We start from the raw sequence: 56,283 nt of genomic DNA, 5'->3' as shown, positions 1-56,283 counted from the left end.
GTGACGCCAAAAGCTCCTCGTAGACGTGGTCGGCGAGGACCTGGCGGCTGACGGGACGGCCCGCGTAGTGGCCCTCAGGGCGACTCCCGGAGGAAGCTGGTTGCATCTTCAGATCCTATAGGACGCCGGACATGCCCATTCTTTAACGCAAAGAGTGGGCAGAACGGTGTTCTGCCCACTCTTCGTTGCCACGGCTGGACATGTCCAGCGGTGGCGGTGCTGGCGCTGCCTTAGTTCTGGTAGGCCGGGTAGTCGGTGTAGCCCTCGGGGCCGTCGGTGTAGAACGTGGCCGGATTCGCCTCGTTGACCGGCAGGCCTTCGCGCCAGCGGCGGACCAGGTCCGGGTTGGCGATGGCGGGGCGTCCGACGACGACGGCGTCAGCGTGGCCGTCTGCGACCAGCGCGGTCGCCTCGTCGCGCGTGGTGACGATGCCGAAGCCGGTGTTGATCAGGAACGTTCCGTTGAACCGTGCGCGCAGGTCCTGGACCAGCTCGCTGGCGGGGTCCTTGTGCAGGATGCTGAGGTAGGCCAGCTTCAGCGGAGCCAGAGCGTCCACGAGGTGGGCGTAGGTGGCCCGGACATCTGCTGCGTCGAGTTCGAGGGCACCTTGAATATTGTGCTCCGGCGAAATGCGGATGCCGACACGATCCGCGCCGATGGCGTCCACCACGGCCTGGGTCACTTCAATCACGAAGCGCGCCCGGTTCTCCGGGGAGCCGCCGTAGACGTCGTCGCGCTGGTTGGCGGCCGGAGTGAGGAACTCGTGCAGAAGGTAACCGTTGGCCGAGTGAAGCTCGACGCCGTCGAATCCTGCCTCTACTGCCTTGCGGGAGGCCGTCACGAATTCCTGGACGATGCCCGGCAGTTCCTCGGTGGCCAGGGCGCGCGGGACAGGGAACGCCTTCTTGCCTTCGTACGTGCGGGTCTCGCCGTCGATGGCAATGGCACTGGGGGCGACTACCTCGTAGCCACCGGTGGTGTCCTGGTGGGTAACCCGGCCGGCGTGCATGACCTGGGCGAAGATGCGGCCGCCCTCAGCGTGCACGGCGGCTGTGACGTTGGCCCAGCCCTTGAGCTGCTCGTCGGTCACGAGCCCGGGCTGGCCCGGGAAGCCTCGGCCTGCGTGGCTCGGGTACGTGCCCTCACTGACGATCAGGCCGAGCGAGGCGCGCTGGCGGTAGTGCTCGACCACCAGCGGGCCGGGGATTCCTTCTTTGCCGGAGCGGACGCGGGTAAGCGGCGCCATGACGAGTCGGTTGGGCAGCTCCAGCTCGCCGAGGGTCATCGGGGAAAACAGCATGCGCAGTTCCTTTCACAATGGATTGGTTCGTTGACGGTAACTGCACAGCGTTTGCAACTATTCCATCTGAGACTCGAATCACGACGGGTGGACGATAATCTTCACCGCAGTGTCGTTGTGGTTGATCAGCGTGTCGAACCCCTTATCCACCAAGTCGTCCAGGGCGATTCTCCCGGTGATGAAGGGCTTCAGGTCTACTTTTCCTTCCTGGACGAGCTTGATGGCCGCTTCATGGTCGCCGCAGTATGCAATGGTGCCCCGCAGATCAATTTCCTTCAGCACCACTTTCTGCATATCCACTGTGGCCGGGTGTCCCCAGATCGAGACGTTCACGACGACCCCCGCCGGCTTCACGACGTCGAGCATCGTGTCCAACACGGCATTCACGCCGGCACATTCAAACGCCGCATTGGCCCCCGCGCCGTTGGTCAGTTCCAGCACGCGCGCCTTGACGTCGTCGGTACTGGGGTCGAGAACGTGATCCGCGACCCCCGACGAAGCCGCCTTCTCCTTGCGGGCGGCCGACAGCTCAGTAACGATCGTGGTGATGCCGATGCCTTTGAGGACCGCGGCGGTCAGGAGCCCGATGGGTCCGGCACCCCCGACGACGGCGACGTCCCCGGCTGTGAGGCCGCTCCTGCCGACTGCGTGGTACGCCACCGCGAGGGGTTCGATAAGTGCGGCCTCGTCCAGGGGGATGTCGCCGACAGGGTGCACCCACCGAGTGTCGACAACGATTTTCTCGCTCAAGCCGCCACCACCGCCCGCCAAACCGATGAAGCCCAACTTGGTGCACAGGTTGTAGTGTCCGCTGAGGCAGGGACCGCATTCATTGCAGACGACGTACGGTTCAACGACGACGTTGTCTCCGACGGACAGGCCGGTGACACCTTCCCCGAGCTCCTCGATAGTGCCGGAGAACTCGTGTCCCAGGGTGACCGGGGCGGCCTCGTGGGTAAGCACGTGGGGGTGGCCGGGCGGCGGGGTGAAAATTGGTCCTTCGAGGAATTCATGGAGGTCGGTGCCGCAGATACCGCACCAGGCCACGGCGATCTTCACCGTTCCCGGACGCAGCTCGGGCTCTTGAATTTCCTCGATCCGGAGATCCTCGCGGGCGTGGAATCGTGCTGCTTTCATGGGGTTTCACCTTCGGATTCCAGGCCGTGGATGCGCCCGATCAGACGCATCCACGGAATGTCGTTGGTTTTCATAGCGGGGCCGTAACCCCAGTCTGGTGGCCGTACCTGGGATTGTCACGACCCTTGTCACTCAGCGGGTGTGGTCAGCGGGTGTGGTGCGTGGGCTGCAACTCGAAGACCGGCGTCGGCAGTCCTTCCATCCTTGCTTTGAGCTGCAGCGCCAGATAGTTGGAGTAGTGGCGGCTCTGGTGCAGGTTGCCGCCGTGGATCCAAAGGTTCTCCACGTTTGTGGGCTTCCACATGTTGCGCAGTTCCCCCTCCCACGGCCCCGGATCCTTGGGAGTGTCCGATCCGAACCCCCAGCACTTGCCAACGGCGTCGGCCACCACGGGCGAGACCAAATCAGCCAACCAGCCGTTCATCGACCCATAGCCGGTGGCGTAAATGATGACGTCGGCATCCAGTTCCGTGCCGTTGGCCATCACGACGGAGTTGCCGGTGATCTTGCTGACCTCGCCATTGGCCAGCTTGACGCGGCCGTCGATGATCAGCTGGGAGGCACCGACGTCGATGTAGTAGCCGGAACCGCGCCTCAGGTACTTCAGGAACAGGCCGGATCCGTCAACGCCGAAGTCCAGGTCAAAGCCGGCAGCCTCGAGCTGGGAGTAGAAATCCGCGTCCCGCCGGGCCATCTCCGCATAAACAGGGATCTGGGCCTCGGGCAGAATCCGGTACGGCAGCGAGGCGAACAGCAGATCGGCTTTCTCCGTGGTGACGCCGTTGGCCAGGGCTTTTTCGGAGTACAGATCGCCGAGGGCCAAGTCCATGAGGGATTCGCTGCGGGCAATATGGGTCGAGGACCGCTGGACCATGGTGACGTCGGCCCCGTGTTCCCAGAGGTCGGCACAGATATCGTGGGCGGAATTGTTGGAGCCGATGACCACGGCCTTCTTGCCGCTCCAGTCTCCGCCGCCCGGGTGCTTGGACGAGTGGTACTGCTCCCCCAGGAAGGACTCGGCGCCGTCGAACGTGGGGACGCTGGGGTACCCCGAAACGCCCAGGGCGAAGACGAGCTGCTTGGGGCGCAGGGTGACCGGTGCGCCGTCGCGCATCACTTCCACCACCCACTCCGCCGAGGATTCATCGAAGCGGGCGTTGGTGCACTCGGTCTTGGACCAGTAGTTCAGCTCCATGATCCGCGTGTAGTTTTCCAACCAGTCGCCGATCTTGTCCTTGGCAGCGAAAACCGGCCAGTCGTCCGGGAACTTCATGTAGGGCAGGTGGTCGTACCAGACCGGATCGTGCAGGTGGAGGGACTTGTAGCGGTTGCGCCACGAGTCTCCCGGGCGCTCGTTCTTCTCGATGATGATGGTGGGCACGCCGAGCCTGCGCAGCCGCGCCCCCAGCCCGATCCCGCCCTGGCCGCCGCCGATGATGACTGTGTAGGGCTGGTCTTCGTACCCGAGGCGCGCCTCTTGCTCTTCCTTCAGTTCCAGCCAGGATTTGCGGCCCTTGGTGATTTCATGGGCGACGCCCTTCGACCGGTTGGGTCCCCTCTTTTCCTCGTATCCCTTGAGCTCCTGCATGGTGGTGAGCAGGGTCCAACATTTGCCGTTCCGGAGGCGCAGATGCGCGTAGCCGCGGGCCTGGGCGGTCTCGAAGTTCACCCAGGCCTCGGCGTTGGCGGCGTCCCCGGTGGCGTCTTCGGCGAGGGTCCAGTTGCTTGGCTGCACGTCATCCAGGGTCGCGTCGAGCATGCGTCTGATGTCTTCCTTGCCCTCAAGGGTCTTGAGGTTCCAGGTGAAGGAGACGAAGTCGCGCCAGTACGAGTCGTCGTCGAAAAGTTCAAGTGCGGCGTCCGTGTTGTGGCCGCGCAGTGCCTCATCGAACTGCGCCAACCACGCCCCGACGACGCCGTTTGGTGTCTCAGGCATGATTCCTCTTTCCGTTGCTGACAGTGGGCCGCTTCCGTTGCGTGACGCCTAGACCACGCAGTGACCCGCATCACAAGTAAAGGTGGCAGGGGGTTACAATCGGGTAACACGGAGCTCTCAAGCTGTCGGCCGGCGCGCACGGTGACCGACGGCGGCAGGGAACCAGCCGGGTGCGACGGTTCGAGGGCGAGTTGGGAGAATGAGGATGCGGCAGGGCAACGGCTCTATCACGCATCCCTCAGACCTCAGGTTTTCAGCGCCGGCGGAGTACGCCCGGATACTCCGCGCGGCGCACGAGACCACCATGTCCGGCACTCCGGATTCCCACCTGTCGCCGTCGCTCATCAAGTCCTGGCAGCGTTCCCTCGCGTTGGGCATCAATCCGGACCAGCACCGTCCGCTGCACCGGCACGAAGTCTCCGAGGCACGATCCCTCAGTGCCGGCCATCGGCTGGCTGCGGTCATGCCTGCCCTGTCACAGTTGCTGGCCGATGAGACCGTGACCGGGCGCCATTTGCTCATTGTGACTGACCACGAAGGTGAAGTGCTGTGGCGCGTTGGTAGCAAACAGGCGCTGCGGCTTGCAGACTCCCTGGAGTTCGTGGAGGGTGCCGACTGGTCCGAGTCAGGGGTGGGCACCAACGCCATTAGCGAAGCTTTGGTGACCGGCGCCCCGGCGCAGCTCTTCTCGGCCGAGCACCTCGTGCGGACCCACCATGACTGGGCCTGCACGGCCTCTCCGATTCGCGACCCTTTGACCGGCCAAATCGTTGGCGTCCTCGATGTCTCCGGCCCGTTCGAGTCGGTCACGCCTGACAGCCTGCGGCTGGTGCGTTGTGGTGTGCGGCTTGCGGAGGAGCTCCTGAAATCTGCTCCGGTTCCCGACGCCGGCGTCGGGCGTTCAGGGCAGCTGACACGACGTCATGAGGGGACAGCGCGCGACGGCGGCTCCCGGGGACAGCTCATGCTGCGGCTTTTGGGGGACGAGCCGTCCGCGGCGGTCGATGGCGGCAGCAGTCGCCCGCTTACACTGCGCCGCGCCGAGATCCTGGCCCTGCTGGCCTCGCGTGACCAGGGCTGGAGTGCCGATGAACTGGCTTGCGAGATTCATGGCGACGCGGGCACCGGCGCGGCGATCCGGACCGAGATGCACCGGATACGCAGCATGCTGGGCGATGTCCTGGAGGCGAACCCCTACCGATTCTCGTCAACCGTCAACGTCGTGACCGACGCCTCGGTTGTGGCAGCCCATCTTCGGGACGGCCGGGTTGCCGAGGCATTCGCGGCCTACCCGGCAAGGCTTCTCACGCGTTCGGTCAATCTGGCGATCGGGTTCATGCGCGACGAGCTCAACACGGCCGTGGGAGCGTCCGTACGCTCCAGCGGTGATGCCAGGCTGATGCTGCAGTGGTGCACGAGCGACATGGGGTCCTTCGATACCGCAACTGCTGCTGCCGCGGTGGCACTGATCGGACCAGACGATCCCCGTTGCCAGCTCGTGAGCGCCCGGATGGCGCGGGTGGACCGCGAGCTGCGAGCCTAGCCCTGAACTGCGGATAGCGATTAGGGCGGAGGCGGGGCGACGCCGGGGCAGCCCTGACCCTGGGGGTTCTGCAGACAGGTATCTGCGTAATTCCTGGTGATCGACCGCCAGACGCTGACGGTTTGCGGCGGCGAGCTGAAGGAGCCTTGGCCCGGGATGGGAAGGGGTGGGCCTCCATTGACGGAGTATGTGCCTTGGAAATGCGTTGTCAGAACCACCGGGAAGTCGCCGGTCTGGGCGTAGACGTGGCTCGTCAAGGTCTTCTCACCCCAGCGGTCCTGCGGCAGCGGTCCACCGGCCGCCGTTTGCGGCCCCAGCGAAGTGCCGTCGCCATAGCTCCAGGTGAATTCCACGGGCCTGGCCACGATTGCGACATCTTGGCCCAACATGTCCACGCTGAAAGTCTGCTCGGCGGCTTCCGCATAGAAATTTGTCTCAGCGCCTCTGAGAGTGTGCGGACTCGGCTGCGTAACACTGCTTCCCGAGTTGATGGGAAGTTGCTGAAATTTGGTCTGAATCTGGGCGGCAATCTGGCCCAGCACGTCCACGGGTTTCTCAAGGTAGACGCAGCGGTCCGGCGAGATGCGGCTCCAGTCATTCGGTCCCGCAACTACCAGCTTCCACCACCATCGAACTGGGCGGCCGTTTTCGCCAGCGTTACACTCTGCGGTCGCGGCGAGACACGGGAGATCAAAGTTGTTGTTGTTATTTATCAGACACAGGTAGTCAAACCTGTATTGAAATGGGCTTTCAGGAACAGACCCGGGCGCATCCACCCAAACTCCGAACCTCGAGTCATACCGCCACACGCCCACTCCCGTCTCGTTCCAAAAAACGTCGGATGCCCCGGCGTTGGCCGAAGGGCCAAAAGCTAACGAAAATGAAGTGACAGCGGCGAATATAGTCCCGACACCCCACCACCTTCGTCCTGAGCGCGGGAGGCGATTCATGCACCGATCCGGTCAATATCCATCGCCATCCAACGACCGTCAGAAAAGCGGAGAATCATGATATCTGCGAGCACTTGTGAGGCGGGCACGGATTTCTCGACACTTGAGTCAGCTCGATACAGGGTTCCAGCCGATTGCTCCAATTGTGTGGTCACTTGGTAGCCACCCTGGGATGTCTTGACGAAGTTGGTGTAGGCCCCCTTCGCTCGGACCAGCCCTCCCGCGATCCATCGTCCTTCCGAGTTCCACTCCACAATTCCCGGACGCACCTTGGCGCATAATCTGCACGATGAGTCGGTGACCTGATCCATCAGTCGGAATTCCCCGGTCTGATACGCGTAATTCAGCAGTGTGTACCAATGTTTTGCAAAGGCAATGGCCCCTTCCTTCGTCTCCGCCTTAGCAGCTTCCGGCAGCTCGGGAACCGGGACGTTCTGCGCTCTGCCGGTCGCGTCGGCCGGTTTGTAGCTGGCGGTGGGCGTCGGAGCTGCACTCGGAGTGGACGATGCTGACGGACTTTGCGAATCAGCAGGTGGAGACCCGGGAGGTGGCGTTCCGCCCCCGTTGCAAGCTGTGACCGACGTCAGCGAGATCGACACCAAAGCGACCGCACAGGCTCGCCAGGGACCGGAAAGCGAAGTGCGAGATGTCATGGTCAGCTACTCCCCCGATAGAAAATCAAGACGCGCGAGTCCAAACAATGCTTAAGAGTAACCGACGTCACATTTTAGACGTCAAAGTTATCCACAGCAGCGCCCAGTCTCGGAGGAGGCCCGATAGAGACCGGCAGTCTGCCCGTCTTGAGTCCTTTAGCCCCTAGCCATCTCCCCATCGAGGCCAGAACAATAGGCCCATGATGTTTGAACACGCAGACGGCGATCCCATCCTCAAGCTGGACGACGAGCAATCCTGGAAGCTGATTGACAGTACAAAACACGGCAGGCTCGTGGTCACCGTGGCCGGAGAGCCCGACATCTTCCCGGTGAACTACGTGACCAGCGGCCGGAAATTGTTCCTACGCACCGCCCCGGGCAACAAGCTCGCCGAGCTCACCATCAACTCCAAAGTGCTATTCGAAACCGATGGAATCCTGTCCGAGGAAGCGTGGTCAGTGGTCCTGCGCGGCACTGCGCGGGTGCTCGATCAGTCGGCGGATATAGCCGACGCCGAGGCCCTCGGACTCAAACCGTGGGTTCCGACGCTGAAGGACTTCTACGTGGAAATTACGCCGACCTCGGTCAGCGGACGGCACTTCCAGTTCGGCGAGCACCCGGAGCGAGAGATCTAACGCCCGACGGCGCCCGGCGGCTGCCAACACTTGGCACCGGCCTAGACTTAAACAATGGCGGACAGGCTGACCCCGGAGCGGCGCAGCTGGAACATGTCCCGGATCCGGGGCAAGAACACCAAACCGGAAATGCTGGTCCGCAGGCTGCTGCACGCGAAGGGATACCGCTATCGCCTGCACGGCACCGCGGGTGGCGGCAAACTCCCGGGCAACCCCGATCTTGTCTTCGCCGGCCGCCACAAGGTCATCTTCGTCAACGGCTGCTTCTGGCATTTCCACGACTGCCGGGTGGGACAGCACGCACCCCAAGCAAATGCCGAGTTCTGGGAAACCAAGCGCACGCGAACCCGGAACCGCGACGCCGACCAGCGGATTCAGCTCGAACGCGACGGCTGGGACGTGCTCACGGTGTGGGAGTGCGAGCTGAAGGATCGATCGGCGTTGGAGCTCCGGCTGGACGCATTCCTTCGGGGCCTGCCAACGGACGAACCCACTGAGGACGCCCGATGACCAGCAGAAATCCTGCGTGTCGCACTGCCCGCTTCCGATGCAGTCTGAACTGGCTCAGCTAATATTCGACTCCGGGGGCCTTAGGCATTATTCGGTCAGTACCACTGCGTACTACAAACACGGGAGAGCGCACATGCCGCACTTGCTGATGTCCAACGATGAGCCCGACACGGCTGCTACGCCAGCCGATTCCAGTCCCACGGTTCTTCAGTTCCCCCGCTTCGGCCACAGCAGAAACCGGGCTGTCCGGGTCAGCCAGTTCCGCGGAGCGGACCCTGATTTGGAGCCGCTGCGCCGGCAGGCAACCTCGATCATTGACGAGGTCCTCGCGGACACCAACCCAGAAGATGCGCCCGTGCGGGAGAAACTTCGGTGGCATGTCGCGAACAACCCGGGCCAGCCAGAAAAGGCGCTCCTGGATCATCTGCGAACAGTGGCCGACCAGCAAGCATCGGCCTAGCTGGCTGACCGGCCTAGCTGGCTGAACGATTTAGCTGGCTGACCTGTCGATACTGGCCTGCCGGAGCACTTCGCCCCAGGACTGCTGGGCAAGATCTGCCACGGAGGCCAGGATTTCCGACGGCGGCAGGGACAGATCCAGCGGGAACTCGACAATGTCGATGTCGGTATTGAGAATCCGGCGCAGCTTGATTTCCCCTGCACCCGGGTAAATAATCCACGCCGTCGGCACCCGCAAGGATGTGCAGTAGGCGAGCATCCGGTAGTGGTCGCCCGAGAGGGACGCGCCGGTGTCAGCGGCGGCCTTGTACTTGGCGTCGTACACCATCACGGGCCGGCCGCCGAGGAAGTGGACGGCGTCCGGCTGGACCACAATCCGGTCCGAGTCGCGGACGGCCTCATTCAGCAGTGCGTTGTAGCGCAACCGCATTTCCCCTGGGTAGGCGGCCATGGCTTCGCGCAGCGCCGTCCCCACGAAGTCCTCGAACACCTTTGCCATGTCCACTACGAACGACGCCGACTGTTGCTTGCCGTCGCCGGCCTCCGCCGAGGCGTTCCGCAGGATCAGTTCGGCGAGCCGGAGGGCCGCGTGGTAGCGGGTGTTCATCCGGCTGGGCCGCCACGGCGGCAGCGGCGCGCCGGACTGCAGGCGCGTCACGGCGTCGAGCTTTCCCTTCAGCTGGCGCAACCGGCTAAGGACTTCGGGCCGAACGCGCGGCACTTGGGACATCCGTTCGAGCGCGGCGCGCAGAATCCGGTTCTCTGCGATGTCCTCGGTGAACTCGTCGTAGGAGACTTCCAGTGGGACCAGCATCCCCGGCCGGCGGGAAATCTGGTCCGACATCCGGATCCGGCCCTTAACGGTCCGGAGGGATTCTTCCACCATGAGGTACCCCTGCAGCACGCCGCGGCTCAGTGCACGGTCCGCAAGCTGCGCCAGGGATTCGGCCAGGGCGCTCCAAAGGTCGGTATGCTCCACCGCGGCGACCGAATCGTCCCGGAACCCCTGGTCCCCCGCGTAGCCGAGGAGGAACAGCAGCCGGTTCAGCCCGAGCCGTCCCTTCGGCCGCACCTCCAGCTGCACGGTGGGGGTCCGCACCGAGCCCACGCTGCCCACGGGTTCGATCCGGTACAGTCCCATGCCCATCGGCGAGGCTTTCGCCAGGCCGCTGGCGTTGACGTAGGCCGCAGTATCCGGATCAAGCCGCTCCACGACGCCTGCGGAGAGTTCGTCGAGGACAATGTGCCGGCAGGGCTCCGCCGCGCCGCCGCGTCCGGACAAACCCCGTCCGGACAAACCGCGCCCGGACAAACCAGATCCGGATAGGCCACGCCCGGCCGAACCGCGGTCCGATGCATTGCGGTCCAGCGCGGCCCGGTCGGCGCCACGGTCCGACGATCTGCGCTCGAGCGCTACGGTATCCCCGGCCAGCCTAGGCATTCGCCAGGCGGCCCATGAGTTGTTCCAGCCCGAACCGTTCCTCGAGCTGGGCACGGTTGAGCTGGCCGTGATAGTGCTCCTCCAGCAGCGGCATGAGCTCGTACTTCCAGATTCTGCGGAGGCCCTTGGGCGTCTGCGCAGACTTCTTCATGAAGTAAGAGGGCCCGATCATGAGGTCGCGGTCCCATTCGTCGATCGCGTTGTTCAACGCGTCAAGCAGCAGGGCCGGCGTCGTGTCCAGGTCGCGGGCCTGGAGGAAACGTAGCAGGGAGCCCTTCACGGGTTCCGTCTTCGGGTGCAGCTCGATGAAGGAGAACCGCCGCCGGATGGCCGCGTCCATCATCGCGATGGAGCGGTCGGCCGTGTTCATGGTGCCGATGATGTAGAGGTTGTCCGGCAGGGTGAACGGTTCGTTGGGGCTGTACTGGAGGTAGATGCGGTCATCGCGGTATTCGAGCAGGAAGTACAGCTCGCCGAACACCTTGGCCAGGTTCGCCCGGTTCATCTCGTCGATGATCAGGAAGTACGGTTTGCTCTCGTTGCCGGGCTTGGCAGCTTCCTCGGCGAGCCGGCGCAGCGGACCTGCCACGAGCTTGAAGGACACCTGGCCCTCGTCCGTCTTGTCCGGCCGGAAGCCCTCGAAGAAGTCCTCATAGGCGTACGACGGGTGGAACTGGACCAGCTTGACCCGCTCGTCCGTGGTGTCGCCGGCGAGCTCGGCGGCGAGGTGCTTGGCAAGGTACGTCTTGCCCGTTCCCGGCGGACCGTAGAGCACCAGCTGCCGGTTCTCCTCGAGGAGTTCGGCGATTTCCTGCAGCGGGTCCAGGTCCATGTGCAAGGACGCGGCGAACTCCGGTGTCAGCGGCCGGAAACCGTCATAGGCAGGTTCGACGGCGGCATCCGGCTCGGCGCCGTCGCCGTCCTCGGCTTCCGCTTCTGCCGGCAGGAGCGTCTCGAGCGCCTGGATCACGCGGGTGATGTCCACGATGTTGCCGGATGTGGTCAGCTGGCGCTGCACGTGGCGGGGCAGCCCGGTGACGTCGTGTTCCTCATCGAACCAGCGGACCTTGCGGCGGAGCTGGCGGTTGTCCTTGCCATGCTCCGGTTCGCCCAGGACCACGCCGATCCGGACCTTGCCCGAACTCTGGAAGAGCGCGAGGTCTCCCGGCTTCATCACGGTCAGGAAGGCGAAGACGGCGGTCTTGGTGTCCTCACGCTCCACGTAGCCGAGGTGCTTGTAGTCCTCGTCCACTGCGTTCTGGACCAGCCCGGCGGTAACGCCGGGGTCCAGCAGGCGGAGGTGTTCGACGTCGAGCGTCACCGCTTCCTCGTCCCGCCACTCCCCCAGCCGCTCGGCGTTGTCGTGGTGGGTGCGCAAAAGCCAGGCGCGGCGGCCGGGGTCGCCGACCTTCCGCCACTGGCTCACCAGCTGGCGGGAGTACCAGTCGATCCGCTGCCCGGCCTGCTGGTCCAGGTGCAGGCGGATCCTGTGGATGTCGGCGGAAATGTCCTCGTCGCTGTCCCCCTTGGCCCCGCCCACCAGGGAAGCGAAGGCGTCTCGGATCTCCTGCCGTTCAACATCGGCCACAACGGGTTCGAAGTAGCTCGGCCAGACCAGGAACTCAATGCTGCGGCGGATGGCCGGCTGGTCATCCGGGGTGCCGGCGACCAGCCGGTGGAAGGCCAGCGGATCCTTCACCGCAGCCTGGACGACGTGGGCCGGCCGCTGTGCGACGTGCTGCACGAAGCGGCAGAGCCATTTCAGGTGGTCCCAGATGGTCCAGTTGAATTCCGCGGTGCGGTCCCGGATCACGCCGTGGTCCGTCATTCCCGCGTAGAGCTCGTCCGGGAGTTCCAGCGCAGGCTCCAGCCAGGACGCCGCCTCGGCGACGCGCGCCCGCTTGACCTTCAGCGACTTGACCTCGTGGGCCAGCGGCAGCGACTGGAGGAAGAGCAGCTCCACGGCCAGTTGCTTCGCCCCGCGGGTGGCACCTTCCAGGTTCTGACGCAGGTTGGTCATCATCGGCGCTTTGGGGTCGGGAACGCCACGTTCGAGGCGTTCCAGCAACTCCGCGGCAGCCTGGACCGACCAGGTTTTGGTGCGGCCGTCCAGGGCGGACGCCTTGCCCAGCAACCCCGGGCCCAGCACAAACCACGCCGCGTCTTCTATCTCCTTGGAGATACCGAGGGCACGGTGCAGGGCAGGCTTCTTGGCTGGGGTCATACGTTCAATTTACAGGCTTAAACTGAACGCGCGCATTTAACGCCGCCCCAAAGCTACCGTCCGGTAAATCTCGCGCGGGCAGCCTGCGGGGCCGATTTCGTGGTAGGGCGGCGCTTCACACCGACGGTGAAATACGTGGCCGGGCCGATGAAGTTCACGAAGGTGGCAACCCGCCACAGCGCCTTGCTGCCCCGGATCTCCCCGGCCGGCCGCCGCGAGAGATCCCGCTGGGCAGCGATGAGCAGCGTCAGCTGAACGGTGGCCGTGACAATGGTTCCGAACCGTGCCATCGGCGAGAGTTCGCTCCACTTCTTCTTGCGTGTGTGCTTCGTGTGCATGTTCCCGTGCACGTTCTTGCCCATGTTCACAGCGACCACTGCTCCTTAAGCGTCGGGAATGAAGCGTCGGGATTGTTCATTCTAGGAGCCCCACCGGCACCGGGGTAGAGGCTATGGGACCGGGTGGGCGCGGGTGTACGGGGCCAGCCTCTCCTTCTGTTCCGGCGTCAGCCGCAGCACCCGGCCGGTTGCCTCATTGACGAAGGCCAGATGGCTCGTGGCCCGGACACAGTCCTCCCGCGTGACGGGATCCTGGACCAGATAGTGGATGTCGAAGCTGGCGCCCTTGACCGCCCCGATCCACAGCTGGACGACGGCGGGCACGTTGCGGTATTCCAGCGTCTTGACGTACCTGATCTTGTGCTCGACCACGAGCGCCAGCGTCCCTTCCGGGATTTCGTTGAAGAGCGACACCAGGGGTTCGGTTCCCGGTAGCCCTGGACCCTGGGGCGGGCCGAACGCCGCGATCCGCGCTTCCTCCAGGATCCGGACAATCTGGACGTTGTTGATGTGCCCATAGGCATCCATGTCGCTCCAGCGCATCGGCACCTCCACCTCGAGGCGCCGAGGCTCCATGCCTGCACTCTCCCCGGGGGTGCCCGCCCCCGCTGTGCCCTCCCCAGCGGCGGGCCCGGCGGCGCTCAGCTGTGCACCGCCGTCGCGTCCTCCGCGGAATCCAACAAGGCGTCGTCCGCGTCCTCGCCGGCGAACTGGGACATGTACAGCCGGTAGTACGCGCCCTGCATGGCCAGCAGCTGGGCGTGCCGGCCCTGTTCGACGATCTGCCCGTCCTCCATGACCAGGATGGTGTCCGCGTCCCGGATGGTGGAGAGCCGGTGGGCGATGACGAAGCTGGTGCGCTCGGTGCGCAACGCGGCCATGGCCTTCTGGACCAGGGCTTCGGTGCGGGTGTCCACGGAACTCGTGGCCTCGTCCAGGATCAGCAGCGACGGGTTCGCCACGAAGGCCCGGGCAATGGTGATCAGCTGCTTTTCGCCGGCGCTGACGTTGTTGCCTTCTTCGTCAATGACCGTGTTGTAGCCGTCCGGCAGCGCGCGGACGAAGCGGTCCACGAACGTGGCCTTGGCCGCCGCCATGATCTGGTCCTCGGTGGCGTCCAGCTTGCCGTAGCGGATGTTCTCGTAGATGGTTCCGCCGAACAGCCAGGCGTCCTGCAGCACCATGCCCACCTTGGCGCGCAGCTCCGAACGGCTCAGCCGGGTGATGTCCACGCCGTCCAGGGTGATGCTGCCGGCGTTCAGTTCGTAGAAGCGCATCACGAGGTTGACCAGGGTGGTCTTGCCCGCCCCGGTCGGTCCCACGATCGCCACTGTGTGCCCGGGCTCGGCCGTGAAGGACAGGTCCTCGATCAGCGGCCTGTCCGGCGTGTAGCTGAAGGTGACGTGCTGGAACTCGACGTGTCCATCGGTCTTGGCCGGGAGGTGCTCGGTGGCGGTCTCGGCGTCCTGTTCGTCGGCGTCGAGGAATTCGAAGACCCGCTCGGCGGAGGCGACGCCGGACTGCAGCATGTTGGCCATGCCGGCCATCTGGCCCAGCGGCTGGGTGAACTCGCGCGAGTACTGGATGAACGCCGTGGCGTCGCCCAGGCTCATGGCGCCCGAGGCCACGCGCAGCCCGCCGACGACGGCGATCCCGACGTAGCTGAGGTAGGAGACAAACTGCATGACCGGCATGATCATGCCGGAGACGAACTGGGCACCGAAGCTGGCCTTGTAGAGTTCCTCGTTGCGCTCGTCGAAGCGGGCCAGCATGTCGGCGTCGCGGCCGAACACGCGGACGAGGTCGTGGCCGGAGAAGGATTCCTCGATCTGGCCGTTGAGCTCGCCGGTGTTCTTCCACTGGGCGGCGAAGAGCTTCTGGCTGCGGGCGCCGATGATGCCGGCGGCCACGCCGGAGAGCGGCAGGGCGACGAGTGCGATCAGGGCCAGCTGCCAGGACACGATGAACATCATGATCACGATCCCGATGACGGTGAGGGCCGAGTTCACGAGCTGCGCGAAGGCCTGCTGGAGCGCCTGCTGGATGTTGTCGACGTCGTTCGTAACGCGGGAGAGGATATCGCCGCGCTGGCGGGTGTCGAAGTAGTTCAGCGGGAGCTTGTTCAGTTTCTTCTCGGTGTCATCGCGCAGGGTGCGGACCACGCGCATGACAAGCACGTTGAGGACATACCCCTGGAGCCACAGGAAGATGTTGGCGACGAAGTACATCACCAGCACCACGCTGATGAGGAACGCGAGCTTCTGGAAATCGATGCCCGCGCCCGGCACTACGTCCATCTTGGCCAGCATGTCGGCGAAGTTGTCCTGGCCCTGGGCGCGCAGTCCTTCGATGAACTGCTCCTTGGTGGCACCGGCCGGGAGCTGCTTGCCTACTACTCCGGCGAAGATCACGTCCATCGCCTGGCCCAGGATCCTCGGGGCAATGACGTTGAGGACGACGGCGACCGTCACCATGGCGAGCACAGCGATGATGCCGGCGCGCTCGGGCTTCAGCAGCCCCATGAGCCGCTTGGCCGAGGGCCAGAAGTGCTGGGCTTTCTTGGCCGGCACGGCGCCGAACATGCCGCCGTCGGCTTCGCCGGGCGTGTACTCCTCCTCGATGAAGTCGTCGTCCGTCACATCAACGGCGGCTGTTGTGGCCGCGGTGGTGTCGGTTGCGGTCGTGTCGGCCGCGGCCGAAGTGGTGGAGACTTTCTCGTTGGTGCTCATGCCACTGCCTCCGCGCTCAGCTGGGATTCGACGATTTCCTGGTAGGTGCTGGAGCTTTCCAACAGTTCCTCATGTGTTCCACGGTCCACGATCCTGCCGTTGTCCAGCACGAGGATCTGGTCCGCATCGGCGATGGTGGACACGCGCTGGCCGACGATGATCACCGTGGCGTCGGCTGTCTTGGCCTTGAGCGCCCGGCGGAGCCTGGCATCGGTGGCGACGTCAAGGGCCGAGAACGAGTCGTCGAAGAGGAAGACCTTGGGCTCAGTGACGAGGGCGCGGGCTATGCACAGCCGCTGCCGCTGGCCGCCGGAGACGTTGGTGCCGCCCTGGGCGATCCGTGAAGCGAGGCCGCCCTTCTTTTCGCGCACGAAGTCCGCGGCCTGGGCGACGGCCAGGGCCTCCCACAGGTCCGTGTCCGTGGCCTCGGGCTTGCCGAAGCGCAGGTTATGCTCAATGGTTCCGGAGAACAGGTACGGCCGTTGCGGCACCATGGCCACGCGCTGCGTGATCTCGGCCCGGTCCAACTGGGTGACGGGGACGCCGTCGAGCAGGACCTCGCCCGATTCGGCGTCGTAGAGCCGCGGCAGCAGGGCCAGCAGGCTCGACTTGCCGGCCCCGGTGGAGCCGATGATCGCCACCGTCTGTCCGGGCTCTGCCGTGAAGCTGATGTTGCTCAGCACGGGCGCCTCGGCACCCGGGTAGGCGAAGGTCACGTTGCGGAATTCAACGCGACCGGCCCTCGCGGCCGGCGCCACCGGGGTGAGCGCTTCGTGGATGGTCGGTTCGACGTCGAGCACTTCACCGATCCGGTCGGCGCAGACCGAAGCGCGGGGAATCATCATGGCCATGAAGGTGCCCATCATGACGGCCATGAGGATCTGCAAGAGGTACTGGAGGAAGGCCGTCAGCGAGCCGACCTGCATTTCGCCGGCATCGACGCGCTGGCCACCGAACCACAGCACGGCGGCGGTGGAGATGTGCAGGATCATGCCGATGGCGGGGAACATCAGCACGAACAGCGAACCGATCTTCAGTGAGACGTCGGTGAGGTCCTTGTTGGCCGCGCCGAAGCGCTCGGCCTCGTGGGGTTCGCGCACGAAGGCCCGGACCACGCGGATGCCGATGATCTGCTCACGGAGGACACCGTTGAGCCGGTCGATCTTCTCCTGCATGGAACGGAAGAGCGGCATGAGCCGGACCACAAGGTAGCCCACCACAACTACGAGCAGGGGCACAGAAACCCAGACGAGCCAGGACAGGTTGAGGTCCTCGCGCAGGGCCATGAAGATTCCGCCGATGCACATGATGGGCGTGGCCACCATGAAGTTCAGCGCCATGAGCATGAGCATCTGGACCTGCTGCACATCGTTGGTGCCACGCGTGATCAGGGTGGGCGCGCCGAAGACGTTGACGTCCCGGGCCGAGAAGCTGCTGACCTTGCGGAAGACGCCGCGGCGCAGGTCACGGCCGAACGCCATCGCGGCCTTCGAACCGAAGTAGACGCCGGCGATCGCGGTGGCCACCTGGATCAGGGAGACGCCAAGCATGACGCCGCCGGTGCGCCAGATGTAGTCCGTGTCGCCGCGGGAAACGCCCTCGTCGATGATCTGGGCATTGAGGCTGGGGAGGTACAGCGCCGCGATGGTCGAAGCCAGTTGAAAGATGACCACAGCCGCGATGTATGGCAGATACGGCTTGGAATAGCGCCGCATGAGGGTGACGAGCATGCCCACGAGTCCTTTGGGAAGGCCGGACGATACGAAGACCGGATAATGAAGTGAGTTGAAAAGCTGATTGAAGACTATCCGTTGGGGCCGACAGCCTTAGCCACCCAACCCTACGAAATCCCCCGCCCGCGTGGAACACGGAACGCTGAATATCATCCAAACGGAGTACTTTCAGGCCTGCCTGCAGCCGGCCGTGGCCTTGCCGCGCTAACGGAGGCCGGGCAGAGACCCCGCGGCCGCCTTTGGGGCGGCCGCGGGGTCTCTGGGATCCGATCCGGCAGACGGACCTTGGGAGGCGGGCCCCTGGGATCCGGCACCGGCGGTGCGCAGTCCGGCGGTGCGGGCCGGCGCTACTCTGTGCGGTGCCGGCCGTGGGTAGCGATGTAGTCGGCAGCCGCGCGCTGCATCTTGCGCTGTTTGGCAAGCTGCCGGCGCAGGACCGTGAGCTCTTCGGCAACCCGGGCCTGTTCCGCGGCGACCGCTCGCTGCTCTGCGGCGTGCTCGTGCACTGCGCGCAGCGCTTCCGCCAGTTGCAGTTGCTGCTCCGCCAGCAGCTGCTGGGTCCGCAGCATCACGGGTACGACGTCGGCGGCCTCGGGCCGGTCGTCGGCCACCAAGGTACGGGCCCGCTGGCGGACACGCTCCCTCTCGGCTGACCGCTCCGCACCGAAGTCCGCCGCTCCGGACCCCGCCGGACCGAATTCCGCCGGGCCGGAATCGCGGCCGGAGCCACCGCCGGTCCTGTATCCAAGGTCGGCTTCCCGGCGGGCGGCATCAGGGAAGCGGGATTCGGCGCGCTCCCGGCTGAGCACCTCGATGAATTCCCGGTCCAGGTCCACGATGCCGGTGCCGTTGCCGGAGGAGGCTGTCTTGACGGCGTCGTTCGGGTTGTTCCCCCAAGCAGTTGCGGCGGTGGCGCCACCGGCGGCGGCCGCAGCAGCGCCGGTGGCGGCGTCCCCTGCGTGCTCTGCGGACTCCGGACGGATATCGACGGTGCGCCGCAGCGGGCGTTCCTTGATGAACAAGATGGCGACCAGCGCCACGAGGCCGATGATTGCAGAGATCAGGAAGACCTCGGCGATCGCGTCACCGTAGGCGGCCCGCATGATGTCGCGGATCGGTGCCGGCATGTCCTTGAGGTCCATGCTTGCACCCGTCGATCCGGCCGGAACCTGGATTCCGGCGGAGGCGAGTCCCTCCACGGCGAGCTCCTTGACCCGGTTGCCCAGCACGGCGCCGAGGACCGAGACGCCGATTGCTCCGCCGACGGACCGGAAGAAGGCGACCGAGGCGCTGGCCGTGCCGATGTCCTTGGCCTGGACCGTGTTCTGGACGGCGAGGACGAGGTTCTGCATCAGCAGGCCCAGACCCACGCCGAGGATGGCCGTATAGATTCCGGTCAGAAACAGGTCAGTGGTGTGATCCATGCTGCCGGCCAGGCCGAGGCCGCCGATCAGCAGGATGGCGCCGGCCACCAGGTAGCGCTTCCACTTGCCGGTGCGGCTGATGAGCATGCCCGAGGCGACCGAACCGATCAGGTTGCCCGCGATCATGGGCAATGTAAGGAGACCGGCTTCGGTGGGGGTGGCACCGCGTGCCACCTGGAAGTACTGGCCAAGGAACGTCGAGGAACCGAACATGCCCACGCCGACGGCCACCGAGGCGAGGATCGCGAGGGCGGTGGTCCGCTCCGAGATGATCTTGAGCGGGATGATGGGCTGGGCCACCCGGGATTCCACCAGCACCAGCAGGCCCAGGAGCAGGACGCCGCCGCCCACCATGGCCACGGACTGCCACGACCACCAGTCGTAGTAGTCAGGGTTGCCGGCGAAGGAAACCCAGATGAGCAGCAGGCTGACGCCGGAGGTCAACAGGATGGAGCCGAGCCAGTCGATCTTGGCGGGGCGCTTGACGTGCTGGATCTTCAGGGTGATCTGCAGCAGGATCAGCGCAACCACCGCGAGCGGGACGCAGACGAAGAACGTCCAGCGCCAGCCCAGCGGGCTGTCGACGATGAAGCCGCCGAGCAGCGGGCCGCCGGCCGTGCCCACGGCCATGACGCCGCCCATGTAGCCGGAGTACTTTCCGCGGTCGCGCGGCGGGATCATGGAGCCGATGATGGCCTGGGCCAGGGCGGTGAGGCCGCCCATGGCGATGCCCTGGATGACACGGGCGGTCAGCAGCAGCGGGATGGTCTCGGACAGGCCGGCCATGACGGAGCCGGCCACGAAGATCACGATGCTCAGCTGGACGAGGACCTTCTTGTTGAAGAGGTCCGCCAGCTTGCCCCAGATCGGAGTGGTGGCCGCGTTGGCCAGGAGCGCGGCCGTGATCACCCAGGCGAAGTCCGTCTGGGTGCCCTTGAGCTCGGACATGATGGTGGGCAGCGCGTTGGCAACGATCGTGCTGCTCAGGATGGCGGTGAAGAACGCCGCCAGCAGTCCGGTGAGCGCTTCCATGATCTGGCGGTGGGTCATCGCGGCAGGTTCTGCGGCGGGCTGGGATGCGCGGGGCGCCCTCTGCGGAAGGTCCGACGGGGCCGGGGACGGTCCCGTGGCGGCGGTGTGGCTAGCCATATATCTACTCCTCAACAATTTCGGTCGTATTCGTGGGTCCGGCCGTCGTTGCCCGGGCTGAGGTCCTCAGGGACTCAGCAAGTTTTTCGAGGGTGCGCGCCGTCAGTTCGACGTCGTCCTGGCTCCAGTCCTGCAGCAAGCCCTGGAGGGTGGCCGTCCGCTGGTCCTCGATGATGCGCAGTTTCTCCGCGCCGGTGGCGGACAGGGCGATCAGTTGCGCGCGGCCGTCTTCGGGGTCCGGGCGGCGGACCACATAACCGTGCTCTTCGAGATCGGCGATGTGCCGGCTGAGGACAGGTGCGCTGACGCCGAGCCGCTCCGCAAGATGCGTGGCCCGGGATTCGCCCTCCCCCACAAAGCGAAGAACGCCCTGAAGCGCCACTCCGGTGTCCTGGCCGCGCAGGCTGGCGGCGGCAACGCAGCGGACCGCGCGCTGGAGGTCGAAGATCTGGTAGACGAGTTTGGCTGCAGCGTTGGATTCGACTGACATGTTGGACACCCCTCTTTTGTTTGCCCCAGGCAACTATATACTAAATTGGTTACTTCGGGAAACTAACTCTCTCGTGGGAGGTGCCGCACGACCCCGAAAGGGCACTTAAAGTCAAAAACGGACCGGCCGGGCCTGCCCCTCAAGGTGAGGGGCAGACCCGGCCGGTCCGCTGTTGCAGTGCGGTGCTGTGCTGTGTTGTTTAGGGCGGTGTCGCCCGGGCCGACTACGTGGCCAGGTGCGTGGGGCCGAACATCTTGAGCAGGGTTTCGACGACGACGACGTTGGGGCCGTCCGCGGCGAAGCCGGCCTTCAGGGCGTCCCCGACATCCTCGGGGGCCACCCGCACGGCCGGCACACCGAAGGCTTCGGCCAGCTTGACGAAGTCGGGCCGGGCGAGCTCGGTGGCCGTGGCCTTGCCGAACGCGCCCACCATGTATTCGCGCAGGATGCCGTAGCCGCCGTCGTCCACGATCAGCCAGGTGACCGGGACGTTGTGCTGCTTGGCAGTGGCGAGTTCGGAGATGGAGTACATGGCCGAGCCGTCGCCGGAGACGGCCAGCACTCTGGCGTGTCCGGCAGATGCGCCGCCGGGCGTGCCGGTGGTTTCGAGCCCGACGGCGCCGCCGATCGCCGCGGGGAAGCCGAAGCCCAGCCCGCCGGCGCCCTGCGCGGAGTGGAACTGGCCCTCACGGGCATCCCAGCAGCTCCAGCCCCAGTAGGCGGAGATGGTCATGTCCCAGAACGTCTGCATGCCCGCGGGAACGGCCTCGCGGATATCGGCCATGAACTTCAGTTCCTTGCCGAGGTCCTGGGACTCGAGCCGGGCCGTGACCTTCGCCAGGGTGTCCTTGACGAGCGTCTCGGGAGCTGTGCCGTGCCAGTCGGCGCGTTCGCCGTGCGGTTCGATCAGGGCGGCGTCGAGGGCGGCGAGGGCCTGGCCGGCGTCGGCACGGATACCCAGCCCGGGGCGGTTGGACTCCAGGACCCGGGGTTCGGCGTCGATCTGGATGATCCGGCCGCGCGGTTCAAAGGTGAAGTAGTTGGACGTGACCTCGCCCAGGGAGGAGCCGATGACGATCAGCACGTCGGCGTCCTCGAGCACCTCCGTCATGTACTGGTCCTCGATCCAGGACTGCAGCGAGAGCTCATGGTTCCAGGGGAACGCGCCGTTGCCGCCCGGAGTGCAGATCACCGGCGCGCGCAGCTTCTCAGCAATCGAAAGCAGCGACTTCTCGGCGCGGCCACGGCGGGTGCCGCCGCCGGCGATGATGGCGGGACGTTCCGCCGTCGAGAGCCATTTCACGGCTTCGCGGACCAGCTCCACCCGGGGCGGGTTGTCAGCCGCTTCGGCGAGGGCGTCCTCCACCGGAGGCACCATGATGGGGTCCAGCAGAACGTTCTGCGGGATTTCCAGCCAGACCGGGCCCTGCGGCGAGGAGATCGCCTCGGTCCAGGCATCCTGGATGGCGGAGGGAATGCCGGAGGCGTGCTGGATCAGGCGCTGGGACTTGGTGACGTTCGCGGCCGAGGCCTTCTGGTCATCGAGCTGGTGCAACATGCCTTTGCGGCGCGCGCCGAGGCCCTCGAGCGGGATCTGGCTCGCCACAACCACCATGGGCACGCCCGTGGCGTAGGCCTCCTGCAGCCCGGCCAGGGACGTCAGCGCGCCCGGGCCGGTGGACAGGAACAGCACGCCGACCTCGCCGGTGGCGCGGGAGTACCCGTCCGCGGCGAACGCCGAGTTGTTCTCGACCCGGGAGGAGACGAAGTGCAGGTTTCCGCGGCCCATCGCGTCGAACAGCCCCAGGGCGTGCTGGCCCGGGATACCGAAGACCGTCTTGGCGCCGAGCGCCTCAAGGGTCTCGACGACGAGGTCTCCGCCGTTGCGCACGCCGGTCATCGTGAAGCCACCGGCGAAGCCACAGGGGTGCCGAAGCCGGCGGGGCGGCGGGATTCCTGGCCGAGGGCCTGGGCCGAGTAGCCGTTCGGGGCGCCGAAGCGGTCCCCTTCGACGGCGCGGTCCGCCATCAGGGTCACGAGTTCGTAGGCGACATGGCTTGCCGCCACGCCGGTGATCTCGGCGTGGTCGTACGCCGGGGCAACCTCGACGACGTCGGCCCCGACGAGGTTCATGCCCCGGAAACCGCGGATGATTTCCAGCAGTTCGCGGCTGGTGATGCCGCCGGCTTCCGGCGTGCCGGTGCCCGGCGCGTGCGCGGGGTCAAGGACGTCGATGTCCACCGAAATGTAGAGAGGGCGGTTCCCGATCCGGTCCCGGACCTTGGCCACCGTCTCCAGGACACCCTGGTAGTAGACGTCGGCGGAGGTGACGATGCCGAAGCCGAAGCGGTGGTCGTCGTCGAGGTCCTTCTTGCCGTAGAGCGGACCGCGGGTGCCGATGTGGCTGATGGCCTCGGTGTCCAGGATGCCTTCCTCGACGGCGCGGCGGAAGGGTGTGCCGTGGGTGTACTCGGCGCCGAAGTAGGTGTCCCAGGTGTCCAGGTGCGCATCGAAGTGCAGCATGGCAATGGGCCCGCCGGCGCGCTCGGCGGCGGCGCGCAATAGCGGCAGGGCGATGGTGTGGTCGCCGCCGAGGGTCAGCAGCTTGCTGCCGGACGCCGTCAGGTCCAGGGCGTTCTGCTGGATGGTTTCGATGGCGTCGTTGATGTTGAACGGGTTGACGGCCATGTCGCCGGCGTCGGCAACCTGGATGTTCTCGAAGGGGCTGACGTCCCACGCCGGGTTGTACGGCCGCAGCAGGCGGCTGGCCTCACGGATGTGGTTGGCCCCGAACCGGGCGCCGGGGCGGTAGGAGACGCCGGAGTCGAACGGCACGCCGACCACCGTGACATCTGCCTTGGCCACCTGGTCCAGGCGCGGCAGGCGGGCATATGTGGCGGCCCCGGCGTAGCGTGGGACGCGGGATGAATCGATGGGGCCAAGGTTGCCATTGGCCTCGATGCGCAGCTCTTCCAAAAGAAGCCTCTCCTTCGAGGATTGACCGACGGTTGTGACAACCATCATACACTCGAAGTTTCGCATTGCGCATCATTTGTTTACCAAAGGCCTCATAGTGGCAGGCCTCCCACGATGGCCAGCCTCACGCGATAGCCGAGGCGCCCCGCTCCCCCGTCCGGACGCGGACGGCGTCGCGCACATCCATAATCCAGATCTTGCCGTCGCCGAAACGGCCGGTGCGGCCGCCCTCTTCGATGGCGGCCATGACGGCGCCGAGGGCGTCCTCGTTGACCAGGACTTCCAGCCGCACTTTGGGCAGCAGGTCCGAGCTGTACTCGGCACCCCGGTACACCTCGGTGTGGCCCCGCTGCCGGCCATAACCGCTGGCCTGACTCACGGTCAGGCCGTTGACTCCGGACCGTTCCAGGGCCGCGCTGACGGCGTCGACCCGCTCAGGCCGCACAATGGCCGTGACGAGCTTCATGACGACACCCTGCCGCGGGCGGCCTCACCTTCGGCGAGGGCGGCCCCACCCTCGGCCTCGGCGTGGGCATCGGCCTGGGCGTGGGCAGCATCAGCCCTGGCATGCGGGTCACCGGGGTGGAAGCTGCCGCCAACCATGAGGAGTTCGTACGCCGTTTCGGCGTGTTCCGTCACGTCGATGCCGGAGAGCTCGTCGGCCTCGGAAACGCGCATGCCGATGCTCTTGTGGATCGCGAAGCCAATCAGCGTGGTCATGGCGGCGCTCCATGCCGTGACAATGAGAGCGGTGAGGATCTGAGGCCAGAACTGCGCCAGGCCGCCGCCGTAGAAGAGGCCGCCGCCGGTCTTGGCGGACGGAAGTGCGAAGAATCCGAGAGCCAGGGTCCCCCAGAGGCCGCCAACGAAGTGCACAGCCACGACGTCCAGGGAGTCGTCGAGCCCGATCTTGAACTTCAGCCCGACGGCGAGCGCGCAGACGGCTCCGGCGATCGCGCCGATCAGGATGGCCCCGACAGGGTCGATGAACCCACAGGCCGGGGTGACTGCCACGAGTCCCGCGACGGCACCCGAGGCGGCTCCGAGCGAGGTGGCGTGCCCGTCGCGCAGCCGCTCCACGAGCAGCCAGCCCAGCAGGGCGGCGCTGGTGGCAAGCAGGGTGTTGGTCCAGGCCAGGGCGGCCGTGGCGTCGGCGGCGAGTTCCGAGCCGGCGTTGAAGCCGAACCAGCCGAACCAGAGCAGCCCTGCGCCGAGCATGACGAACGGCAGGTTGTGCGGGCGGATGTTGGGGTCTTTCATGAAACCGAGCCGCTTGCCCAGAACCACTGCCAGCATGAGTCCGGCTATGCCGGCGTTCATGTGGACCACTGTGCCGCCGGCGAAGTCGAGGGCCGAGATCTTGCTGCCAATGAGGCCGGTGGGCCCAAACAGGCCGCCGCCCCAGACCCAGTGCGCGATCGGCGCGTAGACGAGTGTGACCCAGAGGGCGGCAAAGAGCAGCCAGGGTCCAAACCTGACGCGCTCGGCCACCGCCCCGCTGATCAGCGCAACGGTGATGATGGCGAACGTGGCCTGGAAGCCGACGAAGATCATGTCCGGCAGGCCCGCCGCCTTGGTGCCGATGCTGGTGGTCAGCCCGCTCAGGCCGAAATTAGTGAAGGGATCCCCGACGAATCCGCCCAAGGCATCCGGGCCGAACGCCAGTCCGTAGCCCCACAGGGCCCAGACGACGCCCACCACGCCCATGGCGCCGAAGCTCATCATCATGATGTTGAGGACGGACTTCATCCTGACGAGCCCGCCGTAGAAGAACGCAAGCCCGGGGGTCATCAGGAGGACGAGGGCGGATGCCGTGAGCATCCACGCGGTCGATCCGGGGTCAAGGACCTGCGGATCTGCTGCCATTGCTACTGCAAGCACAGAGAACTTCATAGCGGGAGCCTTCCTCGAGTGCCGGCGCTCCGAGGGCGCCGATTCGGCGAGACCATGTGACATTCGGGACGGTTGTACGTCCCCCCGCAGATGACGCTACCCACGGCGTGTTTCTGGAAGGCTTTCCGATTCTTGCCGGCACGTTACGCGACGGCCCCCGGGCATTAATTTGCCGTTTCCGGCAGATTGCCGGAATGTGACGCAAGTCTCACCCAGGCCAAGCTCGCCGCCCAGGAACGGGGGGTCAGCTGTACTTGAGGCTGAGCAGCAGGCGCTTGAGCTGGCTGTACTGCTCCGTGGTCATCCAGACTTTGGCGGCGTCGACGGAGGCGAACGCAGGGCTGCCGAAGAGCACTTTGGCCTCGGCCCCGCCGTTGGCAAAGCTGACGTAGGCGGAGCCAGAGTCAGAGACCGGCGGCGTAAAGTCGCGCTGCTTGCGCACGCTCATGTGGAAGTCGGACTGATCGGCGAAGGAATCAAACGCGAAGCCGAAGGCCAGCTGTTCACCGTCCATATCTTTCAGCCCCGGCACCGGAGCGGCGTCCAGCACGGTGCGGGCAACCGGGCCCGAAGCGTTGCTGGCGCTGGTGCTGCTGACGATGGAAGCCAGTTCGTTGCCCGTGGCGTCGGCGATGACCGCTTGCACGCCCTGCAACTTGCCGGCGTTCTTGGCTGAGCCCACTGTCCGGATGGACCAGTCACTCGGATACGAAAAGGACAGATGCCCGTCCGGGAAAGTAAAGGTTTTCCCGCCGGCCACCGCGCTGGCCGTCGGCGTGGCCGGGACGGGAGTGCCGGAGGTGGGTCCGGGCGTGGCTGCAGCGGTGGAGGACGCGGCTGATGCCGCCGGGCCGGATTCCTGTTGCGCCGGGGCGGTCGTTGCGGCGCTGGCAGGGCCGGTTCCGGTCTCGCCGGCACGCTGGCCGGCCGCGGCGCACGAGCTGAGGCCAAGGGCGGCCGCGAGCACGGCGGCCAGCGACAGGGACAGAAAGATGTTCTTGCGGTTCATGGAATCCCCCAGTTGAAACTGACGCGAGCGGCATCCGCTCGTTCTGTACATTTCCGGATTGCGCGGAGTGGTTACATTGGCGTGGTTACGTTTGCGGTGGTTGCATTGCGGCCCCGCCCTCAGCGGCTGGCGGCAGGCACCAGCACCCACAGCACCTCGACGGCGTCGTCCGTGGGATTGACCCAGGTGTGTGGTTCCCGGCCGGGGAACGTCACGGTGTCCCCGGTGCTGAGCTCGAATTCCTCGTTGGTCAGGATCAGCCGGATGCTGCCCTTGACCACATGCAGGACGTCGACATCGCAGTCCACGGCGTAGAGTTCGGACTCGCCGCGCCCGCGCGGCTCGATCACCGCCTGGATGATCTGGACGCGGCGCTCGGAGCGCGCGGTCAGCAGCCGCTCGACGATCCCCTCGCCGCCGAGGGAGATCCGGGGGCCTTCGTTCTGCTTCGTGAGGTGCGTTTCGGGGGCGGCAAAGAGGTCGCCGATCGAGATGGACAGGACCTGGCACAGCGTCACCAGGGAGGCTACCGAGGGCGAGGTGAGGTCCCGCTCGACCCGGCTGAGGAATCCCTTGGTGAGCCCGGTGGCATCTGCGACCTGTTCAATGGTGAGCCGCTGGGACTGCCTGGCGGCGCGGATCCGTGAACCGATGGCAACGGGAACATTGCTCGGTTCAACTGGTAGAGCCTTCATCTAGGAACCTTTCACGGCCGGCCGCTTGGCCCCATCATTGGAGCAATCCTAGCGGGAGCAGGCCTTCGTGACGCGGATGCGGCGGCGGCACGTACTGCGCCTTGACTGTTACCGGGGTCACAACATACTCTTTTGGGCAACATGTGTTGCCTATTAGGCAATACCGGAGGTTCCGACGGACATCCTCCTCCAACCACTTCACGCAGCAGCAGCCTTGCCGAACACACTGTTGAGGCCCGGCAATGCCCGCATCCCGCTGCCAACCAGCTCCAAGGAGCCCCATAATGGACGCAAGTTTCGTCAACATCGCAATCGTGGTGGTGTACCTGGCCGCCATGCTGGCGTTCGGATGGTGGGGCAAGTCCCGCACCAAGAACAATAGCGACTTCCTCGTCGCCGGTCGGCGCCTCGGCCCGTTCCTCTACACCGGCACCATGGCCGCCGTCGTCCTGGGCGGCGCCTCCACCGTCGGCGGTGTGGGCCTTGGCTACAAGTTCGGCATCTCCGGCATGTGGCTCGTGGTCGCAATCGGCGCCGGCGTGCTGCTGCTGAGCCTGCTCTTCGCCCCCACCATCCAGAAGCTCAAGATCTACACGGTTTCGCAGATGCTGACCCTGCGTTATGGCAGCAAGTCCACGCAGACTTCCGGCATCGTCATGCTCGCCTACACGCTGATGCTGTGCGCCACCTCCACCAGCGCGTACGCCACCATCTTCGTGGTGCTCTTCGGCTGGGACCGCGCCCTCGCCATCGCCGTCGGTGGCTCAATCGTGCTGATTTACTCGACCATCGGCGGCATGTGGTCCATCACCCTGGCGGACCAGGTCCAGTTCGTCATCAAGACGGTCGGTATCTTCGTCCTGATGCTGCCCTTCACGCTCAACGCCGCCGGCGGACTCGACGGCATCCGTGCCCGTGTCGACGCCAGTTTCTTCCAGATTGACGGCATCGGCGTCCAGACGATCATCACCTATTTCGTCGTCTACACCCTGGGCCTGCTGATCGGCCAGGACATCTGGCAGCGCGTCTTCACCGCCAAGACCCCGACAGTTGCCCGCTGGGGCGGCGCCACGGCCGGCGTCTACTGCATTCTCTACGGTGCGGCCGGCGCCCTGATCGGCCTCGGCGCCCGCGTCGCGCTGCCGGACATCGACGTCGCCAACCTCGGCAAGGACGTTGTCTACGCCGAGGTCGCCACGCAGATCCTGCCGATCGGCATCGGCGGCCTGGTGCTCGCCGCGGCCGTCGCCGCCATGATGTCCACTGCCTCCGGCGCACTGATCGCTGCCGCCACGGTGGCCCGCGCCGATGTGCTGCCGTTCGTCGCCAGCTGGTTCGGCAAGAACATCAACACCGACGACACGGACAACCCGGAGCACGACGTCAAAGCCAACCGCATGTGGGTCCTGGGGCTCGGCATCGTGGCGATCCTCATCGCCGTAATCACCAAGGATGTAGTCGCGGCGCTTACCATCGCCTACGACATCTTGGTCGGCGGCCTCCTTGTGGCCATTCTCGGCGGCCTGGTCTGGAAGCGCGGCACCGGTCACGCAGCAGCGGCTTCCATGGCCGTGGGTTCAGTCATTACCCTCGGCACCATGATCGTCCTGGAGATCAACGCCGAGGTACCGCTGGACGGCATCTACGCCAACGAGCCGATCTACTTCGGCCTGGCGGCTTCGGCGATCGTCTACATCGCCGTGTCACTGCTGACCAAGCCGACGGATCCCGCGGTCATGAAGAACTGGAAGCGGCGGGTTGCCGGCGAGGCATCCGAGGACGAATCGATTACCGTTCCGGCGCACTAGGTTCCGCTGGTTTACTTTCCGCGGGTTAATGACGGCGGTGCCTCCCCTCGCAGGGGGAGGCACCGCCGTCGGACTTTAAGGCCTTTGGCGAATCATTCATACTCCTCCGGCTCAAGGAATTCTTCCCCTTCCAGGGGCACCACCGGCTTCTCGTCGCCCAGGAAGTCCTCCGCGTCCAGGGGAACGAGCCGATCGGCCTCTTCGAGAAGCTCCTCGTCCTCGGTCTCCGCGGCATCGCTGACGGGCGCGTCCTCGGCGTAGTCGTAGGCGGGATCGGACTCGAGTGACTCCCGGGCCGGCTGGATGGGATGTGATGCGGTGCTATCCATGGTGCAACCTCCGTGCGGCTTCGGTGGCGGCAGAGGCCCGGGGACCCCGCCCTGGGTTTCATTCGAACACCGCGGACACGGACGGTCAAGGGCCCACAATTGCTGCCGGAAAGCAGCCGCGGACGGCTCCGCCGCGGCAGGGCAGTTACGGCCTCCCTAAACTTTCCGCTGAGGATGGCCAGCCGGAAAAGCGCGGAATTACGGGGTACTCTGGAGTCGCAATGGGGCCGGACCACGCCCGACCAAACCCAGGAGTTTTTCGTGTCTCAGCACACCGAATCGGACTGCAACGATTCCTCGCAGCAACACCCGACACCAGCCTCTTCGGACCGCACGGATCCGCGTCCCGCCCCGCCACACGCCGCCACTGCCCCCGCCGCAACTCCCAGCACAGCACCAAGCTCGGCTCCCAATTCAGAACCGAGTTCAGAACCGAGTTCAGAACCGAGCGCCGCGGACGTCAAGCGCTGGCGCCAGTATCTCGCCGATGAGCGTGCCGAGGCGGCCGTCTACCGGGACCTCGCGCAGAACCGCTCCGGCGAGGAGCGCGCCATCCTGCTGGCGCTGGCCGAGGCCGAGGGGCGCCATGAGGCACACTGGCTCCAACTGCTGGGCGAGCACGCCGGCAAGGACCGGCATGCCTCACTGCGGAGCCGCCTCCTGGGCTTCCTGGCCCGGCACTTCGGCTCGGTCTTCGTCCTGGCCCTGGCCCAGCGGGCGGAGAGCCGCTCCCCGTACGCCACTGAATCGTTCGCCACGCCGGCCATGGTCGCCGACGAGCAGATCCATGAAGAAGTGGTCCGCGGACTGGCCACCCGGGGCCGCAACCGGCTGGCGGGAACGTTCCGGGCCGCCGTCTTCGGGGCCAACGACGGGCTGGTCAGCAACCTGTCCCTCGTCATGGGCATGGCTGCCTCCGGCGTGGGAAGCCAGGTGGTGCTGCTCAGCGGCGTCGCCGGGCTGCTGGCCGGTGCACTGTCCATGGGGGCCGGCGAGTTCATCTCCGTGCGGTCCCAGCGGGAGCTTCTCGCCGCGACCCGTCCCACCCAGATCACGTTGGCGGCGGCGCCGCTGCTGGACATCGAGCACAACGAACTCCTGCTCGTCTACCTGGCCCGCGGCATGTCCCGGGAGGCCGCAGAGCACCGCGTCGCGGAGCGGATGGGCCTGCTGGACTGCGACTGCGATCCGAGCCTGTCCCTGCGGCCGGAACTGCCCGAAAGCGGGGACCAGCACGAGGCAGTCGGCACCGCGTGGGGCGCGGCGGCGTCGAGCTTCTGCTTCTTCGCCTCCGGTGCGATCGTGCCCATCATTCCCTTCCTGCTCGGCATGACAGGACTCGCCGCACTGGTGGTTTCCGCGGGCCTCGTCGGCTTGGCACTGCTGCTCACTGGTGGTGTCGTGGGCCTGCTCTCGGGCACCTCGCCCGCCACCCGCGGCCTGCGGCAACTGGCCATCGGCATGGGCGCCGCCGGCGTGACGTACTTGCTGGGCATGGCCTTTGGCGCTGTGGTTGGCTAGTGGACGATCCTGTTTTTCGGGACCGCGGGCCACGGCACAGCCGGGGCACCACGGCGCTGCGGGTTGTCAGAAACCTTGCCGCCGCCGCAGTAATCGCCGGCGGGGCCTTCCTCACGGCCGGACTCGTCTACGGCGACCCCCGGTTCACGGGCCTCTTCGAGGTCAACCGCGGAGCGCACAACGCAGGCCGTGACCTGCCGGTGGCGCCGCGGTCCGGCCAGGAGTCCGGCCAGCCCGCCGTGCCGGCCGGAGGGGACCGGACGGACACTCCCCCGCCCGGGCTCGAGGAGCAGGACCAGCCCCTCGGCACGCCCCGGAAACCGGAGGCGGCCAGCACCTCCTATAAGTTCCTCGCGACGAACGACGACGGCGCCCCGGTGGGTTACTCGCCGTGCCGGCCGCTGCACTACGTCATCAACGCCGCCCTGGCCCCGCAGGGCGCCGAGCGGCTCGTGGAAGACTCCATCCGGACGATCTCGGAGGCTACCGGGATCACGTTCATCAATGACGGCCCCACGTTTGAGTCGCCCTCGCCAACCCGCGCGCCCTACCAGAAGGATCTCTACGGGGACCGGTGGGCGCCGCTGCTGATCGCCTGGACCACGCCGGAGCAGGCCCCGCAGCTCAAAGGTCCGGTGATCGGCACCGGCGGCAGCACCCACTTCAGTTTCGGCGACGGTCCCAAAAGCTTCGTCACCGGCAGCCTGGAACTGGATGCCCCGCAAATCGCGGAAGACCTGGACCGGTCCGAGGGTGCGGCCTATGCCACGGCCGTGATCCTGCACGAACTCGGCCATGTGATGGGCCTGGAGCATGTCGATGACCCGGCCCAGCTGATGTACCCGGAGATCGGAGCCCCGGACGGGCTAGCCGACGGCGACCTGAACGGGCTCTACGAGCTCGGCCACGCCCAGTGCCGCAAGGACCTCTGACACCCGTTGCGCTATCACTTTTGGTGGCCATTCCGGGGTTTTAAGGCCTGGAAGTGATAGCGCAACGGGGTGGGGGGAGGTCGGTCAGGAGACCTGGAGGCCGCCGTTGATGTCGTACGTGGCCGCGGTGATGTAACCGGCGTCCGGGCCGAGCAGGAAGGCGATGAGGGCCGCCACTTCCTCGCGGCTGCCGACCCGTCCCATCATGATGCCCTCGGACATCTGCGCCTTGCGGTCCTCGCTCAGCGTTCCGCCCATGATGTCGGTGTCGATGGGGCCGGGGGCGATGGCGTTGACGGTGACGCCGAATTCGCCCACTTCGCGGGCCAGAGCGCGGGTGAAACCGATGATCCCGGCCTTGGACGCGCTGTACGCGACCTTGGAGTAGGTGCCGCCGCCCCGCTGGGCAGAAATCGAGGAGATGCTCACGATCCGCCCGAGCTTGCGCTCGATCATGCCCTTGAGCACCCGCTGGGAGACGATGAAGGATCCGCGCATGTTGATGGCGAAGACCTTGTCCCATTCTTCGACAGTGGTTTCCATGAACGTCGTCGGGGAACTGATGCCGGCCAGGTTGGCCAGGGCCACGATCGGGGGCAGCGAGCCCTCGATTTCCGTGATGGCCCGGTCTACCGACGCGGCGTCGGAGACGTCCGCGCCGACGCCGATGGCCTTGACGGCACGGTTGGAACCGATTTCGGCGGCAGCCGCGGCAGCATCCTCGGCGTTGATGTCCAGGATTGCGATGGACCAGCCCTCGCTGGCCAGGCGGTCGGCGGCGGCGCGGCCGATGCCGCGGGCTGACGCGGCGCCGGTCAGGACCACGGTGCGTTCAGTGGGGAAGGGGGTAATTGCTGTCATGACGAAGGTTCCTTCAGGGAGTTCGGGATCAGGGTACTTTGGCCGTGTCGACGGCGGCGGCCGCTGCGACCGCGGGGTCCAGGGCGGCGTCGCCTTCGGGGCGCTTACGGGCGTAGAGGTAGGTGGCCACGGCGGTGAGGCACAGGCAGAGGGAGAGGAACAGCAGCCCGCTTTGGTTGCTGCCGGTAGCGTCCTTGAGGAGCCCGACGGCGTACGGGGAGACGAAGCCGCCGAGGTTTCCGAGGGAGTTCACCAGGGCGAGGCCGGAAGCGGCGGCCGCACCGGTGAGCGCCGCGGAGGGCATCGAGAGGAACGGGGCAATGGCACCGTAGATCCCCATGGCCGAGAGCGTCAGGCCGACCATCGCGAGGAACGGGTTGACCGGCAGCAGGTAGCCGGCGGCGAGGAGTCCAACGCCCGCGAGCACCATGCTGACCGCTGAGTGCCAGGCACGCTTGCCGGTCCGGTCCGCGCGCTTGCTCCAGAAGTAGACGAATACTGCGGCCACGGCATAGGGGATGAAGACGATGAAGCCGACTTCAGCCGTGGAGAACTTGCCGAGGGCTGCGACGATGGTGGGCATCCACAGGCCCAGACCGTAGATCCCGCACACCAGGCCGAAGTACAGGGCGGAGTAGACCAGGGTGCGCTTGTCCTTGAGCCCGGCCATAAAGTTGTGCTTCCCGGACTGGGATTTGGCCGCCAGTTCGGCGTCCATGGTGGCGGTGAGCCAGTTGCGCTCGTCGACGTTGAGCCATTTGGCGTCCCGCGGGCGGTCCGTCATGAGGATGGGCGTCAGCAGTCCCAGGGCGATCGCCGGGATGCCTTCGATGATGTAGAGCCACTGCCAGCCCTGGAGGCCCATGATGCCGTCCATCTGCAGCAGGAGCCCGGAGACCGGGGCGCCCAGCGCATTGGATACGGGCTGGGCGAGGATGAAGATGCCCAGCACGGTGACGCGCTGCGCGGCGGGGAACCACAGCGTCAGGTAGAACAGGATCGCCGGGAAGAATCCGGCCTCGGCGGCACCGAGCAGGAACCGGATGATGTAGTAGGTGGTTTCACCGTTGACCAGGCACATCGCGGTGGCGAAGATGCCCCATGTGATCAGGATGCGGGCCAGCCACTTGCGGGCGCCGAACCGGTACATGCCGGCGTTGCTGGGAACCTCGAGGAGAGCGTAGCCGAGGAAGAAGATGCCGGCGCCAAGGCCGTAGGCAGCGGCGTTCAGGCCAATGTCCTCGCTCATGGTGAGCTTGGCGAATCCGACGTTGTTGCGGTCCAGGTAGGCAACGAAGTAGAGCAGGACAATCAGGGGCATGACGCGGCGGCGGACCTTACGGAGCGTGCGGTCGCCCAGTTCGCCGAGTCCGGAAGACTTGGGGGCTAATGAAGTCATCATCGACCTTCTTACGTGGTTTCCTGCCCTGCGGCTGTGCCGGGCCAGGAAATCGGTGGATTGGGGTAGGTCATCCTGCCCGCTTGGAAGCGCGTGCTGCAGGAATCTTGTTGAGTCAGATGTCAGACATCTGATTCAAGAACTAGGCACGATCCTAGAATGTGATTCGGGTTACGTCAAGAGCCCGGGGGTGGACGTCAGGACTTGGCGCCCCGCACGTAGCGTTCGTAGTCAGCATTTGTCTGGTCCATGTGCTCGTCCATCGCCTGCCGCGAGCGCTCGGCGTCACCGCTGAGGATGCTGTCCATAACCCGTTGGTGGTAATCGATGGCGTGCTGCTGGATCACGCCGACAGCCGACGTTTCGCGTCGGGTGATGTACAGCAACTGGCCCAGCTGGCCGAACAGGGCACGGACGAACGGGTTGCCGGAAGCCCTCAGGACGGCGTCGTGGAAGCCAATGTCCGCTTCGACGAAGCGGTCCAGATCGCCTGACTCGTGGAAGCGCTTCATGTCCTCAATGCACTCGCGCATCCGCTCGGCGTGCTCCGGGGTGTAGCGTTTGGCGGCAAGCGCGGCTGCCCCGGTCTCCACCATGCGGCGCATCTCGATCAGTCCCACCGAGACCTGTTCGGCCGCGTTGCCGTGCGAGGCCGCCTTGAAGATCGCGTCCAGGCCGGTCCAGTTGTCCGTGGGGTTGACGAAGGTTCCCCTGCCGGCCTTCACGTAGAGGATGTTTTGTGCGCGGAGCGCCTTGAGGGCTTCGCGCACGGTCAGCCGGCTGACGCCGTAGGCCTTGGCGATGTCTGCTTCCGGCGGAATCGTGCTGTGGGGTTGGAGCTTTCCGTCAAGGATTTCGTTTAGCAGGCCGTCGACGAGATCGTCGACCAGTGTCCTGCGGCCCATCCCAGTTCCCACCTTCAGTCGCCTTTCGTGCTGCCATCCACATTACCCAAGTCCGGGTGCTCGGCCATGTATGCGTCGAGCAAGGCCAGTGTCTGTTCCAGGTTGGCCGGATGGCGGCGCAGGTAGCCGGCCAGCCGGAGCAGGCTCTTGCCGCGGACCGGCCGCGCGTCCCATTGTTCGGTGACCAAGGTGCCGGCGGTGCCGTCAGGGCCAGTGGATGGTTCGAGCAGGTAGCGCCACACGTGGCCGTAGAAGTGCCGCCACGCGATCCGGCGGCCTTCGTCGAACTCGCAGACCCTATTGAGGATCTTGTAGTTCACCCGCATGTTCATTTGCATGCCGAACCTGGCGCCGAGGTACAGCCGCCGGGGCCCGCGCGGCTGGGCGCCCTTGACGGTGCCCGAGCCGTCAATCACGCTGTGAAGGGCGGGCGTGGCGAGCACGTCGAAGATGGCACTGGGGGCAGCGGCGATGTACCGGCTGCGGGACACGAGATAGCGGGCGTTCATCTGGCAATCCTAGTCCGGGATCATGTTGCAGAATGAGGCATGCAGACTTCCCGCAACCTCCTTGGCGGCCGGCCGCGCATCGGCGTTCCCGTCCGCCTGACCAGCTCCTCCGATCCGGACCCGCGCGTGGCGAAAGCCAACGGATTGTTCGGATACATCGTGGAGTTGCTGCGTGAGGGCGGCGCCGAACCGGTGCCGCTCACCGCTGCCGGAATGCACGACGGCGGTCCCGCGGCAAAGCTGGCGTCTCTCGACGGCGTGGTGCTTCCCGGCGGCGGCGACCTCGCCCCCGGCCTCTACGGCGAGACACAATCCGATCTCTGCTACGACGTCAGCCATGCCCAGGACGAGCTGGACCTCGCGGTGGCGCGGCACGCGATCGATGCCGGGGTGCCGGTACTGGGCATCTGCCGTGGGCATCAGCTGCTCAACGTGCTCTACGGCGGGACCCTGGTCCAGGACATGGAGCCGGGAATGGTGGCGCACCGCGTTCCCGCACCGGCGCACGGGTCCGGTCCGTGGGCCTGGCACGAGGTGACGGTTGGGGCCGGTTCCAAGGTGGCCGCCCTGTACGGGAGCGGATCCGGTGCCGTAAGCGTGAAGATCGCCTCGGGTCACCATCAGGCTGTGGCCCGGGTGGCCGGTGGGTTGCAGGTGACGGCCGTGGCTGAGGACGGGACGGTCGAGGCGCTGGAGGATCCGGAGCGCTGGGTGGCCTCGGTCCAGTGGCACCCCGAAGCCTTGGAACTCCCCGCCGGGGAGCGGCTCGCGCCGTTCCGGGCCTTCGTGGAGGTATGCCGGACCCGGCCCTGAGATCAGACCGGAAACCCCGGAGCCCTGGGCTCCGGGGTTTCCGTTTCACTGCATTCGATCCGGGCCGGTGGCCTCGCCCGAGGCCGCGCTCACCCGGCGACGCTCAGCAGACGACGCTCAGCAGGCGGTGCTCACCCGGCGACGCTCAGGGCCACGCGGACCGGCACGCCTGTGGCCAGCGATTCCTGCGCGGCGTCGGCCACCCGGGACGCCGCCACGGCGTCTTCCGGGGTGCAGGGGTTCTCCCGGCGGCCAAGGATCAGTTCGACGAAGGCGGCCATCTCGGACCGGTACGCCTCCTCGAACCGCTCGGCAAACGTCAGGTGCGGTTTCCCGGCGGGGAACGTGATCCCGGCTTCGGCGGAGGCCAGCGCCGCCTTGTTGTCCAGACCCACCATCAGCGAACTCCGGGAGCCCTGGATTTCCAGCCGGACGTCGTGGCCGGCCCCGTTGTAGCGGGTGGCGGAAACCGTTCCCACGGTGCCGTCGTCGAACGTCACCAGCGCCAGGGCCGTATCCACATCACCGGCCTCGCCAATGGCCGGATCCCCGTTGTTGGAGCCCTTGGCGTACACCTCGACGATTTCGCGGCCCGTGAGCCAGCGCAGGATGTCGAAATCGTGGACCGAGCAGTCCCGGAACAACCCGCCCGAGCCGGCCAGGAACTCGACCGGCGGCGGCGTCATGTCGCAGGTGACTGCGCGCAGGGAATGGATCCAGCCCAGCTCGCCGGCCTGGTAGGCGCGGCGGGCTTCCAGGTAGCCGGCGTCGAACCGGCGCTGATGCCCGATCTGGACCACGCCTTGCCGGTCCCGGATGTAGTCGAGCACCGGCAGGGCATCGGTCACGTTCAGGGCTACGGGCTTCTCGCAAAAGACCGGGATCCCGGCGTCCACACCCGCCTTGATGAGTTCGGGGTGGGTTCCCGTTCCGGTGGCGATGACCAGGCCGTCGAGCCCGGAGCCAAGCAACGCCTGCACCGACGGCAGGAATTCCGCGCCGAGACCGGAGGCCACCGTCCGGGCATGCTCGTCGGCGACGTCCGTGAGCCGGAGCCGGACGTTGATGCCCTGCGGATTCATGACCTCGTTGAGGGCGGCGATGTTGTTGGCATGCATGACGCCGATCCGCCCCACCCCGACGAGTCCGAGAACGACGTCCTTCATGCGGCTGCCTTGGCGGTCACGGTGAACGCTGAACGGAAGGCCTCCAGGGCCGCGTAACTGTCTCCACTGGCCCAGGCTTCCATGCCCACTGTCCCTTCGTAGCCTTCCTCCGCGAGCGCCCTGGCGACGGCCGCATAGTTGATTTCCCCGGTTCCGGGTTCACAGCGGCCGGGAACGTCCGCCACCTGGATTTCGCCGATGTACGGCAGGGCACTGCGGACGAGCTCGATCAGGTTCCCCTCCCCCATTTGGGCGTGGTACAGATCCAGCATGAGCCTGGCGTTCGGGTGCCCGGCGGCCTGCACGAGCGCCAGCGTGTCCTTGGCCCGGGCCAGCGGGATACCGGGGTGATCCAGGATCGTGTTGAGGTTCTCGAGGCAGAACGTCACCCCGTACTTCTCACCGAGCTGCCCGAGCCGTTCCAGGGTCCGGGCGCCGGTGGCCCACATGTGGCCGCTGGACCGGTAGACCGGCCTGGCGGCGTGGCCGTCGACGAGTTCCGCCGGGTGGACCACCAGCCGGCTGACGCCAAGCTCCAGGGCAGTAGGGATCAGGGACTCGGCGGTCCGCACGACGTCGTCCGCGGTGTCGGGATCCACGAGGCTGCCGGAGATGTATCCGGTCATGGACGAAAACACCGCCCCGGTGGCCTTGAGCGCGCCGATGTCTTTGGACCGCGAGTCCCAGAGCTCGACGTCGAAGCCGGCTTCGTGGAGCCGGCGCACCCGCTCCGTGAACGGCAGGTCCGTGAAGACCATCTCAGCGCAGACGGCGAGCCGCATCAGAGGACCGCCCTCTCGTTGACGGCCACCGGCGTGCCCTGCTTGACCGACTCGATGCAGGCCAGCGCCATGGCCAGTGCGCGCCGGGCGTCATTGGCTCCCGGCGTGAGCGTGAACGGCTTCGACGCCGGCGCTGTATCGTCACTGCGGCCGTCGCGCCGGGCGCGCACGGCGTCGGCGAAGTCCACGAGCTCGTCCGTGTAGGCCTGCCGGAAGAGCTCGACGTTCAGCCGTGGGGTGTCGGCGGACATCCCCTCGGCGGTGTACCGGCGGGCGGCGGTTTCGGTGGCGCGGCCGGCCTGGACCATGCCGCGCGAGCCGAAGACCTCCCCACGGATGTCGTAGCCGTACAGTGCGCTGAAGTTCGCCTCTGCGACGGCGATTGCGCCGTTGCTGTACCGGATGGTCACGACGGCGGTGTCCAGGAAGCCCTGGTCCCGCAGGCCCGGTTCCACGAGCGCGTCGGCGACGGCGTAGACCTCCACCGGTTCGGCGCCTTCGTTGAACCAGTTCAGGGTGTCGAAGTCGTGGATCAGGGTTTCGAGGAAGATGGTCCACGCCGGGATCCTTGCGGCGTGGCCAATGCTTCCGCTGCCCGGGTCCCGTGTCAGCGAACGCAGCAGTTGCGGCTCCCCCGCGATTCCGGCGGCGAGATCCTTCTTGGCTGCCTGGAAGTCCGCGGCGTACCGGCGGTTGAAGCCGATCTGGAAGTGCACCCCGGCGGCTTCGACGGCGGCCAGGGCCGCGTCGAGCTCCTCGAGCCCCAGGCCCGCGGGCTTCTCACAGAAGACGTGCTTTCCGGCGGCTGCGGCCTGGCTGATCAGGGCGGAGTGGAAGCGTGCGGGGCTGGCGATGACGACCGCGTCAATCTCCGGGTCGGCCAGGAGGTCGGCGGCGTCGGCGGTCACCTTCGTGGTGCCCAGCGCGCCGGCCAGCGCTTCGGCGGATTCAAGGTTCGGATCCGCGATGGCGGCAAGGACGGCACCGGGGACGCGGCGGGCGATGCTCTCGGCGTGGAAGGCGCCCATCCAGCCCGAGCCGATGAGCCCGATCCGCACGGGCAGGGCGACGTCGGACGGGTTGCGGTTGAGGTAAGCCAAAGGCTTGTCCTTTCAGGAGTTGGGGCGGCAGTTACTCGTAGGTCTTGCCGGTGGTCTGGGCCACGTCGGCGACTTCGCCCTGGACTTCCTTGACGATGTCGCCGTGGCCGCCGAGCTGTTCGAGTTCGTGGGCGAGTTCAGCGAGTTCGGCGCCGCCGGCCATCTGGGCGGTGAGTTCGTCCAGGGTGATGTCCTTCTTGTCGTAGTAGCCGATCGATTTGCCGCGTTTGAGCAACAGGAAGCGGTCCCCGACCGGGAAGGCGTGGTGCGGGTTGTGGGTGATGAAGATGACGCCGAGGCCGCGGTCGCGGGCCTGCAGGATGTAGCGGAGCACCACGCCGGACTGCTTTACGCCCAGGGCCGCGGTGGGCTCATCCAGGATCAGGACCTTCGCGCCGAAGTACACGGCACGGGCGATCGCGACACACTGGCGTTCGCCGCCGGAGAGCTGGCCGATGGGCTGCTCCACGTCGCGCAGGTCGATGCCCATCGCGGCGAGTTCCTTGAGCGTGATCTCCTTCATCTTTTCGACGTCCATGCTCTTGAACGGGCCGAATCCAGAGGTCAGTTCCGAGCCGAGGAAGAAGTTCCGCCAGATCGGCATCAGCGGCACCACCGCGAGGTCCTGGTAGACGGTGGCGATGCCCACATCGAGGGCGTCACGGGGCGAGCTGAACTTCCGCTCCTCCCCCATGACCTTCAGGATCCCGGCGTCGTGCTGGTGCAGGCCGGCGATGATCTTGATCAGCGTGGACTTGCCCGCGCCGTTATCGCCCAGCACGCAGGTGACGCGGCCGTTGTCCACTGCCATGGTGACATCGGACAGGGCGATGATGTTCCCGTAGTGCTTGGCGACCCCGTCGAGGGAGAGCAGGTGCACGGGGGTGTGGGTGAGTGGGTCTTTTTCGTTCTGGAGCAACGTTTGCTGGTCGATCTCTTTGGCATTCATTTTTCCGGGCCCCTTTACTTCAGTTCCGCGCGGCGCTTGACGATGAGGTTGACGATGGTGGCCAGCAGCAGCATCAGGCCCAGGAAGAACTTGAACCAGTCCGGGTTCCACTGGGCGTAGACGATGCCCTTGTTGGCCATGCCGAAGATGAACGCGCCGATCGCGCCGCCGATCGCCGAGCCGTAGCCGCCGGTGAGGAGGCAACCGCCGATCACCGCGGCGATGATGTAGAGGAACTCGTTGCCCACGCCCTCACCGGACTGCACGGTGTCGAAGGCGAAGAGGTTGTGCATGCCCAGGACCCAGGCGCAGAAGCCCACGGCCATGAACAGGCCGATCTTGGTGGCCTTGACCGGCACACCCACGGCGCGGGCCGCGTTCGCGTCGCCGCCGACGGCGAAGATCCAGTTCCCGACCCGGGTCCGCATCAGCACCCAGGTGGCCACCGCGACCAGCGCAAACCAGTAGAACACGGTGATTTTGATGTCGACGCCGCCGATGTTCACCGAGGAGGCGAAGACCGCCCGGGCGGAGGCGAAGCCGTCCATGTTGGAGATCGAGGGTGAGGACACGGAGCCGCCGATCAGGCGCGTCAGGCCCAGGTTCAGGCCGGTCAGCATCAGGAACGTGGCCAGGGTGACGATGAAGGACGGCAGCTTGGTCTTGATCAGGATCCACCCGTTGATGAACCCGATGGACAAGGAGACCACCAGGGCCAGGCCGACGCCGACCCAGACGTTCGTGGTGAAGTACCAGCTAAACAGCGACGCCGTCAGCGCCGAGGTGATCACCGCGACACCGGTGGAGAGGTCGAACTCCCCGCCGATCATGAGCAAGGACACCCCCACCGCCATGATCCCGATCGTGGAACTGCCGTACAGGATGGTTGCCAGGGCACCGGGCTGGGTAAAGGTCGGGGACACCAACGCGAAGAAGATGAAGAGGACGATCGCGCCTACCAGGGCACCGACCTCGGGACGTCCGAGCAGTTTCTGGAACGGACTGCGCTTGGCGACGCGCTCATCGGGCGCCGGCGACTTTGTCTTTGTCTGGGTGATGGTCATGATGATTCTCCTTGCTGCCGGGCCGGCGCGAACCGGCCCGGCCAGCGGGCTGTTAGCGGACGCCCTGCTGGGCGAAGGTCAGGACATCGGCCGCATTTGATTTGTCGATGACCGCCGGGCCCGTCAGCACAGGCTGGCCGCCGCCGATCTTGAAGCCGCCGCGCTTGTTCTGCCAGATGGCGTCGACGGCTCCGTAGCCCTGCAGCCACGGCTGCTGGTCCACGGTGAACAGAACTGCACCATCCGCGATCTTCTGGGCGAGATCCGCGTTCAGGTCGAAACTTGCAACCTTGGCAGAGCTGCCGGCGTCGGTGACCGACTTGAGGAGAGTCAGCGTGATGGGGGCGCCGAGGCCGATGATGACGTCGGCGTCCTTGGAAGCCTGGAGCTTGGCCGTCGCGGTGGACTGAACGGAGGTCATATCCTTGCCATCGACGTAAAGGATCTCCGTTCCAGGCACCTTCGCCTTGACGCCCGCGCAGCGTGCTTCAAGTCCCACGTGGCCCTGTTCCTGAATCACGCAGACCGGGTGCTTGAAGTTCTCTGCCGCGAGCCGGGTGCCGACTGCCTCACCGGCGAGCTGCTCGTTGGAGCCGAAGTGGGTGAAGGCTCCGAGCGCCTGGGAGACCCCTTCGCCGGCGTTGAGGCTCACAATGGGGATGCCGGCGTCCGTGGCCTTCTTCAGGACGTCTTTGAGGGCTTCAGGCTTGGCGAGCGTGACCGCGATGCCGTCGACCTTCTGGTCGATAGCCTGCTGGATGAGTTGGGCCTGGCGCCCGGCTTCGGGATCCGACGTGTAGAGGAGCTCAACGTTGTCCTTCGCCGATGCTTCCTCGGCGCCCTTGCGAACAATGTCCCAGAAGGTGTCACCTGCTGCTGCATGGGTGATCAGGGCGATCTTGATCCGGTCTGTAGTGGCAACTTGGCCTCCGCCAGCCGCATTGCCTGAGTCTGCGGGCTTCCCGCCGGTGCTGGAACACGCGCTCAGGGCCAGCATGGGTACAACGGCCGCCACGAGGGTCGCCTTCCGCCACGAGAACTTGGTCACGATCAATCTCCTTTGATTCCGGGCCACGCCGGCCGCTTCATCGCGTCGGTCCATGAGCCATCTACAACCGATCATGGTGACTCCGATCACAGTTGTCAATAGTTTGTCCTGACAATAGGATGTTTTGACGCAATGATACGCGGGGAAGTCGCCAAATTCGCGGACCTGACCATTCCGGAAACGCCCGCCCGACCCCTACACCCCCGGCCCCTCAGGGTGGCCCTTGGCTGCCCGTGGCGGCCCTGCTACTATCAGAAAAAGGCAGTATGTCCTATCAAGCGAACATAGCCTGACATGCGCGGACAGGCCGGCACTTCGGCCGCCGCGGAGCACAAGGGAGCACGCCCAGTGACGAATCAACTTAATCTGCGGATCGACCGCTCTTCCCCAGTGCCGCTGTACCACCAAGTGGTGCAGGGCATCGAGGCCGCGATACACACGGGGCTGCTGGAACCCGGCAGCCGGCTGGAAAATGAGATCGACCTGGCCGCCCAGCTGAACCTTTCCCGGCCCACCATGCGCAAAGCCATGGATGAGCTGGTCCGCTCCGGCCTGCTGGTCCGCAAGCGCGGCGTCGGCACCCAGGTGGTCTCCAGCCAGGTCCGCCGCCCGCTGGAACTGTCCAGCCTCTACGACGACCTCAGCAACAACGGCAGCAAGCCCACCACCGACGTGCTCAGCTTCTCGCACGAGGAGGCGGACGCCGTGACCCGGACAGCACTGCACCTTCCGGCCGGCGCCAAGGTCTACCACTTCACCAGGCTCCGGAAAGTGGGCGGCAAGCCGCTGGCCCTGATGGAGAACTGGGTGCGGGACGACATCACGGCCATCGACGAGGCGAGCCTGGGTTCGCAGGGCCTCTACGCCATCCTGCGCAACGGCGGCGTGAACTTCCGCCTCGCCTCGCAGCGGATCGGCGCCATGATCGCCAACGACTACCAGGCGCCGCTGCTCGAGACCACGCCCGGCTCCGCCCTGGTCACCATGGAGCGGACCGCCGTGGACGACACCGGACGCAATGTGGAAACCGGCCACCACGTCTACCGGGCGGATTCCTACAGCTTCGAAATGACACTGGTTCAAAGATAAGAGTTCAGCTAGGGGCGCCTCCGGCTCCACCCCCGCACACACACGCGCCTTCCTCCGGCGCGACAACGAAAGGGCAGCTTCCATGGCCAACTGGGTCTATCCGCTCGGCACCGCCGCCGAAGGCAAGTGGGACATTTCCATCGGGACGTCAGATTCGGGACTGGAGGTGGACGGCTGGGCGCACACCGGGCTGAAGGTCGCCACACTGGCGGCCGGCGGCGCCGTCGCGCTGGACGCCGCGGCGGAGGAACGCATCGTGATCCCGCTCAACGGCTCCTTTGTGGCGACCGTGGACGGGCAGGACTATCCCCTGGCCGGTCGGGACAGCGTCTTCAGCGGCCCCAGCGATGTGCTCTACACCGGAGCTGGCAAGGCAGCGGCCATCACCTCGGCCGACGGCGGACGCGTGGCGGTAGCCACAGCCCCGGCCAAAGCCTCCTACCCGACCCGCCTCATCACCGCCGCCGAGACGCCGGTGGAACTGCGTGGAGCAGGCAACTGCTCCCGCCAGGTCCACAATTTTGGCACCCCCGCCGCGCTGGAGGCGGACCGTTTCATCGTCTGCGAGGTCCTCACCCCGGCCGGAAACTGGTCCTCCTATCCCCCGCACAAGCACGATGAGGAAAAGGACGGCGAGATAAGCCTCGAGGAGATCTACTACTTCGAGACCCGCGTGACGCCCGGAGCGCCGCAGCGGCCCGGCGCCGACGACGCGATCGGCTACCAGCGGGTCTACGCCTCCGACGAGCGGCCCATCGACGTTGCGGCCGAAGTCCGGACCGGCGACGTCGTCCTGGTGCCCTACGGCTGGCACGGACCCGCCATGGCCGCCCCCGGCTACGACATGTATTACCTCAACGTCATGGCCGGCCCGGGCCCGGTCCGCGACTGGCTGATCAGCGATGACCCGCACCACGGCTGGATCCGCCAGACCTGGGAGGGCCAGGACCTGGACCCGCGGCTGCCGTTCGGCCGCCAGTCCGGCGGCTGGGCCGGCAGTTAGGCCGCTAGGCCGCACAGGCCCGGACGGTTAGCCGTTAAACGTGGCCGGGTGTGGTCCGGTGCGTCCGTTTCGCTCCAGGGAATTCACGGCTTCCAGTTCGCCTGCGGCAAGATCAAAGCCGAAAACCTCCAGGTTCTCCCGGATCCTGGCCGGCGTCACTGACTTCGGGATGACGATCCTTCCCTGCTGCAGGTGCCAGCGCAGAATGATCTGCGCCGGGGTTCTGCCGTGCCGGGCGGCGATCTCCCGGATGGCCGGATCTGCCAGCAGGGCACCCTGGGCCAGCGGGCTCCAGGCCTCCGTCGCAATGCCCTGCGCCGCGTTGAACACCGTCACTGCGTGCTGCTGCAGGGCCGGGTGCAGCTCCACCTGGTTGACGGCCGGCACCGTTCCGCCGAGGTCGATGAGCCGCTGCAGGTGTCCCGGCTCGAAATTGGAGACGCCGATGGCCCTGACCCGGCCGTCGGCAAGGAGTTTCTCAAGTGCCAGCCAGGAGTCGGCGTACTGGTCCGATGCCGGCGCGGGCCAGTGGATCAGGTAAAGATCCAGGTAGTCGAGACCCAGTTTGTCCAGGCTGGCGTCGAAAGCAGCCAGGGCCGGCTCGTAGCCGAGGTCGTCGATCCAGAGCTTGGACGTGATGAACAGGTCCTCCCGGCCGATCCCGGATTCGGCGAGCGCGCGGCCAGTTCCGGTCTCGTTTCCGTAGATGGCGGCCGTGTCGATGCTCCGGTAGCCGGCCGCGAGCGCCGCTGCTACCGCCTCGGTGGTCTCGGCGTCGGGAATTTGAAAGACGCCGAAGCCCAGCTGTGGCATGCGTACCCCGTTGTTGAGGACGATATTGGGGATCGAGTTCATGGTGTCTCCTGTGGTGGTTGTGGTCGGGCGGTCAGCGGACAACGGCTGCAGCCTCGGTGGCCGGAAGGTCGGTGCTGGATTCCGCCGCTGCTGCGGCGGGAACGGTGGATCCGCCGGCCGCCGGCAGGTCGGCGTCGTTCTTCTTGGCAGCGGCTGCCGCGAACGCCATCACCGCCAGGCCCAGCAGGGTAATTCCGGCGCCGGCCCAGATGGGCGAGGTGTAGCCGAGGCCGGCGGTGATGGTGACGCCACCCATCCAGGCGCCCAGGGCATTGCCGACGTTGAAGGCGCCGATGTTCGCGCCGGAGGCCAGGGTGGGAGCACTGCTGGCGTACTTCATGACGCGCATTTGCAGGCCCGGAACCGTGGCGAAGCCGAAGCCGCCCAGCAGCACCATGGAGGCGATGGTCACCGGCTGGTTGCCGGCGGTCAGGGCGAAGACCACGAGCACCACCACCAGGACGGCGAGCACGACGAGCAGCGTGCGGTCCACATTCTTGTCAGCCGCCTTGCCGCCGACGGTGTTGCCGATGAAGAGCCCGACGCCGAAGAGGATCAGCAACCACGGGACCGTGGTGGCGGAGAAGCCGGTGACCTCGGTGAGGGTGAAGGCAATGTAGGTGAAGGCGCCGAACATGCCGCCGTAGCCGAGGATGGTGACGAGGATGGAGAGCCAGACCTGTCCGGACCGGAAGGCGCGGAGTTCCCCGCGAAGGCTGCCAGCGGCGTCGCCGGAGCCGGTCTTCGGCACCAGGGCCAGAATGCCGGCCAGGGCGAGGACGCCAATGACCGTGATCGCCCAGAACGTGGAGCGCCAGCCGGCGGCCTGTCCCAGCATGGTGCCGAATGGGACACCGAGCACATTCGCCGCCGTCAGGCCGGTGAACATGATCGCAATCGCCCCGGCCTTCTTGGTGGGCGCCACCATACTGGCGGCCACCACCGCGCCGATGCCGAAGAACGCGCCGTGCGAGAGCGCGGCGATGATGCGGCCGGCCATCATCATCGAATAGTCGGGCGCGAGCGCCGAGACGAGGTTGCCCGCGATGAAGAGCACCATCAGCACGGCGAGCACAGGCTTGCGTTCGAATCGCGTCACGGCCGCAGTGAGGCCAAGCGCCCCGACCACGACGGCGAGCGCGTAGCCGGAGATGAGCCAGCCGGCAGTGGCCTCGGTGACGCGGAAGTCTGCGGCCACTTGCGGCAGCAGGCCCATGATGACGAACTCGGTGAGTCCGATGCCGAACCCGCCGAGGGCGAGGGCTATCAGGCCAACAGGCATGGAGGTGCTCCTTACAAAGCTGTACGGGATGGGGTATGGCGCGTAAGCTAGTAGTTGCAGACGCGTTATTTATTGTTGCACAAGCAGATACAGCGCGCAAGCAACTATTATTTGATGTGCCCGGCAGCACCCCGCCGGGCACACGAGCTGAAGGGAAACACCTGATGGGCATCAAGGACGACGCCGTCGAGGTCCGGGCGCAAGGCTGGCGGACCCTGGCGGCCCTGCACGGGCTGATCGAGGCCGAGCTGGAGCGTTCCCTGCAGGCCGAGGCGCAGCTCTCCGTGGTGGAATACACCGTGCTGGACGCGCTGAGCCGGCAGGACGGCTGGCATATGCGGATGCAGCAGCTGGCCCGCGCCACCGCGTTGAGCGCGAGCGCCACCACGCGCCTGGTCAACAGGCTCGAAGACCGCGGGCTGCTGACCCGGATCCTATGCGCGGATGACCGCCGCGGGATCTACACCGAGCTCACTCCCAGCGGCATCACGTTGCTCGAGCAGAGCAGGCCGGTCCACGACGCCACGCTGGAGCGGGCACTGGCCGAGGCCCAGGAGGTGCCGGAACTGGCGCCGCTGGTCGACGCCCTCCCCCGCCTGCACGCCGCGCTCTAGCTCTGCACCCCCGCGCGGGAACGCAGACAGCACGCAGAAAGCCCCGCCCCGGAACGAACCCGGGCGGGGCTTGCTGCGTTGGAGCTAGGCGGTGGCGGGTTCCCTGGCGGCCGCCTGTTTGAAGAAGTGTTCCAGGTCTTCCAGGCTCTGGTCCTTGGTCTCCGGGACCACGCGCTTGACCCAGACGATGGCTGCCAGCTGGAGCCCGACGAAGATGAAGAACGTCGCGGAGACGCCAATCCAGGACACCATCTGCGGGAAGAAGAACCCGATCAGGAAGTTGATCATCCACAGTACGAAGACACAGATGCCCATGGCAATGCCGCGGACATGCAACGGGAAGATCTCGGCCATGGTCAGCCACGTCACGGTGCCGATGCACGACTGCATCGAGGCGAGGAACGTCACCATGAACAGCAGCACCAGATAGCCGCGAAGGATGCCTTCCGGGATGAGCATGGAGATGATGCCGATGGCCAGCAAGGATCCTGCCGTGCCGGTCAGGCCAGCGATCAGCATGGACTTCCGGGGCAAGCGCGACATGAGGGACATCCCGACGACGACGGCGACCACCGAGGTCACGCCGTTGACGACGTTGGCGATCAGGGCGCCTCGGTCGCCGAAGCCGGAGCTCGAGAGGATGGAGGTGCCGTAGTACATGATGGCGTTGACGCCGCTGATCTGGTTGATCACGGCCATGCCCAGTCCGACGACGAAGATCCGCCGGATCCACGGCACCGTGAGGTCACGGACGGTGCCGAGCTTGGATTGGTAGTCCTCCCTGGCGGCCTGCCGGACCTCATCGAACTCGGGGGAAACGTCCTCCGCGGTGCGCGTCCGGCGCAGCACCTCCAGGACTTCCCCGAATCGGCTGGCCGACGCCAGCCAGCGCGGGCTTTCCGGCAGCAGCAGCATGCCAAGCCACAGCACGACAGCCGGCAGCGTGGCAATGACCAGCATCCACCGCCACACGTGCGAGGCCTCCGGGAAGGCGTTGCCCAGCACGGCGTTGAACGTGAAGGCAAGGAACTGTCCGGTGACAATCATGAGCTCGTTCTGCGTCACGATTCGTCCGCGTTGGGCCGCCGGGGACATTTCGGCCAGGTAGACCGGGACGATCACCGACGCCCCGCCGACCGCAAGGCCGAGCAGGGTGCGGGAGGCGACGAGCAGTTCGGTGCTGGGCGAGAGCGAGCAGGCGATGGTGGCCACCGCAAAGATTATCGCGAGCCCCATGATGGTCCTGCGCCGGCCGAAGCGGTCCGACAGCCTGCCCGCCGAGATGGCGCCGAAGGCCGCGCCGAACAGCAGGGTGGAGGTCACCAGCCCCTCGGTCAGCGGGGTGAGGCCGAGGTCCCGCTGCATGAACGGCAGGGCACCGTTGATGACGCCGGTGTCATAACCGAAGAGGAGGCCGCCAAACGTGGAAAAGAGCGCCACGCGCCGCATGTACCTCTTGGGATTCGAGGCGCCACCGGCAGTCCGGGCCGCCTTTGCCTGGCCCGCAGAATCAGATGCTGCCGCGGGCGGAACTGAGTTTGGCACCGTTCTGTCGGACTCTGTTATGTCGTACGCCGTTCTGTCGGGCGCCGTCATAGGCTGACCTTCTGGATCTGCTGCTTCATGGTCTCCAGCTGGTACCGGGAGACGTCAGCGGCGTTGTCGTCCTCGGCGAAAACGCTGGACACCATCACCGTGTCGTCACGGTCGAGGAAGCCGATCTCCTGCAGGCCGCCGAAGAACTCGTCCCAGTTGACGTCGCCGTCGCCGATTTTCAGGTGCTGGTGCACCCGGACGGGGTTGCCGGGCGGGTTGGTGATGTAGCGCAGTCCGTGCGAGGCGTGGTGGTCCATTGTGTCGGCGACGTGGACCAGACGCAGCTTGTCGCCGGCGGCCCGCATGATCTCCAGCGGTGCGTTCTTCATGTGGAAGCTGTGCGAGGCCACGTAGACCAGGCCCACATTCTTCGAGTTCAGCCCGCGGATCACCCGGATCGCGGCCAGGCCCTCCTCGACGAAGTCGTCCGGGTGGGGATCGATCAGCAGGTCGATCCCCTCCCGTTCGATGATGGGGAGCAGCTCCTCCATGGAGCGGTAGAAGGCCCGCTCAGACTCTTCGGCCTTCTCCGGCCGGCCGCTGAACTCCGTGTTCATGGTGCTCACACCGAGGTCCACGGTGATCTGGATGGCGCGCTTCCAGTAGCGGACGGCGGCCTCGCGGGCGTCCTCGTCCGGCCCGGACCAGCGCAGCACGGGCAGCACCGACGCGATTTCGATTCCCGCGTCCTTGCAGGCCGCCTTCAGCTTGCCCACGAGCTCGTCGTCGGCCTTCGGGTGGTTGAAGAAGGGGATGAAATCGGCGTGCGGGGTCATCTGCATGTACTTGTAGCCGAGGTCGGCCACCACGCGCGGGAACTCGAGTAGTCCGTGGCTGTGGTGGAACGGGGTGGGGTCAAGGGCGATTTTCACGGTGAACACTCCATTGTGGATCTGGCGGACGCGCGGCCGGCCGGCGCCGTCTTAGCAGTAGAGGGCGCCGGCCGGCAGGGTTCCTAGCGGTAAAGGGCGGGCTTGGCGTTGAGCTTCACGGCGACCTTTTCGCCGTTCTTCTGCGCCTCGACGCCGGCCTCGCAGCAGGCGGCCGTGGCGTAGCCGTCCCAGGCGGTGGGGCCGCCGATCTCATCGCGCAGGGCCGCGTCCACCCAGGACTGGATTTCGACGTCGTACGCTGCACCGAAGCGTTCCTCGAAGCCGGGGGTGACCTCGCCGCCCCAGCGGCCGCTGCTGCGGGTGTACGGGCCCTTGTCCCCGCCGATGCTGACGATGCCGTCCTCGAAGGAAGCCTGGGTGGCCACCTCGTAGCCGAACTTCGCGTTGACGTAGATCTCGACGTCAGCCAGAACACCGGACTCGGTCTCGATCAGCACATGCTGCGGGTCATGCTGCCCGGCCGGCGCGTTCCTCGTGGCCTTGCCGAGGCGGACCTGGACCGAGGTGATTTCCTCGCCGGTGAAATAGCGGATGGCGTCGAATTCGTGCACCACGGAGTCGTTGATCAGCATCTCGTTGGTGAAGCCCGCCGGGGTGGTGGGGTTCCGGTGCTGGTGGTGCAGCATGAGCAGCTCACCGAGTTCGGAGTCGCGGATGATCTTGCCAAGCGCGGCGTATTCGGCGTCGAAGCGGCGCATGAAGCCGACCTGGATGCGTTTGCGGCCCAGCTTCTGCTCGGCCTCGACAACCTTCCAGGAGGACGTGGCGTCCGGGGTGAGCGGCTTCTCGCAGAGGATCGGGATGTCCTTGGCGATCGCCTTGAGCAGGATGTCCTCGTGCAAGAAGCCGGGGGTGGCGATCAGCACGGCGTTGACGTCGCCGTTGTTGAGGGCTTCCTCGGCGTCGGCCAGGGCAACGGCGCCCGGGATGCCCTCGATGGCGGCCTGCGCCCGGGCGAGGTCGACGTCTACGACGGCGGCGACTTCCGCGCCGTGGATGCGGGTGCTGAGCCGCTGGATGTGGTCTGCGCCCATACGGCCGGCGCCGATGACGGCCACGCGGAGGATCTTTGTCATGGTGGGTTCCTTCGGGTTCTAGTTGACGGCGGTGCGGGAGCCGCAGGAGAGCAGGTAGTTGCGGGTGCGCTTGGCGATCGGCATCGGAACGTCGAAGGCCACGGGGTACATGTCCTGTTCCACAATGCCAAAGATCGGCCGGTTCAGGGCCTCCACGGCTTCGATGACGGCGCGCAGGTCCGGCAGGCCGTTCGGCGGTTCGGTCATGACGCCGGCCAGGTTGGCGGCGGCCCAGGTCATGTTTTCGGCGTTGACCTTTTTGAGGATGTCCGGGTTGATCTGCTTCAGGTGCAGGTAGCCGATCCGGTCCGGGTAGTTCTTGATCAGCTCAAGGCTGGAGGCCCCGCAGTATTCGGCGTGGCCGGTGTCCAGGCAGAGGTTGAGGTACTTGGCGTCCGTTGCGGCGAGCAGGGTTTCGATGTCCTCCTGCGCGCCGACGTGGGAGTCGGCATGCGAGTGGAACTGCTGCTTCAGGCCGAAATCCTCCAGCAGCGTCTTGCCGAGGCGGTTGTGGCCTGTGAAGAGGTCGCTCCACGCCTTTTCGGTGAGCTCGCCGCTCTCCACGGCTTCCCCGGTGACGTCGTCGCGCCACATGGCCGGGATGACCACGATGTGTTCCCCGCCCATCGCTGCCGTGAGTTCGGCGACCTTGCGGGCCGGTTCCCACGCGGTGTCCCACTGGTCCAGGCCGCGGTGGAAGGCCGTGAACACGGTGCCGGCCGAGATCTTCAGGTCACGCTGTTTGAGCTCTTCGGCGAGGCGGGCCGGATCGGTGGGGAGGTAGCCGTAAGGGCCCAGCTCGATCCACTTGTAGCCGGATTCGGCGACCTCGTCGAGGAAGCGTTCCCACGGGGTCTGCTTGGGGTCATCCGGGAACCAGACGCCCCAGGAGTCCGGCGCGGTGCCAATGATCAGCTTGTTGTCAGTCATTCCGATTCCTTCTCATCGATTGCTCCGCAAGTGCCCTTTTGGACGTTCAAAACGGCGGCTACGGAGCAGTCGATCGTGGTTGTTGGGCGGGCCCACGCCGCCAGGGTTCCCTGGCCGTGGGGCCCCACCGGCGAGGGCCCCTGCCTGAGCTTGCGAAGGCTGGGAGCCGGTGGACTTGCGAGGCCAGGGTGGCGGTGGGGAGTCAGTTGGAGGGGAAGTTGTAGGAGGCGCCGGAGGCGTGGGTGGGTTCGGGCCACCGGGAGGTGACCACCTTGCCGCGGGTGTAGAAGGACACGCCCTCGGGGCCGTAGATGTGCTTGTCGCCGAAGAGCGAGGCCTTCCAGCCGCCGAAGGAGTGGTATGCCACGGGCACGGGCAGCGGGACGTTGATGCCGATCATGCCCACAGTGACGGAGCGCTGGAACTTCCGCGCCGCGGCGCCGGAGGAGGTGAAGATCGCGGTGCCGTTACCGTAGGGGTTGGCGTTGATCAGGGCGATGCCGGCGTCGAGGTCCTCCACGCGGACCACCACGAGGACGGGTCCGAAGATTTCCTCGGTGTAGGCGGTCATTTCGGTCTTGACGTGGTCCAGGACGGTCGGGCCGACCCAGAAGCCGTCTTCGTGGCCGGGGACCACGAGGTCGCGGCCGTCCACCACCATGGCGGCGCCGGCCGTTTCGGCTTCGGTGACGATCTTCACGATCCGTTCCTTGGACGCCGGCGTGATGACCGGTCCCATGTCCGCGCCCGGCGCGGTGCCGTTGTTGACCTTGACGGCCAGGGCACGCTCTTCGACCTTCTTGACCAGCAGGTCAGCTGCTTCACCGACGGCGACGGCGACCGAGATGGCCATGCAGCGCTCGCCGGCGGAGCCGAAGGCCGCGGCGGCGAGGTGGTCGGCGGCATTGTCGAGGTCGGCGTCGGGCAGGATGATCGCGTGGTTCTTCGCCCCGCCCAGGGCCTGGACCCGCTTGCCGTGGGCGGTGGCGGTCTCGTGGACGTACCGGGCGATCGGGGTGGAGCCGACGAAGGAGATGCCGTCCACGTCCGGGTGGGTCAGCAGGCCGTCGACCGTTTCCTTGTCGCCGTGCAGGACCTGGAAAACGCCGTCGGGCAGGCCCGCGTCCTTCCACAGCTTGGCGAGCAGCATGGAGGCGGAGGGGTCGCGCTCGGAGGGCTTGAGGATGAAGGCGTTGCCGGTGGCGATCGCCATCGGGGCCATCCACAGCGGCACCATGACCGGGAAGTTGAACGGGGTGATGCCGGCGACGACGCCGAGGGGCTCGCGGAAGGAGAAGACGTCGATGCCGGTGGAGACCTGGTCCGAGTAGTCGCCCTTGAGCAGCTGCGGGATGCCGCAGGCGAATTCGATGACCTCCAGGCCGCGGCCGATCTCGCCCTTCGCGTCGGAGAGGACCTTGCCGTGCTCGGCGGTGATCAGCTCGGCGAGCTCGTCCACGTGGGCTGCGACGAGTTCGCGGAACTTGAACAGCACGGCGGTGCGCTTGGCCAGGGAGATGTCGCCCCAGGAATCGGCAGCTTTGCGGGCCGCGGCGACGGTGGCGTCGAGATCTTCACGGTTGGCCAGCCGCAACTCTGCGGAGACGGCGCCGGTGGCGGGGTTGTAGACGGGCTGGGTGCGGGTGCCCACGCCTGCGGTTTCGGCGCCGTTGATGAAGTGGTGGATGGTTTTGGTGCTCTGGTCAGTGGTGCTCTGGTGCGTGGTGGTAGTCATGGGACTCTTCCTTGAGTGGTTGAAGTTCGAGGGGGGATCAGCCGAGCAGCTTGCGCTGGCGGCCCTTGTGGTCGGTGTAGGTCTGGAAGGCCTGCTTCGTGGAGTCGAGCTCGGAGACCTGGGAGACCGGAACGTCCCACCACGATTCGGAGCTGGGGGCGTCCAGCAGCGGGTCGGATTCGACGTGGATGACGATCGGGCCGCCGCGTTCGGGGGCGGCCTTGGCGTCGCGGATGGCCTGTTCGAGCTCCGCGATGACCTTCTCCCCCGGTTCGATCCGGATCACCTTCACGCCGAGGCTTTCGGCGTTCAGGGCCAGGTCCACCGGGAGCCGGTCGCCGTCGTCGAAGCTGTGCTGCTCCTCGTCCAGGGCGCGGTACTGGGTGCCGAAGCGCTGGGAGCCGAGGGACTCGGAGAGCGAGCCGATCGAGGCGTAGCCGTGGTTCTGGATCAGGACCACGATCAGCTTGATCCGCTCGGCGACGGCGGTCACGAGTTCGGTGTGCATCATCAGGTAGGAACCGTCCCCCACCATCACGACGACGTCGCGCTGCGCCCCGCCCTTCGCGGCCTCGGCGAGGGCTGCGCGCTTGACGCCGAGGCCGCCCGGGATCTCGTAGCCCATGCAGGAGTAGGCATATTCGACGTGGTAGCCGAACGGGTCCCGGACGCGCCACATCTTGTGCAGGTCACCGGGGAGCGAGCCCGCGGCGCAGATGACGACGTCCTGGGCGTCCATGGCGCGGTTCGTGGCGCCGATGATCTCGTTCTGCGCCGGCAGGGGCGTGAAGCGGGTGTCGAACGCCTCGTCCACGGTGGCGTCCCAGCGCTTCTTCTCCGCCGCGATCTGCTGCTCGAGGTCCGCGCCGATCCGGTAGCCGCCGAGGGCCTGGTTCAGCTTCACCAGGGCCCTGCGGGCGTCCGCCACGATCGGCAGCGAGGTGCCGTGCTTGTAGGCGTCGATCGCGGCGACGTTGATGTTGATGAACTTAACGTCCGGGTTCTGGAACGCCGTCCGGGACGCGGTGGTGAAGTCCTCGTACCGGGTGCCGATGCCGATGATCAGGTCCGCACCGGCTGCGATGGCGTTCGCCGCCGTCGTGCCGGTGGAGCCGATCGCGCCGAGGGAGAACTTGTGGTCCCAGGGCAGGACGCCGACGCCGGCCTGGGTGTTGCCCACCGGGATGCCGGTCAGCTCGGCCAACCTGGCGAGTTCCTCGTTGGCGTAGGCGTAGAGCACCCCGCCGCCGGCGATGATCAGCGGGCGCTTGGCGGCACGGATGGCCTCGGCGGCGCGGCGGATGTCCTCGTCGTCGGCGTCCGGACGGCGGATCCGCCATTCGCGTTCGGCAAGGAACTCCTCGGGCACGTCGAAAGCCTCGGCCTGGACGTCCTGGGGCAGCGAGATCGTGACCGCTCCGGTCTCGGCCGGGTCGGTGAGGACGCGGAGGCCGTGGTGGAACGCGGAGAACAGTTGCTCGGGCCGGGAGACGCGGTCAAAGAACTTGGACAGCGGACGGAAGGCATCGTTGACGGTGATGTCGTAGGCGTAGGGCTGTTCGAGCTGCTGCAGCACGGGGTCTGCGGCGCGGGTGGCGAACGTGTCACTCGGCAGCAGCAGGACGGGCAGCCGGTTGGTGGTGGCCAGCGCCGCGCCGGTGAGCAGGTTCGAGGAACCCGGGCCGATCGAGGTGCTGATCGCGAAGGTCTGGCGGCGCCGGGTGTGGCGGGCGAAGCCGACGGCCTGGTGGGACTGGGCCTGTTCGTTGCGGCCCTGGTAGTACGGCATGATCGTCGGATCGAGCTGCTGGTACTGCTTGAGGGCCTGGCCGACGCCGGCAACGTTGCCGTGGCCAAAGATGCCGAACGTGCCCGGAATCAGGCGTTCCCGGAAGTCCTGGCCGCCGACCGAATCGACGGTGTACTGCTTGGACAGGTATTCGACGACGGCCTGGGCGACCGTCATCCTGCGTGTTCCTGGTGCAGTGCTGATTCCCATGGGAAGTTACTCCGATACTTCTTCGGTGCGGGTGGATTCGGTGTGGCCTGGCTTCGTGCGCGTGGATTCGGTGTGGTGCAGCAGCGAGGCAGCGGTTGCCACGGCTCCGGCGACGTCACCGTCCTGCGGGTAGAGCAGCGTCCGGCCCACGGTCAGGCCCTGGACGCCGGGCAAGGCGAGGGCGGCCTGCCAGCTGGAGAACACGTCGTCCTGGCTGCCCTCCGGGTCGCCGCCCAGGAGCACGGTGGGCATGGTGGTGGACGCCATGACGCGTTCCATCTCGGCCACCACGGGGAGCTTCATCCAGGTGTAGGCGCTGCTCGCGCCGAGGCCTTCGGCGATGGCGACTGACTTGATGACGGCGTTGGTGGAGAGGTCATTGCGGACCTTGCCGTTCTCGCGGACGGAGAGGAACGGCTCCACCATGGCGATCAGCTTGCGCTCTGCGAGGGAGTCGATCGCCCTCGCGGTCGCTTCGAGGGTGGCTACCGTGTCCGGATCGCCGAGGCAGATGCGGGTGAGCATCTTGCCGCCGTCGGCGCCCAGGGCCTGGAGCGCGGCCGCGGTGTGGCCGGTAAAGCGGTCATCGAATTCGTTCACCAGGCCGGAGAGGCCGCCGCGGTTCATCGAGCCGAAGAGCAGCTTGCCTTCGAGCGCGCCGAGCAGGAGCAGATCGTCCATGATGTCCGGCGAGGCCAGGACACCGTCCACGTCCGGGTTGGCCAGGGCAATCTGCAGGCGGTCCAGGAGTTGGCGGCGGTCGGCCATGGCCACGGGATCATTGCCGACGGCGAGGGCCC

Annotated in this window: 51 protein-coding genes (2 of these 51 running past the window's edge); 11 read left to right on the top strand and 40 right to left on the bottom strand. The window is 66.4% G+C overall.

Annotated elements, in window-relative coordinates; genetic code table 11:
• The 4 genes from MRBLAR12_RS19135 to MRBLAR12_RS19120 all read right to left on the bottom strand — a co-directional run.
• On the bottom strand, positions 1-106 hold the 5' portion of the coding sequence (locus MRBLAR12_RS19135) for a GntR family transcriptional regulator (protein WP_364747663.1). It extends 605 nt beyond the left edge of the window; 106 of the gene's 711 nt are visible here — the first part of the coding sequence; the start codon lies at positions 104-106; its stop codon lies off the left edge, out of view.
• 124 nt (positions 107-230) lie between these two features.
• Positions 231-1,301, bottom strand: coding sequence for an alkene reductase (locus tag MRBLAR12_RS19130; RefSeq protein WP_364747661.1), 1,071 nt, complete (start codon positions 1,299-1,301; stop codon positions 231-233).
• A 78-nt stretch (positions 1,302-1,379) separates the two neighbouring features.
• Positions 1,380-2,438: a 2,3-butanediol dehydrogenase gene (locus tag MRBLAR12_RS19125; protein ID WP_364747659.1), complete on the bottom strand. Its 1,059-nt coding sequence runs from the start codon at positions 2,436-2,438 to the stop codon at positions 1,380-1,382.
• A gap of 145 nt (positions 2,439-2,583) precedes the next feature.
• Positions 2,584-4,374 carry an NAD(P)/FAD-dependent oxidoreductase gene (locus MRBLAR12_RS19120; RefSeq protein ID WP_364747658.1) on the bottom strand — a complete coding sequence of 597 codons (1,791 nt, stop codon included), beginning with the start codon at positions 4,372-4,374 and terminating at the stop codon, positions 2,584-2,586.
• A gap of 205 nt (positions 4,375-4,579) precedes the next feature.
• On the opposite strand from MRBLAR12_RS19120, the gene MRBLAR12_RS19115 reads away from it, so the two are divergent.
• A complete protein-coding gene (locus MRBLAR12_RS19115) occupies positions 4,580-5,917 on the top strand; it encodes a GAF domain-containing protein (RefSeq protein WP_414645546.1) in 1,338 nt (445 codons plus the stop codon).
• A 20-nt stretch (positions 5,918-5,937) separates the two neighbouring features.
• Here MRBLAR12_RS19115 and MRBLAR12_RS19110 read toward each other — a convergent pair whose 3' ends face one another.
• Complete coding sequence (locus MRBLAR12_RS19110) at positions 5,938-6,312, bottom strand: hypothetical protein (protein WP_364747654.1); 375 nt, start codon at positions 6,310-6,312, stop codon at positions 5,938-5,940.
• Positions 6,313-6,863: 551 nt separating this feature from the next.
• Positions 6,864-7,520 carry a DUF6318 family protein gene (locus MRBLAR12_RS19105; RefSeq protein WP_364747652.1) on the bottom strand — a complete coding sequence of 219 codons (657 nt, stop codon included), beginning with the start codon at positions 7,518-7,520 and terminating at the stop codon, positions 6,864-6,866.
• Positions 7,521-7,720: 200 nt separating this feature from the next.
• Between MRBLAR12_RS19105 and MRBLAR12_RS19100 the strand changes: the two genes are divergently transcribed.
• From MRBLAR12_RS19100 to MRBLAR12_RS19090, 3 genes are all read left to right on the top strand, one after another.
• Positions 7,721-8,155 (top strand): pyridoxamine 5'-phosphate oxidase family protein, encoded by a 435-nt coding sequence (locus tag MRBLAR12_RS19100; RefSeq protein ID WP_364747651.1) that lies wholly within the window; start codon positions 7,721-7,723, stop codon positions 8,153-8,155.
• Between the two features lie 54 nt (positions 8,156-8,209).
• Positions 8,210-8,665: a very short patch repair endonuclease gene (locus MRBLAR12_RS19095; protein WP_364747649.1), complete on the top strand. Its 456-nt coding sequence runs from the start codon at positions 8,210-8,212 to the stop codon at positions 8,663-8,665.
• A gap of 133 nt (positions 8,666-8,798) precedes the next feature.
• Complete coding sequence (locus MRBLAR12_RS19090) at positions 8,799-9,125, top strand: hypothetical protein (protein WP_364747647.1); 327 nt, start codon at positions 8,799-8,801, stop codon at positions 9,123-9,125.
• A gap of 30 nt (positions 9,126-9,155) precedes the next feature.
• On the opposite strand, the gene MRBLAR12_RS19085 is transcribed toward MRBLAR12_RS19090, so the two are convergent.
• The 14 genes from MRBLAR12_RS19085 to MRBLAR12_RS19020 all read right to left on the bottom strand — a co-directional run bounded on the left by MRBLAR12_RS19085 (position 9,156) and on the right by MRBLAR12_RS19020 (position 27,225).
• Positions 9,156-10,565, bottom strand: coding sequence for an McrC family protein (locus MRBLAR12_RS19085; protein WP_364747645.1), 1,410 nt, complete (start codon positions 10,563-10,565; stop codon positions 9,156-9,158).
• Positions 10,558-12,789 carry an McrB family protein gene (locus tag MRBLAR12_RS19080; protein ID WP_229994559.1) on the bottom strand — a complete coding sequence of 744 codons (2,232 nt, stop codon included), beginning with the start codon at positions 12,787-12,789 and terminating at the stop codon, positions 10,558-10,560. Before MRBLAR12_RS19080 ends, MRBLAR12_RS19085 begins: the two co-directional genes overlap by 8 nt.
• A 53-nt stretch (positions 12,790-12,842) precedes the next feature.
• Complete coding sequence (locus tag MRBLAR12_RS19075) at positions 12,843-13,166, bottom strand: hypothetical protein (RefSeq protein WP_364747643.1); 324 nt, start codon at positions 13,164-13,166, stop codon at positions 12,843-12,845.
• A gap of 72 nt (positions 13,167-13,238) precedes the next feature.
• A complete protein-coding gene (locus tag MRBLAR12_RS19070; RefSeq protein ID WP_229994561.1) occupies positions 13,239-13,670 on the bottom strand; it encodes an acyl-CoA thioesterase in 432 nt (143 codons plus the stop codon).
• Positions 13,671-13,768: 98 nt separating this feature from the next.
• Positions 13,769-15,856, bottom strand: a complete 2,088-nt coding sequence (locus MRBLAR12_RS19065; protein ID WP_364747641.1) for an ABC transporter ATP-binding protein — start codon at positions 15,854-15,856, stop codon at positions 13,769-13,771.
• Positions 15,853-17,586, bottom strand: coding sequence for an ABC transporter ATP-binding protein (locus tag MRBLAR12_RS19060; protein WP_229995652.1), 1,734 nt, complete (start codon positions 17,584-17,586; stop codon positions 15,853-15,855). Before MRBLAR12_RS19060 ends, MRBLAR12_RS19065 begins: the two co-directional genes overlap by 4 nt.
• A gap of 350 nt (positions 17,587-17,936) precedes the next feature.
• Positions 17,937-20,162, bottom strand: coding sequence for an MDR family MFS transporter (locus tag MRBLAR12_RS19055; protein ID WP_414645540.1), 2,226 nt, complete (start codon positions 20,160-20,162; stop codon positions 17,937-17,939).
• Positions 20,163-20,166: 4 nt separating this feature from the next.
• On the bottom strand, positions 20,167-20,652 hold the full coding sequence (locus tag MRBLAR12_RS19050) for a MarR family winged helix-turn-helix transcriptional regulator (RefSeq protein WP_229995651.1): 486 nt from the start codon (positions 20,650-20,652) through the stop codon (positions 20,167-20,169).
• Positions 20,653-20,875: 223 nt separating this feature from the next.
• Complete coding sequence (locus MRBLAR12_RS19045; RefSeq protein ID WP_364747639.1) at positions 20,876-22,552, bottom strand: thiamine pyrophosphate-binding protein; 1,677 nt, start codon at positions 22,550-22,552, stop codon at positions 20,876-20,878.
• Positions 22,549-23,628, bottom strand: a complete 1,080-nt coding sequence (gene speB, locus MRBLAR12_RS19040) for an agmatinase (protein ID WP_364747907.1) — start codon at positions 23,626-23,628, stop codon at positions 22,549-22,551. Before speB ends, MRBLAR12_RS19045 begins: the two co-directional genes overlap by 4 nt.
• 124 nt (positions 23,629-23,752) lie before the next feature.
• The gene (locus MRBLAR12_RS19035) at positions 23,753-24,094 is read right to left on the bottom strand and encodes a P-II family nitrogen regulator (protein ID WP_229995649.1); all 342 of its coding nucleotides are present in this window, start codon (positions 24,092-24,094) and stop codon (positions 23,753-23,755) included.
• Complete coding sequence (locus MRBLAR12_RS19030; RefSeq protein ID WP_364747637.1) at positions 24,091-25,521, bottom strand: ammonium transporter; 1,431 nt, start codon at positions 25,519-25,521, stop codon at positions 24,091-24,093. The genes MRBLAR12_RS19035 and MRBLAR12_RS19030 overlap by 4 nt, the downstream gene beginning before the upstream one ends.
• Positions 25,522-25,765: 244 nt before the next feature.
• A complete protein-coding gene (locus MRBLAR12_RS19025; RefSeq protein WP_229995647.1) occupies positions 25,766-26,530 on the bottom strand; it encodes a hypothetical protein in 765 nt (254 codons plus the stop codon).
• A 119-nt stretch (positions 26,531-26,649) separates the two neighbouring features.
• Positions 26,650-27,225, bottom strand: coding sequence for a helix-turn-helix domain-containing protein (locus tag MRBLAR12_RS19020; protein ID WP_018775913.1), 576 nt, complete (start codon positions 27,223-27,225; stop codon positions 26,650-26,652).
• A 284-nt stretch (positions 27,226-27,509) separates the two neighbouring features.
• Here MRBLAR12_RS19020 and MRBLAR12_RS19015 point away from each other — a divergent pair, with 284 nt between their 5' ends.
• Complete coding sequence (locus tag MRBLAR12_RS19015) at positions 27,510-29,033, top strand: sodium:solute symporter (protein WP_364747635.1); 1,524 nt, start codon at positions 27,510-27,512, stop codon at positions 29,031-29,033.
• A 92-nt stretch (positions 29,034-29,125) separates the two neighbouring features.
• Here the strand turns inward: MRBLAR12_RS19015 and MRBLAR12_RS19010 are convergent, their stop codons facing one another.
• A complete protein-coding gene (locus tag MRBLAR12_RS19010) occupies positions 29,126-29,362 on the bottom strand; it encodes a hypothetical protein (RefSeq protein WP_364747633.1) in 237 nt (78 codons plus the stop codon).
• Positions 29,363-29,623: 261 nt separating this feature from the next.
• Between MRBLAR12_RS19010 and MRBLAR12_RS19005 the strand changes: the two genes are divergently transcribed.
• The gene (locus MRBLAR12_RS19005; protein WP_364747632.1) at positions 29,624-30,883 is read left to right on the top strand and encodes a VIT1/CCC1 transporter family protein; all 1,260 of its coding nucleotides are present in this window, start codon (positions 29,624-29,626) and stop codon (positions 30,881-30,883) included.
• Positions 30,883-31,815, top strand: a complete 933-nt coding sequence (locus MRBLAR12_RS19000; RefSeq protein ID WP_364747630.1) for a matrixin family metalloprotease — start codon at positions 30,883-30,885, stop codon at positions 31,813-31,815. Before MRBLAR12_RS19005 ends, MRBLAR12_RS19000 begins: the two co-directional genes overlap by 1 nt.
• Before the next feature lie 84 nt (positions 31,816-31,899).
• Here MRBLAR12_RS19000 and MRBLAR12_RS18995 read toward each other — a convergent pair whose 3' ends face one another.
• The 4 genes from MRBLAR12_RS18995 to MRBLAR12_RS18980 form a co-directional block, all read right to left on the bottom strand.
• Entirely contained in the window at positions 31,900-32,676 is a 777-nt protein-coding gene (locus MRBLAR12_RS18995; protein WP_364747628.1) for an SDR family NAD(P)-dependent oxidoreductase, read from the bottom strand.
• Positions 32,677-32,704: 28 nt separating this feature from the next.
• A complete protein-coding gene (locus tag MRBLAR12_RS18990; protein WP_414645539.1) occupies positions 32,705-34,078 on the bottom strand; it encodes an MFS transporter in 1,374 nt (457 codons plus the stop codon).
• 194 nt (positions 34,079-34,272) lie between these two features.
• Positions 34,273-34,980: a FadR/GntR family transcriptional regulator gene (locus MRBLAR12_RS18985; RefSeq protein WP_229995765.1), complete on the bottom strand. Its 708-nt coding sequence runs from the start codon at positions 34,978-34,980 to the stop codon at positions 34,273-34,275.
• 14 nt (positions 34,981-34,994) lie between these two features.
• Complete coding sequence (locus tag MRBLAR12_RS18980; protein WP_364747626.1) at positions 34,995-35,489, bottom strand: polyketide cyclase / dehydrase and lipid transport; 495 nt, start codon at positions 35,487-35,489, stop codon at positions 34,995-34,997.
• Positions 35,490-35,528: 39 nt separating this feature from the next.
• Here MRBLAR12_RS18980 and MRBLAR12_RS18975 point away from each other — a divergent pair, with 39 nt between their 5' ends.
• Positions 35,529-36,302 (top strand): gamma-glutamyl-gamma-aminobutyrate hydrolase family protein, encoded by a 774-nt coding sequence (locus MRBLAR12_RS18975; RefSeq protein ID WP_364747624.1) that lies wholly within the window; start codon positions 35,529-35,531, stop codon positions 36,300-36,302.
• A gap of 131 nt (positions 36,303-36,433) precedes the next feature.
• Here MRBLAR12_RS18975 and MRBLAR12_RS18970 read toward each other — a convergent pair whose 3' ends face one another.
• From MRBLAR12_RS18970 to MRBLAR12_RS18945, 6 genes are read right to left on the bottom strand one after another with little or no spacing between them, the layout of a single operon-like run.
• Positions 36,434-37,468: a Gfo/Idh/MocA family oxidoreductase gene (locus MRBLAR12_RS18970; protein ID WP_364747622.1), complete on the bottom strand. Its 1,035-nt coding sequence runs from the start codon at positions 37,466-37,468 to the stop codon at positions 36,434-36,436.
• Complete coding sequence (locus tag MRBLAR12_RS18965; protein ID WP_229995761.1) at positions 37,465-38,250, bottom strand: TIM barrel protein; 786 nt, start codon at positions 38,248-38,250, stop codon at positions 37,465-37,467. The genes MRBLAR12_RS18970 and MRBLAR12_RS18965 overlap by 4 nt, the downstream gene beginning before the upstream one ends.
• Positions 38,250-39,350, bottom strand: coding sequence for a Gfo/Idh/MocA family oxidoreductase (locus MRBLAR12_RS18960; RefSeq protein WP_229995760.1), 1,101 nt, complete (start codon positions 39,348-39,350; stop codon positions 38,250-38,252). Before MRBLAR12_RS18960 ends, MRBLAR12_RS18965 begins: the two co-directional genes overlap by 1 nt.
• Positions 39,351-39,381: 31 nt before the next feature.
• Positions 39,382-40,299 (bottom strand): ATP-binding cassette domain-containing protein, encoded by a 918-nt coding sequence (locus tag MRBLAR12_RS18955; protein WP_364747620.1) that lies wholly within the window; start codon positions 40,297-40,299, stop codon positions 39,382-39,384.
• Between the two features lie 14 nt (positions 40,300-40,313).
• Complete coding sequence (locus MRBLAR12_RS18950) at positions 40,314-41,363, bottom strand: ABC transporter permease (RefSeq protein ID WP_364747618.1); 1,050 nt, start codon at positions 41,361-41,363, stop codon at positions 40,314-40,316.
• Between the two features lie 52 nt (positions 41,364-41,415).
• Positions 41,416-42,411, bottom strand: a complete 996-nt coding sequence (locus tag MRBLAR12_RS18945) for a substrate-binding domain-containing protein (RefSeq protein WP_229995757.1) — start codon at positions 42,409-42,411, stop codon at positions 41,416-41,418.
• Between the two features lie 348 nt (positions 42,412-42,759).
• Here MRBLAR12_RS18945 and MRBLAR12_RS18940 point away from each other — a divergent pair, with 348 nt between their 5' ends.
• Both MRBLAR12_RS18940 and iolB read left to right on the top strand, forming a co-directional pair.
• Positions 42,760-43,500, top strand: coding sequence for a GntR family transcriptional regulator (locus tag MRBLAR12_RS18940; RefSeq protein ID WP_229995915.1), 741 nt, complete (start codon positions 42,760-42,762; stop codon positions 43,498-43,500).
• 82 nt (positions 43,501-43,582) lie between these two features.
• Positions 43,583-44,503 carry a 5-deoxy-glucuronate isomerase gene (iolB, locus tag MRBLAR12_RS18935; protein WP_364747615.1) on the top strand — a complete coding sequence of 307 codons (921 nt, stop codon included), beginning with the start codon at positions 43,583-43,585 and terminating at the stop codon, positions 44,501-44,503.
• Positions 44,504-44,530: 27 nt separating this feature from the next.
• Here the strand turns inward: iolB and MRBLAR12_RS18930 are convergent, their stop codons facing one another.
• A complete protein-coding gene (locus MRBLAR12_RS18930) occupies positions 44,531-45,358 on the bottom strand; it encodes an aldo/keto reductase (protein ID WP_364747613.1) in 828 nt (275 codons plus the stop codon).
• Between the two features lie 31 nt (positions 45,359-45,389).
• Positions 45,390-46,640, bottom strand: a complete 1,251-nt coding sequence (locus MRBLAR12_RS18925; protein ID WP_364747611.1) for an MFS transporter — start codon at positions 46,638-46,640, stop codon at positions 45,390-45,392.
• A gap of 164 nt (positions 46,641-46,804) precedes the next feature.
• Between MRBLAR12_RS18925 and MRBLAR12_RS18920 the strand changes: the two genes are divergently transcribed.
• A complete protein-coding gene (locus MRBLAR12_RS18920) occupies positions 46,805-47,254 on the top strand; it encodes a MarR family winged helix-turn-helix transcriptional regulator (protein WP_229995911.1) in 450 nt (149 codons plus the stop codon).
• A gap of 84 nt (positions 47,255-47,338) precedes the next feature.
• Here the strand turns inward: MRBLAR12_RS18920 and MRBLAR12_RS18915 are convergent, their stop codons facing one another.
• The 7 genes from MRBLAR12_RS18915 to MRBLAR12_RS18885 form a co-directional block, all read right to left on the bottom strand.
• The gene (locus MRBLAR12_RS18915) at positions 47,339-48,820 is read right to left on the bottom strand and encodes a sugar porter family MFS transporter (protein ID WP_414645545.1); all 1,482 of its coding nucleotides are present in this window, start codon (positions 48,818-48,820) and stop codon (positions 47,339-47,341) included.
• A 26-nt stretch (positions 48,821-48,846) separates the two neighbouring features.
• A complete protein-coding gene (locus tag MRBLAR12_RS18910; protein ID WP_364747607.1) occupies positions 48,847-49,722 on the bottom strand; it encodes a sugar phosphate isomerase/epimerase family protein in 876 nt (291 codons plus the stop codon).
• Between the two features lie 83 nt (positions 49,723-49,805).
• Positions 49,806-50,819, bottom strand: a complete 1,014-nt coding sequence (locus tag MRBLAR12_RS18905) for a Gfo/Idh/MocA family protein (RefSeq protein WP_364747606.1) — start codon at positions 50,817-50,819, stop codon at positions 49,806-49,808.
• A gap of 18 nt (positions 50,820-50,837) precedes the next feature.
• Positions 50,838-51,749 carry a sugar phosphate isomerase/epimerase family protein gene (locus MRBLAR12_RS18900; protein ID WP_229995908.1) on the bottom strand — a complete coding sequence of 304 codons (912 nt, stop codon included), beginning with the start codon at positions 51,747-51,749 and terminating at the stop codon, positions 50,838-50,840.
• A gap of 202 nt (positions 51,750-51,951) precedes the next feature.
• Positions 51,952-53,484, bottom strand: coding sequence for a CoA-acylating methylmalonate-semialdehyde dehydrogenase (locus MRBLAR12_RS18895; protein ID WP_364747604.1), 1,533 nt, complete (start codon positions 53,482-53,484; stop codon positions 51,952-51,954).
• Between the two features lie 37 nt (positions 53,485-53,521).
• Positions 53,522-55,450: a 3D-(3,5/4)-trihydroxycyclohexane-1,2-dione acylhydrolase (decyclizing) gene (gene iolD, locus MRBLAR12_RS18890; RefSeq protein WP_364747602.1), complete on the bottom strand. Its 1,929-nt coding sequence runs from the start codon at positions 55,448-55,450 to the stop codon at positions 53,522-53,524.
• Between the two features lie 39 nt (positions 55,451-55,489).
• A protein-coding gene (locus MRBLAR12_RS18885) for a Cgl0159 family (beta/alpha)8-fold protein (RefSeq protein WP_364747600.1) crosses the window boundary here: on the bottom strand, positions 55,490-56,283 show its 3' portion. Its footprint extends 187 nt past the window's final position; only the last 794 of its 981 coding nucleotides appear in the window; its start codon lies off the right edge, out of view; its stop codon occupies positions 55,490-55,492.

Source organism: Arthrobacter sp. LAR12-1-1.1 (assembly GCF_040676555.1).
Classification (GTDB): Bacteria; Actinomycetota; Actinomycetes; order Actinomycetales; family Micrococcaceae; genus Arthrobacter.
This window is presented reverse-complemented; position numbering and strand designations above follow the sequence as displayed.

What these genes read in the sequence shown, in the direction of transcription:
- MRBLAR12_RS19080 (WP_229994559.1), bottom strand. Translation starts at nt 12,789, where the DNA reads ATGACCCCAGCCAAGAAGCCTGCCCTGCACCGTGCCCTCGGTATCTCC.
- MRBLAR12_RS19035 (WP_229995649.1), bottom strand. Translation starts at nt 24,094, where the DNA reads ATGAAGCTCGTCACGGCCATTGTGCGGCCTGAGCGGGTCGACGCCGTC.
- MRBLAR12_RS19045 (WP_364747639.1), bottom strand. Translation starts at nt 22,552, where the DNA reads ATGACCGGCGTGCGCAACGGCGGAGACCTCGTCGTCGAGACCCTTGAG.
- MRBLAR12_RS19090 (WP_364747647.1), top strand. Translation starts at nt 8,799, where the DNA reads ATGCCGCACTTGCTGATGTCCAACGATGAGCCCGACACGGCTGCTACG.
- MRBLAR12_RS19065 (WP_364747641.1), bottom strand. Translation starts at nt 15,856, where the DNA reads ATGAGCACCAACGAGAAAGTCTCCACCACTTCGGCCGCGGCCGACACG.
- MRBLAR12_RS19095 (WP_364747649.1), top strand. Translation starts at nt 8,210, where the DNA reads ATGGCGGACAGGCTGACCCCGGAGCGGCGCAGCTGGAACATGTCCCGG.
- MRBLAR12_RS18930 (WP_364747613.1), bottom strand. Translation starts at nt 45,358, where the DNA reads ATGAACTCGATCCCCAATATCGTCCTCAACAACGGGGTACGCATGCCA.
- MRBLAR12_RS19120 (WP_364747658.1), bottom strand. Translation starts at nt 4,374, where the DNA reads ATGCCTGAGACACCAAACGGCGTCGTCGGGGCGTGGTTGGCGCAGTTC.
- MRBLAR12_RS19100 (WP_364747651.1), top strand. Translation starts at nt 7,721, where the DNA reads ATGATGTTTGAACACGCAGACGGCGATCCCATCCTCAAGCTGGACGAC.
- MRBLAR12_RS19070 (WP_229994561.1), bottom strand. Translation starts at nt 13,670, where the DNA reads ATGCGCTGGAGCGACATGGATGCCTATGGGCACATCAACAACGTCCAG.
- iolD (WP_364747602.1), bottom strand. Translation starts at nt 55,450, where the DNA reads ATGACGGTCGCCCAGGCCGTCGTCGAATACCTGTCCAAGCAGTACACC.
- iolB (WP_364747615.1), top strand. Translation starts at nt 43,583, where the DNA reads ATGGCCAACTGGGTCTATCCGCTCGGCACCGCCGCCGAAGGCAAGTGG.
- MRBLAR12_RS18985 (WP_229995765.1), bottom strand. Translation starts at nt 34,980, where the DNA reads ATGGGCCGCAGGACACTGGTCGACGATCTCGTCGACGGCCTGCTAAAC.
- MRBLAR12_RS18965 (WP_229995761.1), bottom strand. Translation starts at nt 38,250, where the DNA reads ATGCGGCTCGCCGTCTGCGCTGAGATGGTCTTCACGGACCTGCCGTTC.
- MRBLAR12_RS18970 (WP_364747622.1), bottom strand. Translation starts at nt 37,468, where the DNA reads ATGAAGGACGTCGTTCTCGGACTCGTCGGGGTGGGGCGGATCGGCGTC.
- MRBLAR12_RS18920 (WP_229995911.1), top strand. Translation starts at nt 46,805, where the DNA reads ATGGGCATCAAGGACGACGCCGTCGAGGTCCGGGCGCAAGGCTGGCGG.
- MRBLAR12_RS19130 (WP_364747661.1), bottom strand. Translation starts at nt 1,301, where the DNA reads ATGCTGTTTTCCCCGATGACCCTCGGCGAGCTGGAGCTGCCCAACCGA.
- MRBLAR12_RS18925 (WP_364747611.1), bottom strand. Translation starts at nt 46,640, where the DNA reads ATGCCTGTTGGCCTGATAGCCCTCGCCCTCGGCGGGTTCGGCATCGGA.
- MRBLAR12_RS19105 (WP_364747652.1), bottom strand. Translation starts at nt 7,520, where the DNA reads ATGACATCTCGCACTTCGCTTTCCGGTCCCTGGCGAGCCTGTGCGGTC.
- MRBLAR12_RS19060 (WP_229995652.1), bottom strand. Translation starts at nt 17,586, where the DNA reads ATGCTCGTCACCCTCATGCGGCGCTATTCCAAGCCGTATCTGCCATAC.
- MRBLAR12_RS18900 (WP_229995908.1), bottom strand. Translation starts at nt 51,749, where the DNA reads ATGACTGACAACAAGCTGATCATTGGCACCGCGCCGGACTCCTGGGGC.
- MRBLAR12_RS18950 (WP_364747618.1), bottom strand. Translation starts at nt 41,363, where the DNA reads ATGACCATCACCCAGACAAAGACAAAGTCGCCGGCGCCCGATGAGCGC.
- MRBLAR12_RS18895 (WP_364747604.1), bottom strand. Translation starts at nt 53,484, where the DNA reads ATGACTACCACCACGCACCAGAGCACCACTGACCAGAGCACCAAAACC.
- MRBLAR12_RS19125 (WP_364747659.1), bottom strand. Translation starts at nt 2,438, where the DNA reads ATGAAAGCAGCACGATTCCACGCCCGCGAGGATCTCCGGATCGAGGAA.
- MRBLAR12_RS19010 (WP_364747633.1), bottom strand. Translation starts at nt 29,362, where the DNA reads ATGGATAGCACCGCATCACATCCCATCCAGCCGGCCCGGGAGTCACTC.
- MRBLAR12_RS19115 (WP_414645546.1), top strand. Translation starts at nt 4,580, where the DNA reads ATGCGGCAGGGCAACGGCTCTATCACGCATCCCTCAGACCTCAGGTTT.
- MRBLAR12_RS18905 (WP_364747606.1), bottom strand. Translation starts at nt 50,819, where the DNA reads ATGACAAAGATCCTCCGCGTGGCCGTCATCGGCGCCGGCCGTATGGGC.
- MRBLAR12_RS18995 (WP_364747628.1), bottom strand. Translation starts at nt 32,676, where the DNA reads ATGACAGCAATTACCCCCTTCCCCACTGAACGCACCGTGGTCCTGACC.
- MRBLAR12_RS19015 (WP_364747635.1), top strand. Translation starts at nt 27,510, where the DNA reads ATGGACGCAAGTTTCGTCAACATCGCAATCGTGGTGGTGTACCTGGCC.
- MRBLAR12_RS19030 (WP_364747637.1), bottom strand. Translation starts at nt 25,521, where the DNA reads ATGAAGTTCTCTGTGCTTGCAGTAGCAATGGCAGCAGATCCGCAGGTC.
- MRBLAR12_RS19025 (WP_229995647.1), bottom strand. Translation starts at nt 26,530, where the DNA reads ATGAACCGCAAGAACATCTTTCTGTCCCTGTCGCTGGCCGCCGTGCTC.
- MRBLAR12_RS19055 (WP_414645540.1), bottom strand. Translation starts at nt 20,162, where the DNA reads ATGGCTAGCCACACCGCCGCCACGGGACCGTCCCCGGCCCCGTCGGAC.
- MRBLAR12_RS19020 (WP_018775913.1), bottom strand. Translation starts at nt 27,225, where the DNA reads ATGAAGGCTCTACCAGTTGAACCGAGCAATGTTCCCGTTGCCATCGGT.
- MRBLAR12_RS18975 (WP_364747624.1), top strand. Translation starts at nt 35,529, where the DNA reads ATGCAGACTTCCCGCAACCTCCTTGGCGGCCGGCCGCGCATCGGCGTT.
- MRBLAR12_RS18955 (WP_364747620.1), bottom strand. Translation starts at nt 40,299, where the DNA reads ATGAATGCCAAAGAGATCGACCAGCAAACGTTGCTCCAGAACGAAAAA.
- MRBLAR12_RS19085 (WP_364747645.1), bottom strand. Translation starts at nt 10,565, where the DNA reads ATGCCTAGGCTGGCCGGGGATACCGTAGCGCTCGAGCGCAGATCGTCG.
- MRBLAR12_RS19050 (WP_229995651.1), bottom strand. Translation starts at nt 20,652, where the DNA reads ATGTCAGTCGAATCCAACGCTGCAGCCAAACTCGTCTACCAGATCTTC.
- MRBLAR12_RS18980 (WP_364747626.1), bottom strand. Translation starts at nt 35,489, where the DNA reads ATGAACGCCCGCTATCTCGTGTCCCGCAGCCGGTACATCGCCGCTGCC.
- MRBLAR12_RS18990 (WP_414645539.1), bottom strand. Translation starts at nt 34,078, where the DNA reads ATGATGACTTCATTAGCCCCCAAGTCTTCCGGACTCGGCGAACTGGGC.